General features: G+C 44.8%; 41 protein-coding genes (1 of these 41 running past the window's edge). 11 read left to right on the plus strand and 30 right to left on the minus strand.

Going from position 1 to position 41,710, the window contains the following annotated elements; all coding sequences use genetic code 11:
* A protein-coding gene (locus tag COW20_00635) for an adenylosuccinate synthase (GenBank protein ID PIW51012.1) crosses the window boundary here: on the plus strand, positions 1-1,108 show its 3' portion. 77 nt of this gene lie to the left of the window's left edge; only the last 1,108 of its 1,185 coding nucleotides appear in the window; its start codon lies off the left edge, out of view; the stop codon is at positions 1,106-1,108.
* 11 nt (positions 1,109-1,119) lie between these two features.
* On the opposite strand, the gene COW20_00640 is transcribed toward COW20_00635, so the two are convergent.
* From COW20_00640 to COW20_00655, 4 genes are all read right to left on the minus strand, one after another.
* The gene (locus COW20_00640; protein PIW51013.1) at positions 1,120-2,907 is read right to left on the minus strand and encodes a hypothetical protein; all 1,788 of its coding nucleotides are present in this window, start codon (positions 2,905-2,907) and stop codon (positions 1,120-1,122) included.
* The gene (locus COW20_00645; protein ID PIW51014.1) at positions 2,907-3,347 is read right to left on the minus strand and encodes a hypothetical protein; all 441 of its coding nucleotides are present in this window, start codon (positions 3,345-3,347) and stop codon (positions 2,907-2,909) included. Before COW20_00645 ends, COW20_00640 begins: the two co-directional genes overlap by 1 nt.
* 37 nt (positions 3,348-3,384) lie before the next feature.
* On the minus strand, positions 3,385-4,323 hold the full coding sequence (locus tag COW20_00650; protein ID PIW51015.1) for a 16S rRNA (cytosine(1402)-N(4))-methyltransferase: 939 nt from the start codon (positions 4,321-4,323) through the stop codon (positions 3,385-3,387).
* 303 nt (positions 4,324-4,626) lie between these two features.
* Positions 4,627-5,055: a hypothetical protein gene (locus tag COW20_00655; GenBank protein ID PIW51016.1), complete on the minus strand. Its 429-nt coding sequence runs from the start codon at positions 5,053-5,055 to the stop codon at positions 4,627-4,629.
* A gap of 330 nt (positions 5,056-5,385) precedes the next feature.
* Here COW20_00655 and COW20_00660 point away from each other — a divergent pair, with 330 nt between their 5' ends.
* On the plus strand, positions 5,386-5,973 hold the full coding sequence (locus COW20_00660; protein ID PIW51053.1) for a hemolysin III: 588 nt from the start codon (positions 5,386-5,388) through the stop codon (positions 5,971-5,973).
* Entirely contained in the window at positions 5,973-6,506 is a 534-nt protein-coding gene (locus COW20_00665) for a hypothetical protein (GenBank protein PIW51017.1), read from the plus strand. Before COW20_00660 ends, COW20_00665 begins: the two co-directional genes overlap by 1 nt.
* Here the strand turns inward: COW20_00665 and COW20_00670 are convergent.
* The 7 genes from COW20_00670 to COW20_00700 all read right to left on the minus strand — a co-directional run bounded on the left by COW20_00670 (position 6,503) and on the right by COW20_00700 (position 12,131).
* A complete protein-coding gene (locus COW20_00670) occupies positions 6,503-6,778 on the minus strand; it encodes a hypothetical protein (protein PIW51018.1) in 276 nt (91 codons plus the stop codon). The genes COW20_00665 and COW20_00670 overlap by 4 nt on opposite strands.
* Positions 6,779-6,786: 8 nt before the next feature.
* A complete protein-coding gene (locus COW20_00675; GenBank protein PIW51019.1) occupies positions 6,787-7,584 on the minus strand; it encodes a carbonic anhydrase in 798 nt (265 codons plus the stop codon).
* A 60-nt stretch (positions 7,585-7,644) separates the two neighbouring features.
* A complete protein-coding gene (locus tag COW20_00680) occupies positions 7,645-8,040 on the minus strand; it encodes a rhodanese-like domain-containing protein (protein PIW51020.1) in 396 nt (131 codons plus the stop codon).
* Positions 8,033-8,737 (minus strand): Zn-dependent hydrolase, encoded by a 705-nt coding sequence (locus tag COW20_00685; protein ID PIW51021.1) that lies wholly within the window; start codon positions 8,735-8,737, stop codon positions 8,033-8,035. Before COW20_00685 ends, COW20_00680 begins: the two co-directional genes overlap by 8 nt.
* 170 nt (positions 8,738-8,907) lie before the next feature.
* Positions 8,908-9,447, minus strand: a complete 540-nt coding sequence (locus COW20_00690) for a DUF924 domain-containing protein (GenBank protein PIW51022.1) — start codon at positions 9,445-9,447, stop codon at positions 8,908-8,910.
* 69 nt (positions 9,448-9,516) lie between these two features.
* Positions 9,517-10,785, minus strand: a complete 1,269-nt coding sequence (locus tag COW20_00695) for an NAD-dependent dihydropyrimidine dehydrogenase subunit PreA (protein PIW51023.1) — start codon at positions 10,783-10,785, stop codon at positions 9,517-9,519.
* Positions 10,786-10,787: 2 nt separating this feature from the next.
* Positions 10,788-12,131, minus strand: a complete 1,344-nt coding sequence (locus COW20_00700) for a hypothetical protein (GenBank protein PIW51024.1) — start codon at positions 12,129-12,131, stop codon at positions 10,788-10,790.
* A gap of 364 nt (positions 12,132-12,495) precedes the next feature.
* Here COW20_00700 and COW20_00705 point away from each other — a divergent pair, with 364 nt between their 5' ends.
* The gene (locus COW20_00705) at positions 12,496-13,401 is read left to right on the plus strand and encodes a hypothetical protein (protein PIW51025.1); all 906 of its coding nucleotides are present in this window, start codon (positions 12,496-12,498) and stop codon (positions 13,399-13,401) included.
* 58 nt (positions 13,402-13,459) lie between these two features.
* Here COW20_00705 and COW20_00710 read toward each other — a convergent pair whose 3' ends face one another.
* Positions 13,460-14,662 carry a hypothetical protein gene (locus tag COW20_00710; GenBank protein ID PIW51026.1) on the minus strand — a complete coding sequence of 401 codons (1,203 nt, stop codon included), beginning with the start codon at positions 14,660-14,662 and terminating at the stop codon, positions 13,460-13,462.
* 242 nt (positions 14,663-14,904) lie between these two features.
* Here COW20_00710 and COW20_00715 point away from each other — a divergent pair, with 242 nt between their 5' ends.
* The gene (locus COW20_00715; protein PIW51027.1) at positions 14,905-15,429 is read left to right on the plus strand and encodes a hypothetical protein; all 525 of its coding nucleotides are present in this window, start codon (positions 14,905-14,907) and stop codon (positions 15,427-15,429) included.
* Positions 15,430-15,457: 28 nt separating this feature from the next.
* Here COW20_00715 and COW20_00720 read toward each other — a convergent pair whose 3' ends face one another.
* The 5 genes from COW20_00720 to COW20_00740 form a co-directional block, all read right to left on the minus strand.
* On the minus strand, positions 15,458-16,369 hold the full coding sequence (locus tag COW20_00720; GenBank protein ID PIW51028.1) for a hypothetical protein: 912 nt from the start codon (positions 16,367-16,369) through the stop codon (positions 15,458-15,460).
* An 85-nt stretch (positions 16,370-16,454) separates the two neighbouring features.
* Positions 16,455-17,006, minus strand: a complete 552-nt coding sequence (locus COW20_00725) for a hypothetical protein (protein ID PIW51029.1) — start codon at positions 17,004-17,006, stop codon at positions 16,455-16,457.
* A 95-nt stretch (positions 17,007-17,101) separates the two neighbouring features.
* On the minus strand, positions 17,102-17,407 hold the full coding sequence (locus tag COW20_00730; protein PIW51030.1) for a hypothetical protein: 306 nt from the start codon (positions 17,405-17,407) through the stop codon (positions 17,102-17,104).
* A gap of 48 nt (positions 17,408-17,455) precedes the next feature.
* Positions 17,456-18,418: a hypothetical protein gene (locus COW20_00735; GenBank protein ID PIW51031.1), complete on the minus strand. Its 963-nt coding sequence runs from the start codon at positions 18,416-18,418 to the stop codon at positions 17,456-17,458.
* Between the two features lie 86 nt (positions 18,419-18,504).
* A complete protein-coding gene (locus tag COW20_00740) occupies positions 18,505-19,974 on the minus strand; it encodes an aldehyde dehydrogenase (GenBank protein ID PIW51054.1) in 1,470 nt (489 codons plus the stop codon).
* A 160-nt stretch (positions 19,975-20,134) separates the two neighbouring features.
* Here COW20_00740 and COW20_00745 point away from each other — a divergent pair, with 160 nt between their 5' ends.
* Positions 20,135-20,437, plus strand: a complete 303-nt coding sequence (locus COW20_00745) for a hypothetical protein (GenBank protein PIW51032.1) — start codon at positions 20,135-20,137, stop codon at positions 20,435-20,437.
* Positions 20,438-20,545: 108 nt separating this feature from the next.
* Entirely contained in the window at positions 20,546-20,908 is a 363-nt protein-coding gene (locus COW20_00750) for a hypothetical protein (protein ID PIW51033.1), read from the plus strand.
* Between the two features lie 70 nt (positions 20,909-20,978).
* Here the strand turns inward: COW20_00750 and COW20_00755 are convergent, their stop codons facing one another.
* Entirely contained in the window at positions 20,979-22,868 is a 1,890-nt protein-coding gene (locus COW20_00755; protein PIW51034.1) for a hypothetical protein, read from the minus strand.
* Positions 22,869-22,977: 109 nt separating this feature from the next.
* On the minus strand, positions 22,978-23,310 hold the full coding sequence (locus COW20_00760; protein ID PIW51035.1) for an RNA-binding protein: 333 nt from the start codon (positions 23,308-23,310) through the stop codon (positions 22,978-22,980).
* A gap of 228 nt (positions 23,311-23,538) precedes the next feature.
* Between COW20_00760 and COW20_00765 the strand changes: the two genes are divergently transcribed.
* Positions 23,539-24,906 (plus strand): succinate-semialdehyde dehydrogenase, encoded by a 1,368-nt coding sequence (locus tag COW20_00765; protein PIW51036.1) that lies wholly within the window; start codon positions 23,539-23,541, stop codon positions 24,904-24,906.
* An 11-nt stretch (positions 24,907-24,917) separates the two neighbouring features.
* On the opposite strand, the gene COW20_00770 is transcribed toward COW20_00765, so the two are convergent.
* From COW20_00770 to COW20_00810, 9 genes are all read right to left on the minus strand, one after another.
* Positions 24,918-25,499 carry a hypothetical protein gene (locus tag COW20_00770; GenBank protein PIW51037.1) on the minus strand — a complete coding sequence of 194 codons (582 nt, stop codon included), beginning with the start codon at positions 25,497-25,499 and terminating at the stop codon, positions 24,918-24,920.
* On the minus strand, positions 25,499-26,254 hold the full coding sequence (locus COW20_00775; GenBank protein ID PIW51038.1) for a hypothetical protein: 756 nt from the start codon (positions 26,252-26,254) through the stop codon (positions 25,499-25,501). The genes COW20_00770 and COW20_00775 overlap by 1 nt, the downstream gene beginning before the upstream one ends.
* A 120-nt stretch (positions 26,255-26,374) precedes the next feature.
* Positions 26,375-26,725, minus strand: coding sequence for a hypothetical protein (locus COW20_00780; protein PIW51039.1), 351 nt, complete (start codon positions 26,723-26,725; stop codon positions 26,375-26,377).
* A gap of 97 nt (positions 26,726-26,822) precedes the next feature.
* The gene (locus tag COW20_00785; GenBank protein ID PIW51040.1) at positions 26,823-27,413 is read right to left on the minus strand and encodes a hypothetical protein; all 591 of its coding nucleotides are present in this window, start codon (positions 27,411-27,413) and stop codon (positions 26,823-26,825) included.
* Between the two features lie 136 nt (positions 27,414-27,549).
* Positions 27,550-28,626 (minus strand): succinyl-diaminopimelate desuccinylase, encoded by a 1,077-nt coding sequence (locus COW20_00790; protein ID PIW51041.1) that lies wholly within the window; start codon positions 28,624-28,626, stop codon positions 27,550-27,552.
* Positions 28,623-29,777, minus strand: a complete 1,155-nt coding sequence (locus COW20_00795) for a hypothetical protein (protein ID PIW51042.1) — start codon at positions 29,775-29,777, stop codon at positions 28,623-28,625. Before COW20_00795 ends, COW20_00790 begins: the two co-directional genes overlap by 4 nt.
* A 91-nt stretch (positions 29,778-29,868) precedes the next feature.
* The gene (locus tag COW20_00800; GenBank protein PIW51043.1) at positions 29,869-30,963 is read right to left on the minus strand and encodes an ADP-ribosylglycohydrolase family protein; all 1,095 of its coding nucleotides are present in this window, start codon (positions 30,961-30,963) and stop codon (positions 29,869-29,871) included.
* Positions 30,964-31,205: 242 nt separating this feature from the next.
* Positions 31,206-31,673 (minus strand): hypothetical protein, encoded by a 468-nt coding sequence (locus COW20_00805; protein PIW51044.1) that lies wholly within the window; start codon positions 31,671-31,673, stop codon positions 31,206-31,208.
* Between the two features lie 164 nt (positions 31,674-31,837).
* Positions 31,838-33,742: a hypothetical protein gene (locus COW20_00810; GenBank protein ID PIW51045.1), complete on the minus strand. Its 1,905-nt coding sequence runs from the start codon at positions 33,740-33,742 to the stop codon at positions 31,838-31,840.
* Between the two features lie 192 nt (positions 33,743-33,934).
* Here COW20_00810 and COW20_00815 point away from each other — a divergent pair, with 192 nt between their 5' ends.
* The 3 genes from COW20_00815 to COW20_00825 are packed head-to-tail and all read left to right on the plus strand — an operon-like array spanning position 33,935 to position 38,724.
* Positions 33,935-35,242, plus strand: coding sequence for a hypothetical protein (locus COW20_00815; GenBank protein PIW51046.1), 1,308 nt, complete (start codon positions 33,935-33,937; stop codon positions 35,240-35,242).
* Between the two features lie 58 nt (positions 35,243-35,300).
* Positions 35,301-35,954, plus strand: a complete 654-nt coding sequence (locus tag COW20_00820; GenBank protein PIW51047.1) for a deoxynucleoside kinase — start codon at positions 35,301-35,303, stop codon at positions 35,952-35,954.
* 13 nt (positions 35,955-35,967) lie between these two features.
* A complete protein-coding gene (locus COW20_00825; protein ID PIW51048.1) occupies positions 35,968-38,724 on the plus strand; it encodes a hypothetical protein in 2,757 nt (918 codons plus the stop codon).
* 139 nt (positions 38,725-38,863) lie between these two features.
* On the opposite strand, the gene COW20_00830 is transcribed toward COW20_00825, so the two are convergent.
* Entirely contained in the window at positions 38,864-40,009 is a 1,146-nt protein-coding gene (locus tag COW20_00830) for a hypothetical protein (GenBank protein PIW51049.1), read from the minus strand.
* Positions 40,010-40,012: 3 nt separating this feature from the next.
* Positions 40,013-41,710: hypothetical protein (locus COW20_00835; GenBank protein PIW51050.1), on the minus strand; the 1,698-nt coding region annotated here is incomplete at its 5' end.

Raw genomic sequence — 41,710 nt, forward strand, 5'->3', positions numbered from 1 at the left:
TGCTGATTTTATCGTGCGCTATCAAGGCGGAAACAATGCGGGGCATACCGTGATTGTGGGTGATGAAACTTTCAAATTGCATTTGGTGCCTTCGGGCATTTGCCGTGGCAAACAAAGTGTATTGGGAAATGGGGTTGTGATCAATCCTGTCGCCTTGGCTGAGGAGATTCAGAAGCTCGAAGCGCGTGGCATTGAAGTCAGAGGCAAACTTTGGTTGAGCAGTCGGGCCCATTTGATTCTAGAAGAACATATTCTGCGGGATCAAGCCCAGGAAGCTTCGCGCAGCTTGAAGGTCGGTACGACAGGCAAAGGCATTGGCCCTGCCTATACAGACAAAACCCAACGCAAAGGCGTGCGACTGGGTGAATGGCATTACAGTGAGTCCCTGACGAGTTCAGAACATGAGGCGCTAACTTTTTTATCTCCCCTGATCGCCGATACCACGCATTTATTGCATGAGGCCTTTGAGAACGGAAAGAAGATTCTGCTGGAGGGGGCGCAGGGCACTTTCCTGGATATCGACCATGGCACCTATCCTTTTGTGACCTCTTCAAATTGTTCGAGTGGTGGCGCCTGTACGGGAACAGGTCTACCCCCCACTGCGATCCATGAGGTCAATGGCATTCTCAAAGCCTATACCACGCGTGTTGGCAATGGACCCTTTCCCACTGAGCTATTGGATGAAACTGGCGCATTTTTGCAAAAACAAGGGCACGAATTTGGCACCACTACCGGACGGGTTCGCCGCTGTGGCTGGCTGGATCTGGTGATGGCCAACTATGCGCGCAGAATCAATGGCATTAACCGCTGGAGTATTACCAAACTGGATGTTCTCAGTGGCTTGGATGAATTGAAAGTCTGTACGGCCTACCGTTATCAAGATCAGCTCCTGAAAGGGTATCCCGCAGAGGTTCGTGTGCTTGAAGGGCTTGAACCGGTTTATGAAACCTTGCCAGGTTGGCGTGAACCCCTGTCTGAGTGTCAATCGCTTGCAGATTTACCTCAGAACGCACGGAATTATTTAAATTTTATTGAAGCCAAGACTCAAACCCCGATTAAATTGGTTTCTTGGGGGCCTGAGCGGACTCAAACCCTGATTATAGATTAATCTGGTGGGCTTCAGTGTTTCAACTCTTCGGGGTGGGATGGCTGAAGCCCATAATAAGTAATCAGGTTTTTACAGATTTCCTTATAAACGGGAACGGCTGTCATGCTGGCATAATGCGCAGCTTTGGGCGCATCAAAAAGCACGAAAATAACATAGCGAGGATTGTCTGCGGGCAAAACGCCAATAAATGAAGCCATGACGTCACCATTGTAGCGTCCGTTGACGACCTTATCCGCAGTTCCTGTTTTGCCTCCCAGAAGATAGCCTGGAATTTTGGCATTGTGGGCTGTGCCATGGGGGCTTTCAACCACCTGCATCATCATATTGAGCATTTCCTGTGCTGTTTTCTCAGAAAGGGTTCTCGTTTTATTGGGGGGAAACTGCTTGATGACTTTGTTCTCAGGTGAAACAATTTCGTGGATAATCCGGGGTTCAATCCGAATGCCTTTATTGGCAATCGCTGAAGCAGCAGTCACAACCTGCAAGGGAGTGACGGCAACGCCCTGCCCAAAAGAAACCGTAGATTGACGCGAGGCGGCCCAGGGCAATTCAGGTAAGAGCCCTCCGACCTCCCCATTGAGCTTTGAGTGCGTTTTCTTACCAAATCCAAATTTTAAAAGCAAATTGCGGTGCTGCTCAGGCTTCATGCGACGCCCCAACATGCTTGAGCCGACATTGCTTGAAAGTTCCAAAATTTGAAAGGGTTTAAGCGAACGCACCAATCCAGGGGGTTGGTGGTGGTCATGTACAGGCCAATTGTCGACATGAATCAGGGTCGGCACCTGAATTACTTCATCTATTGAGGTCTTGCCTGCTTCCAGTGCTGCGGCAAGGGTAAAAACCTTCATGGTAGAACCGGGTTCATAAAAATCAGTGACTGCCCAGTTCTTGATTCTCGGATCCCAGCCTTTGCCCGGAATTTCATTTAAATTAACGGATGGATTGGTGGCCAAGGCGAGTAAATCGCCATCAGGGATTCCCATGACAATTGCGACTCCGCGTTCAGCCTGGGTGGCCTCCATGCCTTTCTTTAATTCGCGTTCAGCCAAGTATTGGATATTTTCATCAATGGTCAATACGACCTTATTGGCTTTTGCTTTTTCAGTCAGGAAGGGAAGATCCCCATCAATTCGAAGCAATTCATTGCCATAGGCATCCGTTAGGATACCTGCTTTGGTGGCTCCGCCCTGAAGAAATTCATTAAATGATTTTTCAATCCCTTCTTGGCCTAAATTATCGATATCGGTATAGCCAATTAATGAGGCGGCCATATCATTGTGAGGGTAAATCCGTTTATTTTCAGAAAGAATACCAATCCCTGGTATTTTAAGTTTCCTTATTTCTTGGGCTGTCTTTTCGTCAACTTTTCGTTTGATATAATGCCAAAAATTGCCTGAAAGATTTTTGAGCAGTTTGTCTTGAGGTTCATTTAAGAGCGGAGCGAGTTTTGGCACAATTTCAGCAGGCTTTTCTTTGAGGTATTCAGGATCGACATAAATAGCGAAAGCGGGCACATCAATCGCCAGCTTGTGTCCGGCACGATCCGTGATGATTCCGCGTTTTCCAGCAATGCTGATGACTTTTTTCTGTTGGGTGATCGCTTGTTTTTTAAATTCCTGGTGTTGGGGAACCTGCAAATAGAAGACCCTTCCCGCCAGAATCAAAAATCCAGAAACCAGGGCCAGATAGAGAAATCCTATCCTTTGATTGTAAACAGAAGGCACACTGCGCGGCGTGAGTGTATCATCCGATGATTTTTCTGAGTTTGTGACTGGAGAGCGGGGAGGTCGAGACATCATTAAAAGCCAACTGGAGTGCGAATTTCCTTGGATTTAGACTGTATCGCGATTGAACTGCCTGATTCTGCCTGATGATAAACAGAGCTTTCCAAGGTTATATAGTGATAATTTTCAACTTGCTGCATGCCCATGCCCATGGCTTTTTGTTCAACGGTTGCAAGTGATTTTTTCTCAGCAAGTACAGCTTGAAGTACGTCATTCTCTTCCTTGGTGTGAATAATCTGTTGTTGTTTTTGGTTGGCTTGGTTTTCAATCAGCACTGAGTGAAAGTAAATCAAAAGAGAGCCCACAAAAAGACTCACCAGAAACAGGATACCCATCGGCGAGATTTGTTCTGTCCGCACAATGGTTTTCTTGGTTGTAAAGGTACGCGTCCAGGGAGTTGCCTCAACTCTTGCCTGAAGTTGTGTTGTATTATTAAGTGCTGTTGTTGCCGCCATTAATTCATCCGCTCCATCTTATTCAATTCAAGCTCATCTACAATTTTTCTGCAACTCTTAAGCGCGCACTGCGTGAAGGTGAGTTTTCAGCAATTTCTTGCTCTGAAGGTTTCACCGCTCGGGTTAATAATTTAATTTTGGCCCGATGCTGACAGGTACAAATTGGCTGCCTCGGTGGGCAGATACAATTTGTTGCCATTTCACGCATAAACAGTTTGACACGTCGATCTTCCAATGAATGGAAAGATATAACGGCCAAGCGTCCTCCTGGTTTTAGCAGATCCACAGCAAGTGGAAGCACCCGCTCAAGTGCATCCAGTTCGCCATTCACCGCTATCCGTAAGGCCTGAAACACCCGCGTGGCAGGATGAAGTTTTTGGCCGTGGCGCGGCATTACTTTTTCCACCAATTGGGCAAGTTCACTCGTTCTTAAAAATGGCGCCTTTACGCGTTGCGCGATGATTGCCCGTGCAATGCGTCTGGCCATGCGCTCCTCACCAAAGTCCTGAAAAATCTGAGTCAGTTCTGCTTCACTCAATTGATTTACAAGATCTGCGGCAGTGGCCACCGCTTCGTCTGGATTCATTCGCATGTCCAAAGGACCATCATTCAAAAACGAAAAACCTCTTTGAGGCTCTTTTAATTGAAAAAGGGAAGTTCCCAAATCCAATAAAATGGCATCCAAATCCTTCATACCATATTCAGAGGCCAGAGCCTCTAAATCAGCAAAATTGCCTGGTATTAACTGAAATGGAAAATTCAGGGTTTCTAGCCGCTTTTGTGCGCGTATCAAGGTTTCTGGATCCCGCTCAATGCCCCAGAGAAAACCTTGAGAACCTGCACGTTTCAGCATTTCCATACTGTGACCCGCTCCACCCGTGGTGCAGTCAAGTATCCGGAAGTCAGCCTGAATATTTAACCAATCCAGTACCTCCCTGCGCATGACCGAATAATGTTCGATTTCGGGGGGGGACAAGATATGCTCCTCTATTTCAGTTTCTGACAGTCTGGGATCTGCTTTCCGTAAGCCCTGTCACACATTTGTAACACATGCAGATCCTGGTGTCTACGCCTCAAAGTCGGATTGAGCTTTGTTTTTTATCTAATTCTGATCTTTTTTGATAAATCAGCAGAATTTATGTGATATTCAGCACAAAAACAGGCTTGTTAAAAACCAAAGTGACTGGTTGGGGAATGATTATATTACTTCAAGTTCCATAGGGGTTTCCATAAAAAAAAGACCCCGCAGGGTCTTTTCTGAGCTTAATGTTAGCTTGAATTATTCAGCGTGAGCGGTTGCCGTATCGGTCTCACGATCATAATGCAAGGTCAGGGTCGAAATCTCAGTTAAATCCAGTTCTGTCCATACACTTGAAGGAGAACCATCGGCCCAATCGACTTTCAGATCCCATTTTGCAGCAGTCGCACCAGGGCTGAAATGAATATGCCCGCTGGCTCCGCTGGGAAGATCATCGGGAGCAATATTGGGGCCCCATTCTTCGACTGAAGTGGGTGAAAGATAAACTGCGCTGATCGCATAGCCTGTTTCATTTACCAAATCAAAATCGAGATCCAATTCGTCATCTACGCGAACAACAGGGGGTTTTGAGGTCATGGTGTTATCAAGGGCAAAACTCTGGCCAGGCATTGCCAAGGTCACGGAAGTTAAAGCGGTGGCAGCCAAAAGCAAAAATAATTTCTTATTCATCAAACCGACTCCTCTAGAATTTTTATAGCGTTCAAGCAAGATTATCATCCCTCAATACACGCGTCAATTGCCAATTGTTTGTGCTTCTAGGGTTTAAGCTAGATTTAGCCATCTCGGCACGAATCGTTAGTCGTAGGATTAATCTAATTTAATCTTATGCTGAAAATTCTCACTGCGCGTTCTATGTGGGTCTTGTGTTATAAATCATAGATAGAGCGTGAATCATGAAGAGAGGTGAAAAGCTTGGAAAATTTGGTTCCACCTGCCCCTCCAGTGCTTTGTCCCAAGACCCGTGAAGAAATAGCAAATATTACCCTTCACAGCTTTGGAATGTTCTTAAGCTTGGTCGGTTTGGGAGTATTGATTTCACTTTCAGCCATTTCAGGTTCGATCTTGAAGATCGTCGCTTCGACAGTTTATGGTGTTACCTTGCTTTTGGTTTATGTGGCTTCGATTTTGTTTCATACTTCTTTGGCTGTGAAGTTGCCCTGGAAAAAAGCATTGGAAACAGTCGACCACTGTGCGATTTATCTTCTGATCGCTGGAACCTATACCCCATTTCTGATGGTTACTTTAAAGGGCCCAAAAGCCTGGGGAATGCTTGTTTTTATCTGGCTGATTGCGGTCAGTGGAATTTTATACAAGGTTTTTTTCTTTTACAAATCTGATCTTCTGTCTACCCTGGCCTATATTCTGATGGGATGGTTAAGCCTTGCCATTGTTCAGCCGCTCTATCAGCACATAGGAGGGTGGGGCATTGGCTTGTTGGTGTTGGGGGGTGTCTTTTATACCTTGGGTGCGATTTTTTATCTTTTGGATCATACCTTCCGATTTGCACACGCAATCTGGCATGCCTTTGTGATAGCAGGGAGTTTGGCGCATTATTTCACGATCTTATTCTTTGTCGTACAAGCTTGATGTCCAAGAAAGTACAAGTCGTCAAGCTGGCAAGCCCCGAGCGCAGAAGTCTTGAAATATTAAAGGACAAGGCCTGGAAGAGAGGGCTCCCCCCCTACCGTTTGATCTCAATCCTATCTGCGCTAGGCCTGCTCTCAGGTTTGGTTCCCCTGGTCATCAGTGCAGACAAGACAGCATCTCTTCCTCTCATCGGGGGGGGTGTTCTGTTATTTTCGGTTTTTTCAATTTATTTTTATCAGCTTGCAAAACAATTAGAAGCTTCGCGTCTAAAAGCTATGCTATCGGGGGAATTGGTTCAGGCCAAAATTCTTTCCAGAGGAACCCAGTTTAATCCTTTTAGCAGTACACCCCATACCACGCTTCAGGTTTGGGTTGATTCGCCCAGCCCTCAGGAACTCACGGGAATTCTGTGGCGCAGAGATGCTCTTCGGGATTTTCAGCCTGGGAAAATTCTCTATGTGCTCTGGTTGTCTGAAGAGAATAGGTTTTGGTTGCCCTTTGAAGCTGGAATTGAGATTCAGCCAGAAGACTAAGCTTTAATTCTTGGCTTACAGGTCCATCCTCTTTTGCGTGCCTGCCACACTTGCCAAAATCCTGCGATCAAAAACAGAAATGCGGCAGCCACAAAGAGCGGGCGGTAGGGTTTGAGTAGATTTAATTGGCTGACAAAGCTGCTGCTGGCTCCCAGGGTCAGGAGTAACCAGGGCAATCCGCAGCAGGCTTGAGCGGCCACTGCAGAAACAACAGTTCCCCAAAAGGACCAGGCTGGTAATTCTTCGCTTTGGTTTTTATTTTGAACGGACATGGTTTACCTCAGTGTGAATAGATCGGGGGAGATTCAAGCGGAGTTGAATAGTTGACCCTCTGTATCGAGTGTTTGCGTAAATCTTCTGATAAGCCTTTGAGCAGATCGGATTGTTTGATTTTATCAAGTTGAGTTTCCCCATTCAGATTGACGAGCATGAGGCGGCCTTCCCCTTGGCCATAGGCATTTAAAAAATCATAGACAGCCCCCATGACCGTTAATTTTCCAGTCTGAATTTCTGGTTGGTAGCGCCTCAAGGCAACCTGTACCTGATAATCTACATTTCTTTGAACAGATTCGAGCCAAAAGCTCTCAAATGCATTTTTTGTATTTGGAATGGGCTGATGATTTAAATGCGCTGAAAGGTGATCGACTTCGCGAACAATTGCAAAGGATTCCTGACTGTATTCCGTTAAAGCCGCTTTGACGGCCCCACAATGCGTATGCCCCAAAATGAGCAGAATCGGTGTTTTTAACTGATAGACGCCATAATCCACTGAACCAAAACTGTTGTAGATTTGGTTTCCAATATTGCGCACAGAGAAGATTTGGTTGACGGGATCTTCGCTGAAGGCGACAGCATGTGCTCTTGAATCAGAACACCCCAAAAGGGTAATTCCAGGATTTTGTTCCCCTTGAAAATTTTCAAAATAGGCATGATTGTGCTGTGAAACAAATTTTTGGCTTTGTGAAAAGAGCCTCTGAATAATGCTTTCAGGTCGATTTTCAAGATATGGCGCAGCATTGCTTGGGCTGCTCACGATCAAAGCAGATATCAGACTGAAGAGGATGGTTTTAAATTTCATCTGGATGCCTTTCTAAAAGGTCGGAGCACGATACTTTGCTCCGACCTTTACGGGTTTTGGTTATTTTGAGAGTGGATATCTTTTCTGTTGCCAGGCCATCATGCCTCCCTGGAAATTTGAAAGCTGGGTGAATCCAGCTTTTTCAAGCATCCGTGCGGCTGTTAAGCTGCGGTTTCCACTTCTACATACGAGTACATAGTTTAGATTTGGATCCAAACTGTGAATTTTTCCCGAAAGTTCTGAGAGTGAAATTTTTAAAGCACCAGGAATGATGCCTTCACGCCATTCGAAAGCTTCGCGAACATCAATAAAGACTGTATCTTTGTCTTGTGCTTGATAGAGCGAATAGACAGTGTCACTGTAGATATTCTGAATTTGGGACGCTTTAGACGATTTTAAAAAAGGTAAACTGAGTTTCATCACGGATCTCCTCATGCATTCAATGAATTTAAACACTTAAACTTTCGGATCGGTTACCACATCTTTGGTTCGCGGGGACAGATTCTGCCAGTTTTCTGGGGTGGGGAAGTTTCAGATTTTCCATGATTTGAATATATTCTTCACGGGATTTACCTGCCAAACGGGGGTTGTGTAGCATCTCTTCAGAAATCGTACTGACAGATTGTCCTGCATAATCATGACCAGGGTAAACTTTTGTTTGAGCGGGCAAGCTGAACAGCTTTTGGGTAATGCTGTCATACATTTTGCCGGCATCCCCCTGCTGAAAATCGGTTCTGCCCGTACCTCTTATAAAGAGAGAATCACCTGTAAAGGCCATATCTTCTACCAAATAGGTGAGGCAGCCATTGGTATGACCGGGCGTTGACAGAACCTGAATCTCGATTTCACCAAGTTTGAATTGATCTCCCTCCTTTGTCAGAATATCTGCACAGGGGGCTCCTCCCGATTCAGAGACAATTGAGCGGGCTTTGGGATAGAGGGCTTTCAATTGGCTCACGCCGGTGATATGGTCGGCGTGTACATGGGTTTCCATGAGGTATTTTAAATCCAGTCCCAATTCCTGAAGCAGGCGAGCATCTCTTTCTGCTTTCTCATCGACTGAATCGATCAGAAGCGCTTCTCCGCTTACTTCATCTCCGATTAAATACGTATAAGTCCATGTTTCCTGATCAAAGAGCTGACGAAAGATCATGATAAAAAAAATCTCCTTTGTGAATGGTACCTGATATCAGGTGATTACTATACCCCCTATGGTATATAAAAAATTATGTGCTGTCAAGCTGTTTACAGATTCGGTTATTTATGATTCATAATCCATGATGGGAGATCCTGGTTCCCCATCATTGAAGAATTTTTGCTGTTTTAAAAGCTTGAATTGGGTTCCTTGAGAAAGGCAATTTCTTCAGGTGTGGAACTTCTTCCCAGAATCTGGTTGCGGTGGGGGTATCTGCCAAAGCGATCAATGATGGCTTTGTGTTTGATCGCAAAATCTAAATTGCCAGAGACTTCTTCTGCTTGAAAGAGTTTCAGAGAGATTTCATGAATCAGGCGCGATTCGCTGTGCATAAAAGGCATATACATAAAGGCCCGCTCTCTGGGGGGAAGCTTGTGATCAAAACCTTTTTCGATTGCCGCCTGGGCCAAGGCCAGAGCCAGAGGATCCGTAGCAAAGGCTGAGGGAGTATCTCTGTAAATATTCCGAGAAAACTGATCCAGAATAATGATTTCAGCCAATTGATCTTGGGCCTTGCTGCGCCAGCTAAAGAGTTCTGATTTGACTGCCTGGGCATGAATCTCTCCAAATCGCGACAGGATCAACTGATCAAACTCAGGGTCTTTTACCCACCATTTTTTCGTTTCAATTTCTTCGAACCAAAATTTTAAGATTGCCTTTGCCTGCATGTGCGTCTCCTCTCAAGTTAAAAGGCTCTGAAGAGAATCTTCAGAGCCTGAATGCGTTAAATTAGAAAATTAATTGGGGTCACAGGCCATGCGTGCCCCCGTTTTTTCTTGATATTGTTTCCAATTCATGAATTCTTTTTCTTGGTCAATTTCCTTCATCGTAATGCACTCAGGAACAGGACAGACCAAAGAACAAAGATTACAACCCACACAATGTTCCTGATCCACAAAGGGAACTCGTTTTCCATTGTCATGCAAGTGAATACACTGGTGTGCGCCATCCCAACAGGCGATATAACACAGTTGGCACTCAATACATTTTTCAGGATTGATATCGGCAACCACTTTAAAATTGAGATTGAGATCGCCCCATTCTACAAAATTTCGGCTGGCCAATCCGACCATTTCATCAATGGTTTTAAACCCCTTTTCATCCATATAATTGCTCAGTCCTTCAATCATATCTTCGACAATCCGGAAGCCATGATGCATGACTGCAGTACAGACCTGAACATTGGTCGCGCCCATTAAAATAAATTCAACCGCATCCCGCCAGTTCGATACACCCCCAATCCCTGAAATCGGAATATTAAACTGAGGTTGACGGGCCAGGTCTCCCACCATGCGCAGTGCAATGGGTTTGACTGCCGGGCCACAATAGCCGCCATTTGATGATTTACCACCCACATAGGGCAAGGGAACCATGCGATCAATATCCACGCCAATCACACTCTTGATGGTGTTGATCAGCGAGACAGCATGGGCGCCTCCGCGCATTGCAGCAAGGCCAGGGGGAACGATTTCCGAGACATTTGGAGTTAACTTAATGATTACGGGAACCGTAGAATATTCAACAGCCCAGGAGGTAATCTCTTCCAAAACTTTGGGCTCTTGTCCGACAGCTGAACCCATGCCCCGCTCACACATGCCATGGGGACAGCCAAAATTCAATTCCAAACCATCTGCGCCAGCGTCAATCGAGCGCTTAATAATATCTTTCCATTCTTCTTTGGTTTCAACCATTAAAGAGGCGATGACTGCATGGTCTGGAAATCTTTTCTTGACCTCATACATTTCTTTAAAATTGATTTCCAGCGGGCGATCGGTAATCAATTCAATATTGTTTAAACCCGCCAGTTTGGTTCCCGCATAATCCATGCCGCCGTAACGAGAGGAAACATTGACAATCGGTTCCCCCAGGGTTTTCCAGACTGCACCTCCCCAGCCCGCTTCAAAGGCCCTCATGATTTGATCCCCTGAATTGGTAGGGGGAGCAGAAGCCAACCAAAAAGGATTGGGTGATTTTATACCTGCAAGATTGCTTGAGAGATTGGCCATGTTTAGTTTCCTTCCTTCAAATAGGCATCGATTCCAAATGCTGCACGTTTGCCTTCAGCAGCAGCATTGACGACTTCTTTTCCGCCGTTGACACAATCGCCACCAGCAAAATAATGGGGGTTTGAGGTTTGGCCTTGGGCATTGACGACCACTCTGCCGCGGTTCAATTCCAAGCTTTTGATTTGGCTGAACAGCGATGTCAGTTTTTCCTGTCCTGTGGCCATTGCCACCAAATCGGCCTTCAACTCAAATTCTGAGCCTGCGATGGGGGTGGGTTTGCGGCGACCTGATTCATCGGGTTCACTGAGTTCCATTTCGATACAGCGAATGCCCTCTACGCTTTCCTGGCCTAAAATGGCGACGGGCAGAGTTTGAAAGCGAAATTTTACGCCTTCTTGGCGTGCACAAGCGAGCTCATGGGCATAACCACTCATTTCCGCTTCACTGCGACGGTAGACCATGGTGACTTCAGCGACACCCAATTTCTTCAATTGGCGCACCACGTCCAAGGCAGTATTTCCACCTCCCACGACAATCGCCTTTTGATACTCAGAGACTGGGAAATTCCCCAATTTAAGCGTTTCAATCACCTGAAGTGCTCCAAAAACACCAACCAAATCCTCGCCGGGGAGATCCATGCAAGAATCAGGGCCCAAGCCTGCCCCTAAAAAGATGGCATCGTATGCTTTCTCAAGATCCTCAAATTGAATATCCTTTCCGACACAAACACCGGTCTGGATTTCAACACCAATTTCTTTGATATAGGCCACTTCACGCAGACTGGTTTCTGCCCGCAATTTATAGGCAGCTACCCCCGTGGTGTTCAAACCTCCAGGCAAGGCATGACGTTCGAGAATGACTGGATGATGCCCCATTTGTGCCAATTGAGCAGCACAGGCCAAACTTGCTGGGCCTCCGCCGATCAAGGCAACTTTTTTGCCAGTCTCAGGCCCTTTTTGATAAAACTGAATACCGTGATTATAGGCAAACTCTGTTGCGTAGCGCTGAAGTCTGCCAATTTCAATCGGCTTCATCTGCATATGGTTATAAACACAGCTGCCAGCACAAAGCACCTCTACAGGACAAACTGAGGCGCAGCTCAAGCCCAAGATATTGGAGTCGAGGATGGTACGTGCAGCCCCTTTGGTATTTCCAGAGGCAATGCGGTGAATAAATTCAGGAATATTGATTTCTGTCGGACAGGCCTGAATACAGGGCGCATCGTGACAGTAGAGACAACGGTTTGCCTCGGCCAAGGCCTGAAGGTCATTGTAACGGGGTTTAAAATCTGAGATTGCAGCCTCACTGCGATCACTGGGTAGATGCTCAAGATAGTTCTGGGTCATGAATTTTCCCTTCAACTTCGATTGAATGATACCTGTATATAAAACAAAAACACAAAACTGGAAAAAGCAGGACTTTAACCAGATTTAAATCAAAATAGTGAAATGGATAAGAAAGTTTTATTATAGCAGGCATGCCACAGGGGACTCAAGTCTCTGAATTCTTACAAATCATACAAAAACGCAAAAATAATGCAATATTGTGTATTTCATGTCAAATAATCAGCGTGAGACAGATTCAAAACATTTTCTGAGGTCAGTCTTTATGCGCCACTTGCCATTCGTCAAGAATTAAGTGAATATATTATCAAGAGTGAGGCTGAAAAGCCTGCTTTGCTAAGACTAGAAGATTTAGGAAGAAATAAAAATGAAACAGTTTTCACGCAATCTGATTTTGGGACTTTCAGCCGTCTCCCTCATAAGTTTAATGGCTTGTACAGGCAATGGTTTGCCTACTTCTTTGCCTTCAGGCTTATCCAGCAGTTTGCCTGGACTTGTCAAAGCTTCAGCCTCTCCTTCAGCCTCCCCTGCTGCCACGCCAGCCACCTCTCCCTCTGCGAATCCTTCAACACCGTCTTCAGAACCTACTCCCGCTGCTTCTGCTGAACCTGGAAATGGTGTGATCAAGGTTGAAGGTGAAGATCTCTTCAATAAATATACCGTCAATTACCGTGTGGGCATGAAATGGGTCTACAGCCTGAAAATGCCGGGCATTGCACTTCCCAACCTTTCTGGCTTAGCTGGTTTTAGTGCTCAGCAGATTCCAGATGTAAATGCGATTTTGAATGGCCTCTCGGGGGGGAGTTCAGGTTCTACAGGCAGCTCGACTCCTGCGGCACCCAGTGAAATGGGTGAGTTTACGATTGAAGTTACGGCTGTGGCCGGTGATATGGTCACGCTTTCGACCCAAGTCAAGATGACCACTGAAATCCCAGGAGGCGCACCGATTAAACCCAGCACTTCAAGCTTTAATAAATCCAACCCTGGCAAAATGTATTCAGAGCTGGGACAAAATGGCAATACCAATGGAACGCTGAAATATTCGTTGGTAGGACCTGAATCCGTGACGGTTCCTGCGGGGAGCTTTTCGGCAGATAAAATTGCTGGCATGATGAATGTCACGAGTTCAACAGGTGCTGGCAGTGTGGAATCCACCCAGGAATCCAGCTTGTGGATGGCGGTTGGAACCGGCATGGTGAAGCAGGAAAATAAGAGTACGACTTCGGGTATCACGGTGACAACTTTGCTCGAACTGAAGAGTTTTATGCCCTAACTTTACAATTCTATGAGAAAAGGCAGGGATTTCCCTGCCTTTTTGTTTGTTGGGTTGATCAGGGAAGGGTATAACTGAGTTCTTTTTTATACAATTGTTTGACCCGGCGGTTGATCAGGGTTTTTTGAATTTCATCCTGAAGCAGATCCCCAAACAAAGCAGTTTTGGGAAGCCCGACTTTTAAGGCCAGGCCCAGATGGGCTTCTGCAGATCCTGTGACTTTTTTCTGATTGCCAACCAAAGTAAGCCTGGCTTTCAGATCGCCCTCTAAATATGCACTGCTATCAATATAGGGGCCGGGCATGCCTGCAATTTCAGATTCTACTTTCAACCGGGGCAGGTGCAAGCGGGAAAGCACGGTTCCAGTAAAGTTCATGCGGGGATCATTCATACTTCCCCCATAGCCATAGTCAAAGGAAGTGACGAAACTTGGCTTTTCAGAGACACGGGCTGTCATTTCGATGCCCGCCTTGAGTTTGCCGTTGAGTTGGCCGCCCCATTCCAGACTGCCGGCACCTTGATGGCCCCATTCCAGCATGGCACCGGGTCTGATCAGAATGCTGACCGGTACAGGCCCAATATCGGTATCATAGCTGAAGGTTTTAAAATTGATTTCTCCAATCGGTTGCATCGGTATCGGAGAGGCCAAGAGATTGTTTTGCGCAGTAGAAAAATTGGCGCGACTGCTTATCTCCCAGCTCAATTTCAATTCAGGGGCCAAACGCACAAAAAGCGCTTTGCCATTTTGTATTTTCAAACGCATATCCGAAAAATCTGGTTGGGCTTTTAAGCTGGATTCTATCGTTAAAAGTCCAATTTGGAAGCTGCGCTTATCCAATTCGATCGGTTTCAAATTTTGAGCTGTTGGAATTGCACTGGCATCTAAGCTCTCAAAGGCCTCGGTGAGATGGGCCTGGCGAGTGTATACAAGCGTTTGAGAGGAATTTGTCTCTGTTTTTAAAACCGATCTTAAAAAACCACGCCCATCCAAGCCTCTGCCGATCAGAATCTGACCGACTTGAAAATGGGGAGAATTCTGGAAGACCAGCTGATCACTTAAAACCCGAACAGGTCTTTGCTCGGGGAGTTTTAAACTGCGTGTATTTTGATTCAAACTGAAGTTTTGGGGTTTGGCTGACTGAAGGGTGATGCGTGCCGGAGAAAAGGGGGCCAGATTGTTTTGAAAATTGAGGGGCAAGCTTTGACAGGAGAAAAGCATGGCAAAGCCAAATAAAATACTGGCTGCTTGAGCACTTTTCATGGTCGGGATCCCCTTGTGATGCAGATTTCAGTAAGCTTTCGGAACTTTCGTATTGAATCTGGGAAGAAATCAATATTAAATTACTTAATAAATTATCCTGTGATTGCAAAATTAGATTTTCTAAATATAGCAAATAAAGGATTGATTTTCAAGTAAACGTTTGAGTTCTCAAGAATTTTATTGATTTCGTATCTCGTGAATGTTATGCTGGAGATATTAAGAAAATATTAAGTGAGCGACTAATGCCCTCGATTTCAGCTCTGCGGATTGGCATTCACGATACCGGGCTCTTTGATCGCGAAGATTATATTCAAATAGGCAGACCCCTGGCAAAGGGTGTCAATGCCCAGCAGGCAGCCCAGCTTGCAAATTCTAAACCAGGGGCCGAGCTGGTCATTCGCACGACGGGAGCCCCTGAACTGAATCATATTTATGGAGAAATGCTGCATTTCCCCCATGAGTCTTATGACGTATATCAGTTAAGGGTGGTGGATCGTCAAGGGGCGCCTGTGCCCGATAAGATCTTGAATCTGTCTGAACTGATTTCGGCAGTCAGCTTCGACAAGGCCATTATCAACCGACTTGAGAATCCTGTAACAGGTGTGATTCCCGCTGGCCTGACGGTCATCAGCAGCGATCAAAAGTTCGCAGATCTTAAGTTTAAAGGCGGGACTGTTGCGCGAGAAGATCTCTATGCCATTGCTTCGGCAAGTCTGGGTAAAATTTCTTTCGCTGAATCCCGATCCAAGCCCAACCAAGCTCAATAGAGTGAGTCTCTCAAACCTCTAGAGAGACTTAGTTCAAAGGAGAGAGAACCACCATGCGTTTAAAATGGGGATCTCCTGAGCTGGGTAAGCGGGATTCGAGCAGATCTTGTTTCATCTTTTGGGCCTGCTGTGTTGAAAAATCGACAACGGCTGTTCCCACCGATTTGGTGACCGTTCCCCAATCGACATCCAAACTCATTTTTCCTGCATCTGCCAAGGCTGCAACCAACATGGCTTTTCCACCAATCCCAGGAACTTTGGCTGCAGAAATTACGGAAGCGCTGGCAGCGACCATTCCCAAGCCCATTTTTGTAAAACTTTTGAGGTTTGGATCCTGCCAGAAATGATGAATATCCTGACCTGCAATGGCCAGATCCATGGCTGCGATGCCCACATTAAGGACTGAACTGACTTTGCCCAGGGTTTGCGACCCGCGCGCCAATAAACGTCCTGCTTCACCGGTATGTTCAACCAGAAGTTTACTGATTTGTCCCACACTGCTGGTGGCACCTTTTGTAGAGTTCATTAGGGTTTTCAAATTTTGCGGATTGGGATTTTTGAGTGATTGATCAAGCGAGTTTGAAAAAGTTTCGACAGAAGCAATCGCACCCAAGGGAGCACTCACATTTCCCAAGACCTGTTGTACCTGGCCACGGGTCAATTGTTCCCCAATATCAACAGCTGCTTTTAAATTAACAGCATTTACATCCCCCTGGCTGAGGCGGCTGATTTGTTCGATTTTTGCAACGGTACTGGTGGCTGATTTTGCGTCATCACCAGCAATACCACTTGATAAGACTTTTGTCGTGGTTGCTTTTGCCTCTTGAAGCGCTTTGAGATCTGTTTCTGATAGTTTTTTTTCTGAAACGGTAGGTTTGAGCAATTCACCGCTGCGGTGAAGACGTGTCAGCTCAGTATAGTTTGTTGCAATATTTCCCATAGGTGTTTCATCAGCAGTTTGTTAATGGAGTTATCCGAAAAGCGCGAAAAAACTGACTTAAGATAATATTAAGTCTTGATTATTTTTAGTAAAACTTTTGGTGAAACAAGGCTTGTGCAAGCGAGGGTGTCCTGCGTATTTTGGCTAGATCATACCCTTTTGTCGCAACCCGTTCTAAAATTACGGAATATGTCTGCTCGTCCATTTCGGGGGAGCGACTGAGTATCCAAAGAAATTTCCGGCTGGGGTGGCCAATCACGGCATAACGATACGCAGAGTCTAGGGCAATAACCCAATAATCCGCAGAAAGAGGGGCAAAAAAGCTGACCTTTAGCTTGCCTGGCTCGAGAGGATTGGGAACCCACGCTCGGCCTTCAATCGTTTCCAATTTTCTTTTCTGGGTGAGGTAACACTGGTTCCAGACTTTCACTTCACCGTTAGGATTGAAAGTATAACTGGCTGTGGTTCCACTACAATCAGGGCTTTGAAACGGCGCCGGATAACTGGCCACTTCAAACCAAAGACCCGCAAAAAGTTTGATATCAAGTTCGGAAACGGTCTCTAATTCAGATTGGGCACATGCTGGATTCGAATGCAGGATTCCGAAGGCTAAAAGCAAGGCTGCAAGAACTTTCATGGTCTACCTCTTGGGCGATATTGAACTGTTTATACCATCTGACACATGATTAAAACTCAGGATCTGCGCTGTACCTCCCCCCAAGAGGAGTGATTTTAAGACCCCGTATTGGGTCTGGAAGGCGGGCTTTTCAAGCCTTTCAGTATCACTTGAAGGCCCTCAGGCTGCGGATATTTTTCTGCCATCGCTTTGAACTGCACAGGGGTGAAGGCCTCAATTTTAGCCTTGCTTTTTTCAAGATCGGGCAATGGCAAAATGGCTTTTGGCTTGTTTTGCAAAGCTTCTGATTGAGATTTCAACTGAGAGAGAGTGCTTGAAGGGGGCGCACCCGCACTGCTTTCATTCGCCTTTGAAGCCAATGATTGGCTGGAAGCCGTTGAGAATTTTCTAAATTCAGGCATTTTTTTAAGCAATTCCTTTGTGGCTCGATTTTATCATTAGCAACCGAATCAGGGTTTTGGCAAAATTTCCTGTGGGTGGGGTGAGGCCGAGGTCGGTACAAGGGGTTTCTCAGAGGGTTCAGCGACAAGGGTACTGAAGCCGATTCCGCTCAGAAGGATCAAGAGGCAGGCCCATTGCAATTTTGAAATATGCTCCTTCAGGATCATGGCTGCAAACCCCAGGGTTACAAGCGGATAGGCTCCTGTAATCGGCGCAACCAGTGAGGCCGGGCCTGTGCTTGAGGCGATAATCACGCCCAAATCTCCACCCGCCATCATGGCCATGGGCAAAAATGAGTGAAGAAAGGGAGTTCGTGGAAGGGCTTCCTCTTCTCTAGATTTTGACCGCTGGCCTTTTAACAGGCCATACAGACCCAGGGTCATCATGCCACCAAGGGTTGCATAAACAGCCATATTCGATTCACTTGCCAGGGGAAAGGAATAGGAATATCTCAAGAGCGTCTGAGCCGCTCCCCAACAGGTCAATGCTGTTAAAGCCAGGGGAATCCAGCGTTTGTTGGTGGTTTTGCCTTCATTGTCAGGAGGAGAATAGGAGAGCCCGAGGCATCCAAAAATAACCATGGCAACCCCCATATACTGCTGGCTCACCAAACTTTCTTTCAGAAAAATTTGTGCAAAGAGCAAGGTCAGGGCGGGGTAAGCTGCAGAAAGTGTTCCGACAATCGTAATCGGCCCCAGAACAATCGATTCAAAGTAGAGGATCCAACCCAGCCCATCCAAAAGATAGGCCAAAATTCCCGTCAACATAAACCCCAAGCCCTCAGCTATAAAGGTGGCTGGGTGGGGTTGTGTCAGGTAATAACCTAAATTGACTACCGTACGTGCAAGAATCAAATACAGGCAAAACTTTGCCGGTGGGACATCTTCACTCCATTTTTTAACAAGTCCCTGGCCGATGCCATACAGAAACAAGGTTATAAAGGCGGGCAAAATCCAAAGCGAACTCCCCATCAGTCTCACTCCTTCAGCAGATCGGGTTGATCAATATTTTGAAATACAGAAGGGGCCCCTTTCGATTCGAACGAGGCCCCTCTGGATCAATACCAGCCCATGGGGCCTTGATTGAGATTGATATGCACCTGTTTTGATTCTATAAAATTTTCAACGCCATATTTTCCCAGTTCACGGCCTGTACCGCTTTGTTTATAGCCACCCCAGGGGGCTTCACAATAGGTCGGTTGCATATGGTTAACCCAGAGTATGCCTGCTTTGACAGCTTTCACTACGCGAAATGCGCGGAAAATATCCCGTGTCCAGACGGCACCCGCCAGGCCAAAATTTGTTTCATTTGCAATCGCGATTGCTTCTTCTTCGCTGTCAAAAGGAATTACGCAGGCCACAGGGCCGAAAATTTCTTCCTGGGCAATCGTCATGCTGTTCTTGACATCAGCAAAAATCGTGGGGGTTAGAAAATAACCAGTTTGCAAACTATCACCTAAACGCTCACCGCCACAAACCAAGCGAGCCCCTTCTGCTTTGCCCTTTTCGATATAGCCCAAAACCCGGTTTAAATGCTCTTCGCTGACCAGGGCACCGAGTTTATTCTCTCGGTTGATACCGGGCCCAACTTGAATGGTTTGGGTTTTGGCGATCATGGCTTCCAAAAATTGATCGTAGATACTGCGTTGTACCAGAATGCGAGAACCCGCTGAACAAACCTCACCTTGATTTACGAAACAGGCAAAAAGTGCATTTTCAACGGCGGCTTCAAAATCCGCATCTTCGAAAAATATATTGGGAGATTTCCCCCCCAGTTCAAGCGTGACTTTTTTCAGGTTGCTATCGGCAGCGGCTTTCATGATCAAACGCCCGACTTCTGTTGAGCCTGTGAAGGCGATTTTGTCTACCTGGGGGTTCTCTGCAAGTTCTGCGCCGACTTCTTCGCCTAAACCCGTAACAATATTGACCACCCCTTTGGGCAGTTCTTCAATCGAATCCAAAATTTTGGCAAGTTCCAATACGCTTAAGGGAGTGGTTTCAGCTGGTTTTAAAACCATGGTACAGCCTGCTGCAAGCGCAGGGGCCAACTTCCAGGCCGCCATCAGCAGGGGGTAGTTCCAGGGCACGATTAAACCGCAGACACCCACGGGCTCTTTCAAGGTCATGCTGACGGCATTGTCGGGTACGGGATTGACTTCGCCATAGATTTTGGTGGCCCAGCCGCCAAAATACTCAAAGCAAGTGGCTGCGTCTGCGAGATCATATTCCGATTCAAAGATCGGTTTGCCCATATTCAAGGTTTCCAATTCAGCCAAATGATCAGCTTGTTCCCGGAGTGCGGCTGCAATCTTGAAAAGAACAGTCGCTCTTTGAATCCCTGTCGATTCTTTCCAGGGGCCTTTGTCAAAAGCTTCCCTGGCTGCTGAAATTGCAGCTTGCATATCTTTGCGGTTTGCCTGGGGTACCTGTGCAATCAATTGACCATCGGCAGGGTTCAGAATATCCATTTTTTGAGAACCTGAACCCTGGGTAAATTCGCCCCCCAAATACATCGGATAGAACTTCATGGTTTTGCCCTCTCTGCTGTGGTAAAAATTTTGTGATCCAGAACACTCAATCATCCTACCTTGGGGTGCAAGGCTTGTCCATATGGGCATCACGGCATGCTATGATAATTTTTGCTGGACGGTGAAAACTGTTCATCGCATTAATACCCAGGAGCGGACCATGGCCCAGGCAAAACCAGAAAAATCTTGTAATGATACGGTTTTAAAATATGTGATCGAGAACAAGGATCTTGAGGCTGCCAAAGCACAAATTCTAAAAGCAGCTGGCAATACGCCGGTGGTTTTTATGGAAATTCCTCTGGCTCAGAATCGGGTGGAATTAATGGCTCTTGCCTCCAGTTTAACCCCGAGTCAGAAAAAGGAACTTGAAATTTTGCAGCAGGACGGAGTGATGGTCAAGCGTATTGCTGAGGCGCACTTTGAGGGCAACCAAGTTTCATTTGATCTCACGCACCGCAAATAGCGCATATTTTACAATTCTTTAGAATTTAAAGGCTGGATTTTGATTTTTCAGAGCATTTTTGCGGTATAAAAAAGACAGACTATTTGTGAAGGGAAACATGGATCTAAAATGGGCAATTTAAATGTAAAAATCGGCAATGTTGGCAATCTTGGCAATGCCACCAAAACCTATGAGGCCAATTCGGCACCCTTAGAAACCAAAACGCTGGGAATCAATGGCGATAAAAGCAATGATTTCAGCGTTCCCCTGAAATTTGGTGATGAAGGGCCCACGGTATATTTGCGACCAGATCAAGTAGATGCCATGAAAATGGCCCTGGCGAGTGCCACCAAGAACGAAGACATGGGCAATCTCTTTGGAAATGGTGGCCCCAGTGTTTCAGTCTCTGTCAATGGACAAGCCTATACGATGTCTGCACGAGAGATGCAAGCCCAATTAAGTGGCCATGGCGCTTTGACTGCGGGCTCCTAAACAATCATCAAATGAAAAGGGCTGGCTTTATGTCGGCCCTTTTCAATTAATCGCATTAATCGCAATTCATCTATTGCAGATTTTCGAGTTCAGTTTCAGCTTCCCGCCATTTCATCAGCGCAGTTTCATATTCGGCTTCAAGCTCTTCGCGGTGACTGCCTGCGACGGCTTGAGCGATCAGAGCTTCTAAGTTCTGACAGGCTTCTTGTAACTGCGGCAATTTTTTCTCAAGCTGCTGGCGTTTTCGCTTCAATGCTTTTTGAGCTTCGTAGGCAGCTTTGCCGGTGAGTGCTGGTTTTGCTTCTTTTTGAGTGACTTCAACCTGCTTGCTCAGTACCCCGCGATCCTTTAAGGAAACATCTCTGCTTAAATGATCCGTGCCAAATTTTTCAAGATATTCAGCGTAAGTGCCTTTGTAATCAAGATAGCCATCTGCTTTGATTTCCAATATCCGGGTGGCAACACGGGAAACAAAATAGCGGTTGTGACTGACCAAAAGCAGAGTGCCTGTATATTGCGCCAAGGCTTCTGTTAACATGTCGATGGCTTCCAAGTCCAAATGGTTGGTGGGTTCATCAAGCACCAAGACATTGCTCGGTTCAAGCATCAGTTTTGCGAAGATCAAGCGGGTAGCTTCGCCACCGCTCAGGATAGAGAGTTTGTTCTTTACATCATCTCCAGAAAAGAGCATTCTTCCCAAGAGGTTTCTGATCTGTCCAACCGGGGCGGTGGCATCAAAGCTATAAAGCCAGTCGAAACAGGTTTGTTCGCCTTTCAGCAGATCGTGGTAATCCTGTGGAAAATAACCGGCGTGGGCTTCATGACCCCAAGTTACAGTTCCTGCATCAGGCTCTAACTCTTGCATTAAGATTTTCAAGAGCGTTGATTTACCCACGCCATTGGGGCCAATAATGGCGACCCGATCGCCCCGATCTATTTCAAAATCGAGGTTGCGTATGACTTGTTTGTCGCCAAACGATTTTTGCAAACCCTGAGCTGAAAGGGGAATTTTGCCTGAGGTCACCGAGGGTTTGAACTCAAAACTGGGATATCTTCTTGAACTGGGAAGAATCTCAATATCTTCCATTTTTTCGAGTTTTTTGACTCTGGATTGGGCTTGTGAAGCCCAGGATGCTTTGGCTTTAAATCGAGAAATAAAAGCCTGCATTTCTTCTTTCTTTTTTTCCTGATTGGCAATCGCGCGTTCTGTCTGATCATGCGCCAATTGTTTGGCAGCCAAAAATTCATCATAATTTCCGGTATACAGTCTGACGGTTCCAAAATCGATATCCAGAATATGGCTGCAAATGGCGTTTAAAAAGTCACGGTCATGAGAGACCACAATCAAAAGACCTGGAAAGCTTCTGAGATATTCTTCCAACCACTTAATTGAGAAGATATCCAAGTGATTGGTCGGTTCGTCAAGCAGCAGAATTTCTGGGTTGCTGAAAAGCAATTGCGCCATCAAAACCCTGAGTTTATAGCCCCCAGACAGCGTTTTAAGCGGTTGCTCCTGCAATTCAGAGGGAATCCCCAAGCCATCCAGCAACCGAGCGGCATCTGCCTCTGCACTGTAGCCTTCATTTTGGATAATCATATCCTCTGCTTCAGCGTAGCGTTCGGCATCTGCGAGATCCATATGGGATTTGCGCGAAAGTTCATCTTGAAGCAGTCGGGCTTCCCACAATTGCGGGCGGCCCTGAATGACCGTATCCAGAATCCGGGTATTTTCAAAGGCAAAGTGATCCTGGCGCAAATAGCCAATTTTTGCGTGTTTGGGCCAGTTCAGTTGACCACTGTATTCTTGCGTCTGACCCGTGAGAATTTTGAGAAGTGTTGATTTCCCTGTGCCATTGGCCCCTACCAAGCCATAACAATGGCCAGGAAAAAGTTGGAAATTTACACCTTGAAATAATATCCGGTCAGCAAATTCCAGGGTCAGATTCGTAAGTTCGAGCATCGTTTCAGTCCTGCATTTACACAAAGAATTAAAGGTTTTAATTATCGCATAAATCTATGCGCTGAGACCCTGACTTGCCAAAATGAAATACTTTTTTTCTTGAAAGTAATTAGGAGCCGGAATTGCTTTCCTGAGACTGGTACTCGCGTGGAGCATCCTGTTCAGGTCTTTTGAAGGGTTCTGTTGACTCCCGCCGGCGGCTGGGCATAAAACGTGATTTTTGAACGTAAATCCGGCTTTCCTGAAACCAGGAGCGATCCAGTTCACGCATGGCGTCACGGGCATCTACCAGATCCATTTCTACAAAACCAAAACCTCTGCTTTCGCGGGTGGTTTCGTCTTCGACGATCCAGGCTTTAACGACACGACCATAGGGTGAAAATAAACGCCGTAAATCATGGTCTCTGGTTTTAAGGGGCAAATTGGAAACAAATAATCTCATTCAAGATTCCTTTCTGGGACAGTTCAGAATTTCATGTCGCATAGAAAAATGAAATATAACGACATGCGTCTGTGAAAAAAAACATCGGATTGAAATTCAATCAGCAATAATTAATTTTAACCAATTTTTTACCAATTTTTCAAGTGGAATGGAATTCTTGCCTTCAGCACTGCATTTTCAGGCTATACTGTTTTATTCTGTTAATTTCTGCTGATTTGGAGGATTATTATGTCTCTGCAAAGTATCAACCCGACGACGGGCAGACCGATTCAAACCTATTCTGAACATACTCCAGATCAGGTGAAAACTCTTTTAAATCAAGCTTTTGAAGCCTGGAAAGATTGGAAAGAAACAGATTTTCATACCCGTGCAATAAAAATGAAGCGAGCAGCGCAAATCTTACGTGAAAAAAAAGATTTCCTGGCTGAGCTGATGGCGCTTGAAATGGGTAAGCCGATTCAAGCGGGCCGTGGCGAGGCCGAAAAATGTGCTTGGGTCTGCGAATATTATGCAGAACAGGCTGAAGCCATGCTCAGCCCCGTTGAAATAGAAGCAGGCGGCCGCAAATCATATATTTGTTATAACCCTTTGGGGCCTGTATTGGCGATTATGCCCTGGAATTTTCCCCTCTGGCAGGTCTTTCGTTTTGCTGCTCCAGCCTTGATGGGGGGCAATGTGGGGGTCTTAAAGCACGCTCCCAATGTACCTGGGTGTTCCATTGCGATCGAAGAGATTTTTCAGCAGGCGGGTTTTCCCAAAGGGGTCTTTAGCCAACTCTTGCTCCAAAATGAGGCGGTGGCTGCTGTGATCGAAAATCCGGTCATTCAAGCAGTTACCTTGACAGGCAGTACGCGCGCAGGCAAAGCCGTTGCTGCTCAAGCCGGAGCGGTTCTAAAAAAGACAGTGCTTGAGCTGGGAGGCAGTGATCCCTATCTGATCTTGGAAGATGCTGATTTGCACCAAGCCGCTCAAATCTGTGCCAGCAGTCGTCTGATCAATTCGGGACAAAGTTGTATTGCCGCTAAACGATTTTTGGTGGTGGAGTCGGTTCGTGAGCAATTTGAAACCTATTTGGTGGAAGCCATGTCGAAGGCTGTGATGGGAGACCCCCGACAAGAGGCTACCACGGTGGGCCCCCAGGCACGTCAAGACCTGAGAGATGAGTTGGTGCGTCAGGTGAAAACCAGTATTTCACAGGGGGCACGCTGCCTCCTGGGCGGCGAATTACCACAGGGAGAAGGATTTTATTATCCCCCAACGGTTTTAACCGATGTCAAACCCGGTATGGTGGCCTTTGAAGAGGAACTCTTCGGCCCCGTCGCTGCGATTGTTCCTGTCAAAGATGAAGCCGAGGCGATTGATTTGGCCAACCGCTCTGCCTATGGTTTAGGGGCTGCGGTATTTAGCCAGGATCTTGAGCGCGCAGAGCAGATTGCAGCCCATTCGCTTGAAGCGGGTGCCTGTTTTGTAAATGCCTTTGTCGCTTCAGATCCCCGTTTGCCCTTTGGCGGAATCAAAGAGAGTGGCTATGGACGTGAACTCTCTGATTTGGGCTTAAAAGAGTTTATGAATATCAAAACCGTTTTTATAAAATGAGCCGAATTTTCCTATACAGTCCCTGTTTCGGCATTTTGACGTTTTGATTCACGTAACTGATAATCTTGGCAATAGGCCGAATGCACTTTTCCTTGCTGATCCAAAAGCCAATCCATGGCATGGCTTGCGGGCACTTGAACTGGCCCCTGAACGGGCTGCCAGGTTCCAAAGGCAAAATCCCAGATGGGTGAGGTGACGCCATGATTTTTCCAAGGATTTTGAAAATGGTGATAAAAATGATGAAGTCTGAGAAACCGACTCAGGGGTCCGCGAGGAGCCACCGTATGGAGTCTGTAATGTAGGCTTTCATAACTCAGCCAGGCCATGCCAAAACTCAGCGTATACAAAGCCCCATAGACGCTACCCAAGAGGGAGTAGGAGAGAATTCCAGCAAAGGCTAAGGACGGCAGTGCCAAAAGCCACTTTTTGAGGGGGGGGGCAAAATAGTCTTTTTCAGCATGGTGCTGTAAATGCTCTTTTGAAAATGCGTTCTTACCTTTGGCCTTGTGGCCTACCCAATAGTGCAGGGCAAACTCTGTAAAACTCCAACTCAAGATACCTGCCAGGCTCGTGGCCAGAAATGAGAACAACATCAAGAGGCTCCTTCTGAAAGGGTTGAAAATTGAGATAGAAACCCAATCGATTTGATAAATTTTTGGTTTTCAATTTTGACTTTTTTTAGACTGGATTCGCTGGCTCCCCAAGCGCTAAACAGGGTTTCAAGCAGAGCTGTTTGTAGGCTTTCAAAGGGGTAGCCAGGTACAAATCTGCCTAATTTTTCAAGTGGCAGCAAGCCCTGGACTGAGGACCAAAGCAAAAGACTGCGTTGATTCGCGTTTCCTTCTCTAAACGCTTTGGTTTCAGTGGCGAAAGTTAATAATTCCTGAAGATGGCGAAGCAGGGGCAGAGCCTCTTTCATGACCAGCAGGCCTTCCTGAAGACTGAGAATTTCTTGGGGACTGACGATCATTTCATGCAAGAGATAAAATTTTGACGGGGCCTGTTTTTTTAAATTTAAATAGATTTCAACCGCCAGCCAGATTCTCTGCAATGCCAGTTCTTTTTGCGAGAAATCTTGATATTGCTCTTTGCAGAGTAGATCTGTCTGAATAAAACATTGGCTAAATTCTGAAAGAATTTGTCTTTGCATGGCTGCCAAGAGTGTATCCTTTGATTTGAAATACCTGTAGAGTGCACCCACTGCATAATCCATTTTTTCAGCAAGTTTGTGCATGGTAAAACCCGCCAGACCCGCCTCTAAAATCAATTCAAGCGCTGTTTGGATGATCAGTTCGCGTTTTTGTTCCCGTTTGCGTAGGCTGCGGGGTGAGTTTATATTGTGAATCATGTTTAAATAATGAACTATGTTCACAATTTTGTCAATCTTCAGCTGAGCTTGACTTTCGCGAAAGCAGATAAAAAAACAGCCCCCTGATTCAGGGAGCTGTTTTTCAATCAGAAATAATTTTTAGCCAACTGTATGGGCGGGATCGTTTCCATAGGTATATTCGATTTCGATTTGGCCATTGGCTTTGTGTACAATCAATTGACCCAAAGCATGGGAACGACCGAAGGCGCGGCCTGCTGCTACGGCTTCTTCTTTGGTACGGAAGCTGCCAACCGCTTGTGCGATGCCCTCACGTTTAATCAGCCAGGTTCCTGACTTGGCGTCGGGAACAACGTGATAAACAACGCGGCTGGAGGCCTGGGCCTGTAAACGTACAACAGAGGTGAGGGGGAGAGCGCTGGAACCAGACTGACAGGCGCTTAAACTTGAAACAATCAAAAGAGAAGAAAGAAGTGTAATTAATGTTTTCATATAAATCCAAAACTCCGGCAAGGGCTCGCTTTTGCGCGAACAATTAACTTGCGATTAACCTTTATTAACACCATCTTAACTAAATCATAATCTTTTGTCAAGATGGGTCTTGATCATTTTCTTCTGAATTTTCATCCCCTGGTTCATACTCAATTTGAAACAAACGTTCAAGTCTTTCTGCTTGTTCTTTAAAATTTTCTTCAGGCTCAATGAATATTTTAATCAATGCCAATTCACAGAATTCTTTGAGTTCAGCGAAGAACCGCTCGAAGAGTCTTTGGCGGTAGAAATCGCCAAACCAAACCGTTTCTATACCAATTTCATCGCGATCTGGATCGTAGAAAATTTTGGGTGCGCCCCTCACTGCATCATTGAGCGTATTAAAAACCTCAAGCATGTTTTCTTTGCTTAATCTGCTTTTCTCTGCATCCATATTGACGCGAAAGACAATTTTTTGAGTTTTTTGAAAGATCAGGATCATGATTTCTGATGGGGTTGCATCATCTTGCTCCGCCAGATAAACAAGTTGCTCTTCTTCTAAACCCTCTTGATCCAAGAGTTCTATCTCAATTTCTTGTTCGAGTTCGTCAAGGCCAGTCTCTATTTCGCTTTTTAGCAATTCTAAATAATCATGGGTTTCATAGCCCAAATATTGAAGATGTTCAAGAAATCGAGAGATGGCTTTCACAAAACATTACCTCTGACAGGAATTCAAAACACAAGCATTTTTATCATAAGCGAGACTGAACTTCCAAAGCTACGAATTTGGTCACAGCTCAACTTACGATATATAAAAGGATCAGAATATATCGTAGGCTGTAGCGTTAATGCCTAAAATTGAAGAGCAGATTTTCAAGTGAAAGTGTGTAGGTCTCTAAATCAGAAATGAGCAGATATTCATTTTTTTGGTGTGCCTGACTTGTCAGACCCGGTCCAAAATTAAGCGCAGAAATACCTCTTGCACTGAGTTGGGCAACATCTGTCCAGGCTTGTTTGGCTTTGATTTTAAGATCAAGCGTTTGAATCAGTTTTTCAAAAAGGGGAGTTTGAATCACTGCGCCAGCGTCCACACTGTCCAGCCATTGGATATTTTCTTCCAAGGCCCCCGCTTCCAAGAGCCATTCTAAAAGTTCTGCTTCTGCTGCTGTCAGGCTATGAACAGGTGCAAAACGGTAATTGAGATTGGCAGTCCACCAGCCCGGTAGGGAAGTTCTACCGGGTTCCGACTGGCTTTCAGTAATCTGCAAAATATCAAAAAATTCAACACTAAATATTTTTTGGGCCCGAGGTTTGAATTCTGAGATTTTCTGAATAAAGGGCAAGGCATTGTAGATGGCATTGCTGCCATTCCAGGGACGGGCGGAATGACAAGCTTGACCTGGTATCGTGACCCTGGCATGAATGCTGCCAACACAGCCTATTTGGAGTGTTAAATCAGTGGGTTCCCCGACGATGGCCAGATCCAGGCTTGTAAAGTAATCGGGAAAGACTTGAATTAAATCATAAAGCCCATTCTGTACCAAGGGGGTCATTTCTTCACGCGCATATAAAATGACAGAGAGATTAAAATTTTGGGTAAGCTGAGTGCCATATTTTTCAAGTAAATAAAAATAGCTGGCCAAAGCTCCTTTCATATCCGAAGCCCCTGAACCATATATTTTGTCTTGCTCTACTCTGGGTAAAAACCATTCGGGCACAGTATCGGAATGCCCCACCAGGGCTAGATGCGGTTTTCCGGTTTGCCAAGGCAAATTCAGGATCAGGGAATCCTTGGATTCCAATATCTTCATTTCAGGCAGAATTTTTTGAAATTTATCCCTGATCTCAGTAACCAGTTTTTGTTCCTGAAAGGTTGCAGAAGGTGTAACCAGCAGATATTCAAGCCATTCAATCAGATTCATACTTGAAAATTGCGAATTCTTCTGGCAATTTCTTCGGTAAGCTGATCTGTAACACAATAGATCATACGTACATAGCCTTCTCCATCCTGACCAAATGCCGTTCCAGGGGTGAGTAAAAGCCCAAGCTTGATAAAGGCTTCAATCAAAGCTTCAGAGGTTTTAAAGTCTGGGTGATTGAACCAAAGATAGAATCCTGCCTGAGCCCCAAAAACCTTGCAACCCATTTGCTCAAGGGCCTGAGTCAGCAAATCGCGTTTTTTGCGATAGCTTTCAGCAAAATCTCGGGGATGTTGATCATCATTCCAGGCCGCAATTCCCCCTTTTTGAATAAAGCTGGGCGTTCCAACCCCAATGGGTTCACGCAGTTTACCAAGCAGTCTAATGATTTCATGATTTCTGCTGAGCATCGCTCCCATTCGGTAGCCTGTCATGTGGCTGCGTTTTGACAAAGAACGCAGTACAAGCCATTGTTGGCTCTCAATTTCAAGACAGGAGGCCGGGCGCTCCTCAGTATAATAGAGCTCATTGTAGCATTCGTCTGAACAGACCAAAAAACCATACTTTTCTGCATATCCCAGCAATTTTCGATAATAGCTTTGACTGGCAAGTGCGGTGGTTGGATTGTGAGGAGAATTGATCCAAAATATTTGGCATTTCTCCCAATCTTGAGCTGAGAGAGCATCTAAATCAGGTAAAAAACCACTTTCTTCTGTTAAGGGCAAATGCCGCAAGGGAATATTCAGGGTTCGGGCTGCTGCTTCGTAAACGGGATAGGACAGGGAGGGAATCCACATTTCTTGACCGTTTGACCAATCAAAGAGCAAAGGCAGATGGAAGATCGCCTCTTTGGTGCCATTGCAAGACAGAATCTCTTTGGCCGGGTCAAATTTTTGGTCGTAGTAGCGTTTTGCCCAATTGGATACAGCTTGAAGATATTCACTTTCCCCTCTGTTTTTAGGATATTGAGAGATGGGGGTGGCCTGCAAGGCTTGGATAACGGCTTCAGGCACTTTCGGATAGGTGGGTTCTATCGGATCTCCCATGATCAGACTGATGATATCCTTGCCCTGCGCCCGCAGCGCATTTAGGCGTTCATTTAACGCAGCAATAAAATAGGTTTGGCCTTCCAGCAAATAGGGATTAAATTTCATAGCAGCACTTCCTTAAAATCACAATTGACAGAGGTATTGTGACATGGGCAAGTTATGAAAACCAAGTAAAAGGAAGATCCCCTTGGACAAGCTAGCTTAAATAGCGATTGATCAGCTCCAGCGATGGCGATGAACTAGAGGATGACAGTCTAAACAAATCTTCTGCAAGGGTTTGCAGTAATTCTATTTGCTTCAAGCGATTTTTCCAATCCTCAGGCAGGGCATTCAAACCATTGATAAGCCCCAGAATCTGGCCCGTCAAGATGCCCGTACTGTCAGAATCACCTGAATGATTCACTGCAGCTAAAACTCCCTGTTTAAAATCCTGGGTATGATTGAGAGCACAAAAAACAGACATCGCCAGTGCTTCTTCTCCGACTGCACCTGGCCAACCTTTCCCCATTTTGGCGAGTTGTTCAGGGCTGGTTTTTAGGCCAGAGGCATGCATTTCAAGGGCTCGATCCAATTCAAAATAGACTTCCTCATGTTTGGGATAGGCTTTTAAAAGCGCAAGACATTCATAGAGCGATTTTTTAAGTTCATTTCCCACTACAAGCAAGGCAATCAGGCCAGAATAAGCACCTGCAGATAGATAGCCGCTGGCGTGACTGTGGGTGATGGCGGCCGCATCGGCTCCCAGACGGAAGGCTTTTTCAGGATCTTGCCAAAAATAGAGGCCAATTGGCGCGACGCGCATCACCCCGCCACAGCCCTTTGAGTTGTTCAGGGCATAGTTTCGACTGCCCATTTTCCCACTGCTTAAAGCATTCAGGCAGGTTTGACCAGGTGCCTTCTGTTGGAAGAGGGGTTTCTGCTTCAGCAAAAATCCTGTTCTTAAAGAGGGCGGAATGGGTTCTCCTTGGGTATAAAGCCATCTCAGATAGCTCTGGAAGATCAAGGTGATTAACTGGATATCTCGTCCATCATTCTGTAAGCCAAAGCGGAGCAAGCCCTCTGCTGTGAAAAGCGTCATTTGGGTATCATCTGTGAACTCAGGATCCACTAAATTCTGTATTCCGGCTTCCCCATAGGTTTTGCGAATTTCTGCTATATCTTGAAACTCGATTGGACCTCCCAAAGCATCTCCCAGCGCACCGCCTATCAAGCAGGCTTGATAGGCAGCGATGTCCTGACGTGTTTGCATAGCATTCTCCCCAAACAGATCTGAATGAATCCAATTTATCATAGCTTCTCGACACTATTTTTGAAAGCAGGCTAGACTCTAGCCCATTGATTAAGAGCAAACTGAGCATTCCGAGGTTATTGTTTATCCCTGAACACAGCCCCAGGCTTTTTCTCCCCTTGAAACTTCAGAGATGCTTGAGATGAAATGGGGCCCGACTCCTACGGGTGGCGCAATTGCTGCAAATACAACAGATAGCAAATTTAAAGAAGCTTTGATTGCAAAATTTTCAAGCTTAGAACAGTTTAAGCGGTCATCAATGAAATTTTTGTTTTTTCAAGAATATTATCAAAATATGAGTTCACCGCATGAAAAAGCAAATGATTAACTAATTTTTTCTGTTCTGAGGGATTTAAGAGCGGGGGATTAAATTTTTTGATTTTTTCTTTGCGTTTTTTTTCTAAATGATCTAGGGCATTATCCACTGATTCATCTTGATTTTGAGAAAGCAGGATTTTGCGTTTGATCTCAAAATTTGTTTGTAAATCCGCCAGTTCAATAAAACGTATTAAATGCTTCTGTAGATTTTGATTGAGAGCGGTTGGTCTGGGCAAAAGCGCTAAAACTTTTTCGCGTTCATGTTCAAGGCGAATGAGTTCTTCATAGGGATCATTGATTTCAGCTGCTGAACAAACAACCAAATCTGACAGGCGCAAAAGAACGTCCATTTCCTGAGATACCTGTTCTGAAAAAACGGTCATTTCTGGACTCATAATAAACTCCCATCACGGAATACTCTTAGCTTTAGTTTTTATGTTTTAACACAAAAGTTTCTTGGGTATCAAGTCGAAATGTCACAAAAAAGTAACAATTTAGAAATATTGTACTAAATGACGTTTAGATGACGCGCAGAAAAGTTACTTTTCTGCGAAAAGATTTAGAGTTCTTGGGCACTTAAAACAAATTGGAAGGGAGGGCCCTTTTTACTTTTTTCAAGCCAGCTTGGCTTTTCTTCCAGTGCGATATTCTGAGCGTGTAGTAGCCCCTGATAGATCTGCCACAAATTGTAATCTTGTCTAAACTTAGAGCTGCTTGAAGAGATTTGCATTGTAAAGTGCATTTTTGCCAAAGCAAAAGCCTGGTTCAACCAATTTAGATGCTGAGTGGGTATATTCCTTTGCTTGAATAAGTTAATTGCCCACCTTTGGTGCTCCTGAAAAAACAAGTCCCAAGCCTTAGACTGAGTTATGCCGGTAATCACGAAATCTTCTACACTCAGCCAGCCACGTATTCCTGGGCTGATAGGGCCTTGGCAAAGCTCAGTTTCGCCTCCCTGAATGGCGTTTGCTTTGTGAAAGAGAAATTGAATCAGGTCTGAAATCAAGGAGCTGTGTGGTTCCTTTAGGTAAGCTTCCAGCATATCGAAAAAACTAAGCTGACACAGGCCATGCATCAACAAAAGGGGGATTTGTAAGAGCTTTCGATTAAAATACAGAATTTCATAGAGCCAAGCCAAGACCCGCATTTTCACCCAATCATCGCGCGTATACGAATGACAGGCGATTAACATGGTTTGTTTTTCGATAACTTCTGAGGCATCGATGCTGGAAAATGGGGCAAGATAAGGTTGTGTGACAGTTTCTAAAGCATATTTCTGAACAGACTCAGGAGCTGAAATCGGAGCATTGGGCAATAGATAGACAGGATAAAATCTGATTTGGTGATGCTGTCCTTCCTCGATGACCTGAGAGATGCCCTTGGCAAAACTGGCATAGGTTTCTCCAGGCAGACCAATCAGGAGATCGGTATAGGTTGCGATGCCTTCTTTTCGAAAGCGAATCTGAAGATCTCGATAGGTTTGCAGCGAGATATTCTCTCGTCTAACTTCTTGGAGTGCCTGTTGCGAAATACTTTGTAGAGAGAGGGTTACAATTTGACTCAAACCGCTCTTACAGAGAATTTTCTGTATATTAAAGGCGCGATCTGTTGCATTCTTTGTATTTTGTACATAAAAAGATTTTGGATATCTTGTTGTTTTAAAATATTCAACTATCTTCTCTGATATGTGAATATCTCTGGGTAAAATTCCGAAATTTGCATCACAACAATAAACCAATTGGATTTTGTTTTTTGAAAACCACGCGATTTCTTTTTCCAGGCGCTCAAGATCAAAGCTGTTGACTTTGTTTTGGGTTGCAGAACCCCAATCACAAAAACTGCATGAAAAGGGGCAGCCCCGGTTGGTTTCCCAAAGTGCTACCCATTCTTGCCAGGGGTTTGAACGTAGCAGAGAATCAAAAACATGAGTTAAATAAGGAGAGGGAAACCTCTCAAGATTCTTTTCTCTGGGTAGAGGGGGATGTGTTTCAAACTGATTTGAGGAATTGAGAAAGCTGATGCCCGGAATGCCTGACCAATCCCGTGTATTTAAATTTTCAAGCACCTGCAAGAATACTTTTTCGCCTTCTCCGTGTACACAGAGATCGATCCAAGGGTTCTCTAGCAGAAATTGTGAAGCCTGATCCGGGATTTGAGGGCCACCCGCCACGATCAAAACATCAGGTTTGAGGCGTTTTATATTTTTTGCGAGTGCCATTGAATATTGAAAATTCCAGACGTAGGTGCTGATAGCGACCACATCGACGAATTGAAAGAGGGGGAGCATTAACTCCAATCTTTTGCGCTCAAACAAAGGCGGGAGAAAGGTATAATGCCCGGGATTTTTTGCGTGTTTTTGTGCATAAGCCTGTAGCAGACCCACTGAATAGGGAAGATAATTCTGACGCAGGAGGGGTTGATTGATTTGAACCGTTTGAATAATCCATGAGTTGGTGAATCGCATATATACTCATTTCCTGAACGCTTGAGATAGTTTAACAGGTTATTTGAGCTTTCGCTTTGGTTTTAATTAATGGGCTGGGGGAGGAGCATGGGGTGCTTGAATTGAGTAAATACAAAGGATTATGCTATAATCCTGGATGTTCATTTTTTGAAAAAATTGAATATTTTAGTGTGCGCGTATGGCGCGAAAGGAATGAAATTGGACCCTGACAGTAGTCACTTATTCACAATCTTTGGCGTTATTGTGGCCTGTCTTTTTCTCTCTGGCTTTGTTACTGCATACGAGACAGCCTTTGCAGGGCTCTCCAGAGTCAGACTTCAAAAAAGAGCAGATGATGGCGATAAGCGCTCAGCTTATCTACTGAAATTATTGACACAACCCCATAAAACCCTTTTGACACTGATGATCGCCGATTGGCTTGCTGATATTCAGTTTGTTGTCCTCTTGGCCTATCTTATTTTTCACTACACTCACAATTGGCTTGCCGTCGTTGGCATCAGTTTTCTGGCGACCCCTGTATTGTTGTTTGTGGGTGAAATTTTACCCAAGACGATTGCCAATAGGCAACGTGAAAATTTTGTCTATGCCTGGTTGCCGCTTTTGCGGATTTTGATGACGATTTTTAATCCAATTGTCAGTATGATCAATTGGATTGCCCGTCCCATGCTTGAAAGCGTGGGTGCCCGCTTTGGACAAATTATGCCCGATCTGACCGAAGAAGAAATTATGCAAATGGTAAATCTTGGCGGAAACACGGGACTTTTAGATAAAGATGAATCAGATTTGGTTCATTCTGCATTTACTTTTGATGACACACCTGCGAGCTCAGTTTTGACGCCACGCGTGGATATGCTTTGTATTGAGGATACAACCAGTCTTGAAGAAGTCCTTGAATTGATGGCCAGCGATGAAGGCTATTCGCGCTTGCCCGTCTTTCATGACAATTTGGATCAAATATTAGGGATCGTTCATCTGAAGGATCTCGTAAGAGCCAAGCTGAAGGGTGAAGATGGCTCTCAGCAAGTTAGTAAATTCGTTAGAAAAGTTCATCATATACACGAATTTCAGCCTATTAATACTGTTTTAAAGCAAATGCAAAGCAAGCGTATGCCCATGTTTATTGTCACCGATGAATATGGCGGAACGGTTGGCCTGGTGACGATTGAAGATCTCCTCGAAGAAATCGTCGGAGAAATTCATGATGAATATGATGACGATGAGCAACCCCCGATTGAAGTGATCGATACGCACACGATTCTCGTAGACGCCCGTTTAAGTGTATCGGATATCAATGAGGCGCTGGATTTGGATTTACCCAACAGTCAATCTGTCGCGGGCTTGGTTTTTAATACCTTGGGTGAAGCCCCTTTGTCGGGTCAAAGTATTCAAATTGGCAATGCACAACTGACTGTCGATGTCGTGGATGGGATTCGTATTCTCAAAGTGAAAGTACATAAATTAAGCGCTGCGGACGCCCAGGAGGCCGTTTTAGATTCCTGATTTGACAAATCTCTGAGTTTTTGATTTGCTGGTATCACAAAGGCAGGAAATTGAGTCAATGTCACATTATATTGTCTTGGCTGGAACCACTGGGGTTGGAAAATCTACGCTCACCAGAAAACTTGCAAATAAGTTTCATTTCCATGCATTTTACGAGCATTTGGACGATAACCCTTATTTGGCGGATTATTATGCTGGAAAAGGTAAGGAAATCTGTTTTGAAATGCAGGTTTACTTTTTAGGTCAACGTGTAGCGCAACAAAAAGAAATTGAAAAAATGTTGCGCACAGGCACCAATGTCATTCATGACCGTTCGATCTATGAGGATTTTCATATCTTTACACAGCATCAGTACAATTGTGGTTATATCAGCGATTTGCAGTTTGAAAATTATAGACGCCTTTTTTTTACCGTGACAGATTTGCTCTACCCGCCTGATTTGATTATTTATCTACATGCCTCAACCGAAAGACTCCTTCAACAGATTTCTCAGCGGGGCAGAGAGTATGAGCAAACCATTGATTTAAAATATTTAGAGCAGATCAATGATTTGTATCAGGAATGGCTAGAACGTTTGGAACAAGGCCCTTCTACAATGCCTTTACTTCCAGTGGACGTTTGCGAAACAGATTTACAGGGGGCTGATTTTGAAAGCTTTGCCCAAAGTTTTCAAACCCGATTAGAGCGCCTTAAAGGATTTTCTCGCACGTGAGAGTAACTTTGAATTGAATATCCCCCGTATTTTGATTGGCCCTCTGTTTAACCCGGGCGTGATTGGCTCCTACTTGCACCATCCTCAGATCAAAGTCTTTATGAGTGGCACCCAAGCGACGATTGATCCACGCTATGACACTTACTATGATATCGAAAAGGATACGCTTAGCGATTTATTCAAGCGACTCCCCTCAGATTGGCAACCCGAATACCTGATCTGGTGGGACGCAGTTTATCAAGCGATTCCTCCTGGGATTCAGGAGATTGGTATTCCCACCCTTTTAATCCCTGGGGATTGGAATTTACAACTTTCCGGACTCTGGAAATATTTTTTACTTTTTGATCATATCCTGGCAGATCGGGCTCTTTACGAAATTCTAGATTCCCAAGGGATTACCAATTTACATCTTTGGCCGGGATTTTCCTTTGAACCCCAAAAGCACAGACGTTTAACGGATGTGGATAAGGTCTATGATCTGGTTTTTATCGGCAATATCAACCATTATGTTCAGCGAGAACGGGGTTTTTATTTAGAACGAATTGGGGCCCTTTCAGATAAATACCGTGTCTTGATTGCTTCTGGTGTTTTTGGAGAAGATTATACCCGATTGCTGAATCAAGCAAAGATAGTGTTTAACTATACTATTTGCAGGACGATGAATATGCGTGCCTATGAAGCTCCAGCCTGCGGCGCTTTGTTGATGATCGAAAAGGATAATCTTGAGGTACGGGATTATTTTGAGGATGAGGTTTCTTGTGTATTCTATGATGCCCAAAATCTTGAGCAAAAAATTGAGTATTATTTAAGACATGAAGAAGAGAGGGCACGCATTGCCGAAGCAGGTTATCTTAAAATCCAAGCCCATTCCTATGAAAAACAATTTGAAGATTTGCTGTCCTTACTGCCTCGACTGAGTAAAAAAAGGCAGGGGCGAGCACCCGCTACTCCGTTTGAAATAAAGTGCATTGAAACCCGACAAATATTTCAGAGCAATACCCCACGTTCGCCTGAGCGTGCCATACATGAAATCTTGGTTTTACCGAATGTAAGTGCTGAAGTTCTCAATCAAAAAGGTGTGTTTTTAATCTCTGGGATTCATAGTGGGACTGCGTCTTCAGCAGTTCAGGTTCAAGCTGAACTTCATGCCCAGGTAGATATGGGGCAGATTTTTTTACTTGAAGCGCTCAAACTTGCTGCTGAGAACCCCGTTATCAGATGGAATCTGGGATGGTCGTATGAGTTGCTTGGGAAAAAGGAACAAGCCCTTGTTGATTACTCTCAAGCATTGGAATGGGTTGAAAAGAGTTCAGCCCTGGACTGGTGCGAGACTTTGCCTGTCTTACCTGAACGCTATACCCATTTTGAGGTGGAATGGGAATCTGCATTTCGTCAGCTCAAAAGCTCGAAACATCCGTCTGGTCAAGAAATTCGTAGTTTATTGTCATGGATGCTCTTGCTACGCCTTGCCATGCTACAAACAGATTCGCATGAAAGACTCCACTATTTGATTCGTGCGTTGATCAAAAGGCCTGATCTGGGTGATGTGCCCTTTCTCTTGGGAAAACTTTGGAAAGATTTAAAGTATCCAAAGCGTGCTTTGTCTGCTTTCCAGATCTCAAAAAACAATCAAGCCTATTTTGTCAGTGCATGGATTGAAACTTTGCAATTGTTGATTGAAATGAGAGAAATTGAGAAAGCGAAGGCGTTCAATCTACGCTGTCTACCCCTCTTAAAAGCGCATCATAAACTTGCTCTCAGCTTTCAGACCTTTTCGGAAACATTCTTATTGCTTGAGATTATTGAGTTGATGCAGCAGGGTTTCAGTGCTGATCGTCTCGCCTCCATATTGCTTCGCTTAAAAAAAATTCAATCATTGCTCATGATTCAACAGTTTTTGAATTGGGCTTTGCTGGCGATAAGCGCGATCAATCCCATTTGGGAGCCCTTCTTTGTGACTGTTTCTTTTCAATGGTCTGCGAACTTGCCTGAGAATCCCCCTGATTTGGAGCCCATACTCTCTCTCTCCGAGGGGGCAGTCGCCGGTATTTTTGTGGGAGAAGTTCTAAATCCACCTCATTTCATCAAAAGAGTTTATGATTTTGATGAGTATCCTTCTCAGGGTTGTTTGAACCTCGTTGATTTTCCTGCTCTGTTCCCCCCTAAATTTGAAACCGATTTGATCATAGAGGGGCTTTCTGATTTTAATCTTTTGGTGGGTATTTCGGCCAATGAAACACGCTTGGAGCGAGCATTTTACAAGCTATTATGCGAATTTGTTCTGAAACATCAAGATATTCGCTTGATTCTTTGGTGCACATCCGCTCTTCAAGCTGAGCAGCTTGAGTTTCTTGAAGCTGTTTTTGCCGAGTTACCTGAGGAAGCCATTCTGTTTTTTCCTGAAATGCATGAACATGAAAAAGTCGCTTTGCTCTTTGAAAGCTGTCAGGCATTTACAGGCTGTTTTTATTCTGAGCTGAATGGCTATTATCAATGGGCGTTACACAAGGGGATTCCACTCTGGTTGGCCATACATCCCCAGGAAATGAAGCGTAATTTTTCTGAAGACGGCTTACCAGCTCTGACTCCGATTCAAAAACTTTCGGATTTGGAAATTGCCTATGATAACTACGCGACACAAGTGGACTTTTTGTTGCAGTTAAATCAGACATGGAGTGCAAAGGCTGAGCAGGTTCAGGCAAAACGCCTGTTGGCGGCTTGGAATTTGCGCTTAAATTGGATCGAAGCGCAGTTTTTGGGGCTCAAATAGCATGACGAAATATATTTTTAAAATTCAATCAAAAAGAAAAATCAGTGACATATTCTCTTCAAATTCTTATGTTACTCTTATTTTCAAGACCAGTTATTTCTGGATTCAAAAACAGTCCACTGGTTAGCCCATCAAAACTCTAGCTGGCGCCCCTTCCTGGGGCGTTTTTTGTTGGGGATTTACTTTCTACAGAGGCAATCAATTGATTTAAATATTGATTTTCACTGAGATAATCATCGCAGTTTTGACAGATAGAGGGCGTTTGCTCTTGAATTTCACGGCGAAAATTCTGATAGGCTTCACCTGTCCAGATTTCAGAGAAACCTTCTGTTTCACTGAGTTGAGCCAAGGCTTGTTTTTCTCCCTTTAGCATACAGCAAGCATAGACTTTACCGTCGGCAGCAATCAAAGTATGCAGCCAGGGGGCAAAACATAAATTTTTCTGATAAAACCCTTTGGCATAGAGCCCTTGAGCAGAAGCTGAAATTTCAGTCTGACTTGTTCCAAAAGGATAGGCTTCAAACGCTGTGCGAATCAGTCCCCATTTCAAAGCTTTTTCTGCAAATTCAGGAGCAATTTCACGGTTGTATGTTTTTATTTGGGCTTCGTTCAGCCTGATCGACGGCCCTGTTTCTTGGTGAAGGTCGTCAACAGGTAAAAGGCGCAGTCGGTGTATTCCCAAGTCGTGTGCCAGTTGTGGCAGGTCTTTGAGTTCATGAAAATTCATGGCAGTTACCACAGAATTTGCTTTTAAGCTGATGAGTTGTGAGGATTGCTGGATGGCAGAGCGGGTATTTTCAATACCTTTGATCAGTTTTTCCCATTGAGCTTCTCCTCTGATTTTTGTAAAGGTCTGCGGATTGGGGCTGTCAATTGAAAAGGTGATTTGGCTTAAACCGGCAGAAATGAGTTCTTCGGCTCTTTGCTGTGTCCAGAGCGTACCATTGCTGACGAGTGTGACATGCCTGCCATGATCTGTCAAATAGCGAATTCCTTGTGCCAGCCAGGGAAAGATCAAGGGTTCGCCCCCTGAAAAATGAACCTTTTTGGCTTTCAAGAAGATCAAATCATCAAGTACCGACTTTAAGCTTTCCCAAGAGTTGAAATAGCTGGGCCTGGGTGGTTTTTTTCCCTCAATACGCCACTGTGAACACATCCTGCATTTTAAATTGCAGTGCCAGGTCAGTTTGATTTTTACACTCAGCGGACGGGGTGGCTCTTGACCTTCTCGCATGCGTATCAGTTTTTTAGGGCGCTTGCCGAAATATTGATCCAGTTTATACATTGTCTAATAGGTATCGCGATCAGACAGTAGCGATTCTAAACTATCTGCTTTCTCTGCAATTTGAAGCACTGCAGAACGGATCTCAAGCGCTTGTGCGGTGTCTGCCAATTGATTGTCAGTGACCATAAACAGTTCTTTATCTCCTAATTTGCCGATGCCAATTGCGCCATAAGCCAGTTTGGAATTCTCTTCTAAACAGAGCTTGTGGAGATTGGGATTGTTTTCTCCACAGAAAGACTGAATAGCGATCAATTGGCGTCCACTCATATCTTGCCTGTCAAAGCGCAGATGAACGGTTTGTTTTCTATTTTGATTCACGGGAATCTGGATTTTAAATTTCTTATCTTTGGTTTCTATTTGGGCATTCAGATCAAACAAGGCATCGTGCAAAAGGGACAATTCCCAGCCCGTTTCGCGTTCCGATTTCATCGCCTTTGCTTTGAGTGGGATATCTGAAATTTCCTTGAGTTGATTGCTTTGATGTATCAGACCTGTCAGTGCAGAATCTAATTCTTCCTGATCGAGAGTTTTATAGAGCAGGTTTTTGATTAAGCAGAGTGAGGGGGTTTGAGCCGCTTGCTCCTTATACAGTGCAAACCGACCATATGCCAAGGCTGGATTTGCTTTCAGCAAGTTTTCAAAAGAAGGTGTTTCAAGTTCGAAGGGCAGTGTCAGGCGAAGAAAAGTTTCACCGTCTATCACGAGAAATGAAATCAAAAGACTGTTGGCGGCCTCTGTGTTGGATTTGAGCGTGACGCGGTAGCCACCTTTTCCCAAGGGGGTATAGTTCAAGCCTGGAATGCTACTTTGATTTAAAAAAGTGGTAAGTCGCGTGGTTGAGATAGGAGTGGGTTCAGACGGAAGTGTTTGAACAGCTTCTGAAGGGATCTGGTTCGCTTGGTTCTGTAAGAGAGTCGCTTTGGGTGGGATATTTTCTTGCTGTGAAGTGGTTTGGGCTAAGCGCAAGTCCTTTTGTGTTCTGGGTTCAAGATTTAAATAGGCATTTTTAAACAAGACAACCATCTCTCTTGCCAATAATTCTGAAGATAAGATCAGTTTTTCTTGTGTGGTTGCGATTTCTTTTCGCAAAGGAATTAATTTTTTGGTTCCCTGATAAAGTAGTTCATTGGGGAGGATTTTTCCTTTTTCAATTTCTTGAAACCGAATTACGGAACCTCCTTTCTCCTTGAGTTTGTCCATGCAGCGCAATTGCACTTGATTGCCATCTGCAAGCGTGAATTTAAGAGCAGCCCAGGTAAATTTATAATAGGACTTTTTTGAACCTGAATACGGGCTGGTTTTTTGTTTGTATTGATCCTTTTGGGTATACTTGCCATGATCCAAACTTCCTTTTAAACCTGATTCAGGATGTAGATCCTCCCGAATGGTATGAAAAAATCCGGCAAGTAATTTTTGTCGGGCGTGTAATAATTGATATTTCTTTTTTTGACTGTTGAAGATACCGAGCATCACAAAAAAACCAATCACGAGGCCAATAAAGGTCAGAACAACGAGCACGCCTTCTTCATCATCAAACAATTCAAAGGTATCAGCAGACCAACCCATGATTAGAAATGAGAAAAAAAGATAAAAGAAGAAGCTAATCCAGAAAATTTTTCTTGATTTATTTTTGATTTGTTCACAGTAACTCCCAAATGCTGCGAAAAAATGAGGAATTTCATCAGTACGCAAATAGAGGCG

The organism is bacterium (Candidatus Blackallbacteria) CG13_big_fil_rev_8_21_14_2_50_49_14, from assembly GCA_002783405.1.
In the GTDB taxonomy this organism is placed as follows: domain Bacteria; phylum Cyanobacteriota; class Sericytochromatia; order UBA7694; family UBA7694.

Excerpts from the sequence above, each read along its gene's own strand:
- COW20_00640 (PIW51013.1), bottom strand. The coding sequence starts at position 2,907 with ATGATGTCTCGACCTCCCCGCTCTCCAGTCACAAACTCAGAAAAATCA.
- COW20_00645 (PIW51014.1), bottom strand. The coding sequence starts at position 3,347 with ATGGCGGCAACAACAGCACTTAATAATACAACACAACTTCAGGCAAGA.
- COW20_00655 (PIW51016.1), bottom strand. The coding sequence starts at position 5,055 with ATGAATAAGAAATTATTTTTGCTTTTGGCTGCCACCGCTTTAACTTCC.
- COW20_00660 (PIW51053.1), top strand. The coding sequence starts at position 5,386 with ATGTTCTTAAGCTTGGTCGGTTTGGGAGTATTGATTTCACTTTCAGCC.
- COW20_00665 (PIW51017.1), top strand. The coding sequence starts at position 5,973 with ATGTCCAAGAAAGTACAAGTCGTCAAGCTGGCAAGCCCCGAGCGCAGA.
- COW20_00670 (PIW51018.1), bottom strand. The coding sequence starts at position 6,778 with ATGTCCGTTCAAAATAAAAACCAAAGCGAAGAATTACCAGCCTGGTCC.
- COW20_00675 (PIW51019.1), bottom strand. The coding sequence starts at position 7,584 with ATGAAATTTAAAACCATCCTCTTCAGTCTGATATCTGCTTTGATCGTG.
- COW20_00685 (PIW51021.1), bottom strand. The coding sequence starts at position 8,737 with ATGATCTTTCGTCAGCTCTTTGATCAGGAAACATGGACTTATACGTAT.
- COW20_00690 (PIW51022.1), bottom strand. The coding sequence starts at position 9,447 with ATGCAGGCAAAGGCAATCTTAAAATTTTGGTTCGAAGAAATTGAAACG.
- COW20_00695 (PIW51023.1), bottom strand. The coding sequence starts at position 10,785 with ATGGCCAATCTCTCAAGCAATCTTGCAGGTATAAAATCACCCAATCCT.
- COW20_00700 (PIW51024.1), bottom strand. The coding sequence starts at position 12,131 with ATGACCCAGAACTATCTTGAGCATCTACCCAGTGATCGCAGTGAGGCT.
- COW20_00705 (PIW51025.1), top strand. The coding sequence starts at position 12,496 with ATGAAACAGTTTTCACGCAATCTGATTTTGGGACTTTCAGCCGTCTCC.
- COW20_00710 (PIW51026.1), bottom strand. The coding sequence starts at position 14,662 with ATGAAAAGTGCTCAAGCAGCCAGTATTTTATTTGGCTTTGCCATGCTT.
- COW20_00715 (PIW51027.1), top strand. The coding sequence starts at position 14,905 with ATGCCCTCGATTTCAGCTCTGCGGATTGGCATTCACGATACCGGGCTC.
- COW20_00720 (PIW51028.1), bottom strand. The coding sequence starts at position 16,369 with ATGGGAAATATTGCAACAAACTATACTGAGCTGACACGTCTTCACCGC.
- COW20_00725 (PIW51029.1), bottom strand. The coding sequence starts at position 17,006 with ATGAAAGTTCTTGCAGCCTTGCTTTTAGCCTTCGGAATCCTGCATTCG.
- COW20_00730 (PIW51030.1), bottom strand. The coding sequence starts at position 17,407 with ATGCCTGAATTTAGAAAATTCTCAACGGCTTCCAGCCAATCATTGGCT.
- COW20_00735 (PIW51031.1), bottom strand. The coding sequence starts at position 18,418 with ATGGGGAGTTCGCTTTGGATTTTGCCCGCCTTTATAACCTTGTTTCTG.
- COW20_00740 (PIW51054.1), bottom strand. The coding sequence starts at position 19,974 with ATGAAGTTCTATCCGATGTATTTGGGGGGCGAATTTACCCAGGGTTCA.
- COW20_00745 (PIW51032.1), top strand. The coding sequence starts at position 20,135 with ATGGCCCAGGCAAAACCAGAAAAATCTTGTAATGATACGGTTTTAAAA.
- COW20_00750 (PIW51033.1), top strand. The coding sequence starts at position 20,546 with ATGGGCAATTTAAATGTAAAAATCGGCAATGTTGGCAATCTTGGCAAT.
- COW20_00755 (PIW51034.1), bottom strand. The coding sequence starts at position 22,868 with ATGCTCGAACTTACGAATCTGACCCTGGAATTTGCTGACCGGATATTA.
- COW20_00760 (PIW51035.1), bottom strand. The coding sequence starts at position 23,310 with ATGAGATTATTTGTTTCCAATTTGCCCCTTAAAACCAGAGACCATGAT.
- COW20_00765 (PIW51036.1), top strand. The coding sequence starts at position 23,539 with ATGTCTCTGCAAAGTATCAACCCGACGACGGGCAGACCGATTCAAACC.
- COW20_00770 (PIW51037.1), bottom strand. The coding sequence starts at position 25,499 with ATGTTGTTCTCATTTCTGGCCACGAGCCTGGCAGGTATCTTGAGTTGG.
- COW20_00775 (PIW51038.1), bottom strand. The coding sequence starts at position 26,254 with ATGATTCACAATATAAACTCACCCCGCAGCCTACGCAAACGGGAACAA.
- COW20_00780 (PIW51039.1), bottom strand. The coding sequence starts at position 26,725 with ATGAAAACATTAATTACACTTCTTTCTTCTCTTTTGATTGTTTCAAGT.
- COW20_00790 (PIW51041.1), bottom strand. The coding sequence starts at position 28,626 with ATGAATCTGATTGAATGGCTTGAATATCTGCTGGTTACACCTTCTGCA.
- COW20_00795 (PIW51042.1), bottom strand. The coding sequence starts at position 29,777 with ATGAAATTTAATCCCTATTTGCTGGAAGGCCAAACCTATTTTATTGCT.
- COW20_00800 (PIW51043.1), bottom strand. The coding sequence starts at position 30,963 with ATGATAAATTGGATTCATTCAGATCTGTTTGGGGAGAATGCTATGCAA.
- COW20_00805 (PIW51044.1), bottom strand. The coding sequence starts at position 31,673 with ATGAGTCCAGAAATGACCGTTTTTTCAGAACAGGTATCTCAGGAAATG.
- COW20_00810 (PIW51045.1), bottom strand. The coding sequence starts at position 33,742 with ATGCGATTCACCAACTCATGGATTATTCAAACGGTTCAAATCAATCAA.
- COW20_00815 (PIW51046.1), top strand. The coding sequence starts at position 33,935 with ATGAAATTGGACCCTGACAGTAGTCACTTATTCACAATCTTTGGCGTT.
- COW20_00820 (PIW51047.1), top strand. The coding sequence starts at position 35,301 with ATGTCACATTATATTGTCTTGGCTGGAACCACTGGGGTTGGAAAATCT.
- COW20_00830 (PIW51049.1), bottom strand. The coding sequence starts at position 40,009 with ATGTATAAACTGGATCAATATTTCGGCAAGCGCCCTAAAAAACTGATA.